The organism is Azospirillum sp., assembly GCF_050789165.1.
The window spans coordinates 1-56,624 of the sequence record NZ_JBOZRT010000050.1 but is presented as its reverse complement, the minus strand read 5'-3'; the positions used below and the strand labels follow the sequence as shown (position 1 = coordinate 56,624).

Here is a 56,624-nt window from a genome sequence, read left to right as displayed (position 1 = left end):
AGGCCGCCTCCTCGCACACCGTGTGGAGCTTGAGGCCGCGCATCAGTTGGCGGGTCTCGTGGTACTCCTGGCTCATCGGCGCCTTGACGCGGATCCAGGCGGGCTTGCGCTGGATCGGGTTGTCGGGCTTGTGGGCCTTCTCCGGGTGGCGGAGCTTCTCGGTCTGGTCGGCCGCGGTCATGACGGTACGAACTCCCATCGGTCCGGCGGTCGGCCGGGCCGTTTCAAAGGGCGGACGGCGCTCAGGCGCGCCACTCCGGCGGAAACAGATCGGCCGGATAGGCCGGATCGAGAGCCTGGTCAAGGGTGAAGGGCGGATCGGCCGGGAAGCGGGCGAGGTCGACCTCCGCCTCCAGGGCTGCCATTTCACGGGCGTCGGCGTAGATGGTGCCGAACTCCTCACGGGCGACCGGGCGCAGGCTGGGGCTCTGCCTCAGCCGCTTCTTCAGCATCCTGCGCTGCTCGACGATCGTGAGGCGCCACGGCCTTGCGCAGTGCCCCAGCAATTCCGGGCAATACAGCCATTTGAGCAGATGCGTGACCAGCACCGTCAGGCGATTGTCGATCTCGCTCCACTCGCTGCGGCCCATGCATTCGATCTCCTCGGCGACGTTCTCCCAGTCGATCGGGGCGTTGTTCCGCTCGGCGCCGGCACGGCGGATCTCCCGCGCCTGGTCTTGCGTCCAGGCGTAGAAGTCCTCGTCGTACGCGGCGCTGCTGCGGCTCATGCCCCTGACCGGAAAAACGTCACCTCGGCAATCTAGCTAGAAGTGGATCGCCCGGCCATAGGCATCAAGGACGGACTCGTGCATCATCTCCGACAGGGTCGGGTGCGGGAACACCGTGTGCATGAGTTCGGCCTCGGTGGTCTCCATGGTCTTGGCGACCGTGTAGCCCTGGATCAGCTCGGTCACCTCAGCGCCGATCATGTGGGCGCCGAGCAGCTCGCCGGTCTTGGCGTCGAACACGGTCTTCACCATGCCCTCCGGCTCGCCCAGCGCGATGGCCTTGCCGTTGCCGATGAACGGGAAGCGGCCGACCTTCACCTCGTAGCCCTTCTCCTTCGCCTTCTTCTCGGTCAGCCCCACCGACGCGATCTGCGGGTGCGAGTAGGTGCAGCCGGGGATCTTGCGGATGTCCAGCGGGTGGACGTCGTTCTTCCCGGCGATCTTCTCGACGCAGATCACGCCCTCGTGGCTGGCCTTGTGTGCCAGCCAGGGCGGCTGGGTGACGTCGCCGATGGCGTACACGCCCGGCTCGTCGGTCCGGCACCACTCGTCGGTGACGATGTGGCCGCGGTCCAGCTTCACCTTGGTGCCTTCCAGGCCGAGGTTCTCGGTGTTCGGGCTGATGCCCACCGCAACGATGACGCGGTCCACCGTGATGTCCTCGACCTTGCCGCCGGCCTCCACCGCCACCGTCACGCTGTCGGCGGTCTTGCGCAGGTTGCCGGCCTTGGCCCCGGTGATGATGCGCATGCCCTGCTTCTCGAAGGCCTTCTTCGCCATTGTCGAGATCTCCTCATCCTCCACGGGGAGGATGCGGTCCATCACCTCGACCACGGTGACCTTGGAGCCCAGCGCGTTGTAGAAGCTGGCGAACTCGATGCCGATGGCGCCCGAGCCGATGACCAGCAGCGACTTCGGGAAGCTGTCCGGCGTCATCGCCTTCTTGTAGGTCCACACCAGCTTGCCGTCGTCCTCCAGGCCCGGGAGCGTGCGGGCCCGGGCGCCGGTGGCGATGATGATGTGCTTGGCGCCGAAGGTGCCGACCGCGGCCCCGCCCTTGGTGACGGCGACTTGGCCCTTGCCGGCCAGCTTGCCCTCGCCGTCGATGACGGTGACCTTGTTCTTCTTCAGCAGGTGCTTGACGCCGCCGTTGAGCTGGGCGGCCACCTTGCGCGACCGCTCCACCACCTTCGGCAGGTCGAAGTTGACGCCGCTGACGGACAGGCCGTAGTCGGCGGCGTGCTTGGCGAGGTGCATCACCTCGGCCGAGCGCAGCAGCGCCTTGGTCGGGATGCAGCCCCAGTTCAGGCAGATGCCGCCCAGGTGCTCGCGCTCCACCACCGCGGTGCGCAGGCCGAGCTGGGCGGCGCGGATCGCCGCCACGTAGCCGCCGGGGCCGGTGCCGATGACGATGACGTCGTAGTTCATGTCAGCCATGAGCCGTCCCCCCTTACAGCAGCATGCTCAGCGGATCCTCGATCAGCTTCTTGAAAGCCTGGAGGAATTCCGCACCCTGCGCGCCGTCGGCGACGCGATGGTCGACCGAGACGGTGCAGGTCATGACGGTGGCGATCGCCAGCGCGCCGTTCTTCACCACCGGGCGCTGCTCGCCGGCACCGACGGCCAGGATGCAGGCCTGCGGCGGGTTGATGATCGCGGCGAACTCGCGGATGCCGTACATGCCGAGGTTCGAGATCGAGAAGCTGCCGCCCTGGTACTCCTCGGGCTTCAGCTTGCCGTCGCGGGCGCGCTCGGCAAGATCCTTCATCTCGTTGGAGATGTCGGCCAAGCCCTTGGTCTCCGCCTTCTTGATGATCGGCGTGATCAGGCCGGTCGGCGTCGCCACCGCGACCGAGATGTCGGCGTGGTCGTAGGTGAGGATCGCGTCCTCGGACCAGGCCGAGTTGATCAGCGGGAACTTCTTCAGCGTCAGCGCCGCGGCGCGGATGACGAAGTCGTTCACCGACAGCTTGTACGCCTTGGAGCGGCCGTTCAGCTCGGCGCGGACCTTCAGCAGCTCGTCCACCTCGCAGTCGATGGCGAGGAAGTAGTTTGGCACCGTCTGCTGCACCTCGGTGAGGCGCCGCGCGATGGTCTTGCGCATGGACGAGTTGGGCTTGGCCGTGTAGCGCATGCCCAGCTTGTCCGACAGGTCCTTGGCGTCGATGCCGGCCGGCTTGGCCGCGGCGGGCGCCGGGGCGGGAGCGGCGGACGGGGCAGCGGCAGCCTGCGGCGCGGCGGCGGGCTTGGCGCCCCCGCCGGACTTGGCGGCCTCGACGTCGGCCTTGACGATGCGGCCGTGCGGGCCGGAGCCCTTCACCGCCGACAGGTCGATGCCGGCCTGCTGGGCGATGCGGCGCGCCAGCGGGCTGGCGAACACGCGGTTGCCGCCGCCATGCGACGCCGCCGCCGGAGCGGCCTGCTGCGCGGGGGCGGGAGCCGCAGCGGGGGCCGGAGCGGCTTCGGCCTTCGGCGCCGGAGCGGCCGGAGCCGGAGCCCCGCCGCCGGCCTTGGCGAGCGCGCTCTCGTCCTCGCCCTCCTCCAGCAGGATGGCGATGGGCGTGTTCACCGCCACGCCCTGGCTGCCGCCCTGCACCAGGATCTTGCCGAGGCGGCCTTCGTCCACCGCCTCGACTTCCATGGTCGCCTTGTCGGTCTCGATCTCGGCCAGCACGTCGCCGGCCTTTACCGCGTCGCCTTCCTTCTTCAGCCACTTGGCGAGGTTGCCCTCGGTCATGGTGGGCGAGAGGGCGGGCATCAGGATCTGGATGGTCATGGTCCGTGCCCTCCCCTTACGAGCGATAGCAGGCGCGGCGCGCCGCCTCGGCGATGCCGTCCGGCTGCGGCAGGACCAGCTTCTCGAGGTTGGCGGCGTAGGGCATCGGCACGTCCTTGCCGTTCACCCGGATCACCGGCGCGTCGAGGTAGTCGAAGGCGTGCTCCATCATCAGCGCGCTGATCTCGGAGCCGATGCTGCAGGTCGGCCAGGCCTCCTCGACGGTGACGAGGCGGTTGGTCTTCTTGACGCTCTCGACGATGGTGTGCACGTCCAGCGGGCGGATGGTGCGCAGGTCGATGACCTCCGCCTCGATGCCGTCCTTGGCCAGCAGCTCGGCCGCCGCCAGCGCCTGGGCGACCATCAGCGAGTGCGCGGTGATGGTGACGTCCTTGCCGGCGCGCAGCACCTTGGCGCGACCGATCGGCACGATGAAGTCCTCGCTCTCCGGCACGTCGAAGCTCTGGCCGTAGAGGATCTCGTTCTCCAGGAAGATGACCGGGTTCGGGTCGCGGATGGCGGACTTCATCAGGCCCTTGAAGTCGGCCGCCGAGTAGGGCGCGACCACCTTCAGCCCGGGCACGCTGGCGTACCAGGGGGTGTAGTCCTGCGAATGTTGGGCGGCGACGCGGGCGGCGGCGCCGTTCGGGCCGCGGAACACGATCGGGCAGCCCATCTGGCCGCCGGACATGTACAGCGTCTTGGCCGCCGAGTTGACGATGTGGTCGATCGCCTGCATGGCGAAGTTGAACGTCATGAACTCGACGATCGGGCGCAGCCCGAGGAAGCCGGCGCCGACGCCCAGGCCGGCGAAGCCGTACTCGGTGATGGGCGTGTCGATGACGCGGTCGGGGCCGAACTCCTGCAGCAGGCCCTGGGACACCTTGTAGGCGCCCTGGTACTGCGCGACCTCTTCGCCCATCAGGAAGACGTTGGGATCGCGGCGCATCTCTTCGGCCATGGCGTCGCGCAGCGCCTCGCGCACGGTCTTCTTCACCGTGCGGTCGAAGAACCTGTCCTCGTCCGAGGGCGGCGGCGCGGCCGGGCCGCTGGCGACCTGGGCCGGCAGGGTGGCCGGCTTGGCGTCCTCACCCTTGACCACCGGCTGGGCGGCGGTCTTCGGCGTGCTCTCCTCGATGTTCGAGAGGTTGGTGACGGCTTCCTCGCCGTCGCCGAGGATGACGGCGATGGGCGTGTTGACCGCGACGTTCTCGGTCCCGGCGGCGACCAGGATCTTGCCGAGGCGGCCCTCGTCCACGGCCTCCACCTCCATGGTGGCCTTGTCAGTCTCGATCTCGGCGAGGACGTCGCCGGACTTGACCTCATCCCCTTCGTTCTTCAGCCATTTCGCCAGCTTGCCCTCGGTCATGGTGGGCGAGAGCGCCGGCATCAGCACTTCGATCGGCATTGGTTCCTCCGTCCGCGCGGGCGCTCGGCGGGCTCAAACGGCCCCGGCGCTCCGGTCGCGGCTCCCCTTCTTGGCGTTGCGGTCAGGCGTCGAGCAGCACGTCCGTCCACAGCTCGGACGGGTCGGGCTCGGGGCTCTGCTGGGCGAATTCGGCGCTCTCGGAGACGATCGCCTTGACCTCGCGGTCGATCTCCTTCAGCGCCTCCTCGGTGGCGTGGCCCTCGTCGAGGAGCAGCTTCTTGAGCTGGTCGATGGGATCGGACTCCGTCCGCATCTTCTCGACCTCCTCCTTCGTCCGGTACTTGGCCGGGTCGGACATGGAGTGGCCGCGGTAGCGGTAGGTCTTCATCTCCAGGATGACCGGGCCGTTGCCCTCGCGCACCCAGTTGACCCACTCGTCGGCGGCGGCCTTCACGTCCAGGACGTTCATGCCGTTCACCTGATAGCCGGGGATGCCGTAGGCGGCGCCGCGCTGGTGCAGCTCGCCGGCCGACGCACGCTCCTGGGCGGTGCCCATGGCGTACTTGTTGTTCTCGATGATGTAGACGACCGGCAGCTTCCACAGCGCCGCCATGTTGAAGCTCTCGTACACCTGCCCCTGGTTGACGGCGCCGTCGCCCAGGTATGTGGTGCACACACCGCCGTCCTTCTTGTACTTGTGGGCGAAGGCGAGGCCGGTGCCCAGCGGCACCTGGCCGCCGACGATGCCGTGGCCGCCGAAGAAGCCCTTCTCGCGGCTGAACATGTGCATCGAGCCGCCCTTGCCCTTGGAGTAGCCACCGCGGCGCCCCGTGAGCTCGGCCATGACGCCCTTGGCGTCCATGCCGCAGGCCAGCATGTGGCCGTGGTCGCGGTAGCTGGTGATGACGCTGTCGCCCTCGCGCAGGGCGGCCTGGACGCCGGTCACCACGGCCTCCTGGCCGATGTAGAGGTGGCAGAAGCCGCCGATCAGGCCCATGCCGTAGAGCTGGCCCGCCTTCTCCTCGAAGCGGCGGATCAGCAGCATCTCACGATAGTAGCGTAGAAGTTCCTGGGCCGATGCAGCCGGAGCGCGCTTGGTGGTAGCGGCGGACTCGGGTTGCGCCTTAGCACGGCGTCGGGGCGCTGCCATAACTCCTCCCTTGGGTTTAGCGGCAGGCCACGCAGGAGCGGCCGGCGCGCATCTCACTGGGAGAGTTCTAGCGCCAGAGACCTATGCTGACAAGCGTCAGCTTCACAACGTACTGGAATATAACACGAAATCGCGAATAACCGAATTTCGGTTAATTGACTGATCTGGGCTGTTTCTCAGCGCTAGCATCCTCTTGGTCGTACAGCGGCGGCAACGAAAGAATCACGTCGTTGGGGTGCGTCAGGTTCAGCATCGCCCGCGCGCGCTCGTCGAGCATGTCGCGGTCGAGATGGTCGGCGCGCAGCAGCGAGGCGCGCCGCTCCATCCGCTCGCGCTCTCCGCGCACTTGGCTAAGCACTTGTTCCGCACGGGCGATTTCGCCCTCGATGTGCTTGAGCGCGATGAGCCCGCGGTCACCCTGCACGGCATAATAGACGAAATAGGCCACGACGCACGCGCCGATCGCCGGGCCGATGGTCTGCCGCAGCGCGCTCTTGGCGGCGCGCTTAAGGGAATCGGTAATGTTGCTCGTCATGCTCATGGACCGATGGAATCACACCGGTTTTTCAGGGTCAAACGAAAAAACCGGAAAAGCCAAGAACTTACCGGACTGGGTTCTTGCTGCAACGGAGTAATGGCACCTTCGAGTCTTTGCTCCGAGTCGCGGCCGCAACGTCCGCGCCGCGGCGGTGTTGGGGTGGGTGGCGCCGCGCGCCCGCAGGGCCGGCGCCCGGACCACAGCAAGGAGAATTCCGTTATGCGAAGCCCGTTCCTGCTCGCCGCCCTGCCGGCGCTGATCCTCGGCCTGGCGGCCTGCGACGACCAGACCGCCCAGAACAAAAGCCAGCCGGGCGGCACCTCGACCGCCGAGCGGCCGGCCACCACCCCGCCGCCGCCGGCCGGCACGCCGGGCCAGAACGCCTCGGGCGTCGGCGGCACCGGCACCGGCGGCCCGATGGCGCCGGGCGCCGCGCCGACCGCCACCACGCCGGGCGCGACCCGGCCGGGCGGCACGTCGGGGAACACGCAGTAACGTTCCTGAGTTGGGCCCTCACCCTCACCCTCCCCCGCGCAGTGGGGGAAGGCTGGGATGGGGGCCCGACGCAACCATTTACTCCGCCGGTACTTCCCGCGGCTTACGGTCCTCGCCGATGGCGACGAAGGTGAAAACGCCCTCCGTGACCTTTACCGCCTCGCCCGTGCGGTACCGCTGCACCCAGGTGTCGACGCGCACGCGGATGGAGGTGCGGCCGACCTTCTCGATGGTCGCGAAGCAGCAGACCTCGTCGCCGACATACACCGGCTTGTGGAAGGTCATGGCCTCGACGCCGACGGTCGCCACGCGCCCACCGGCCCGCCGCACCGCCACCGTCCCGCCGGCGAGGTCCATCTGCGACAGCAGCCAGCCTCCAAAGATATCGCCGTTCGGGTTGGCGTCCTTCGGCATGGCGATGGTGCGCAACGCCGGGCCGCAGTTGAGTTCCGGCGGGATGGTGGCGCTCATGAGTCCTCCGTGCGGGGCTTGGCGGATGCTGAAAAGGGCGCTCACAAAATGTGGTGCTTAAGCTATGATAGGGCTACAGCATTCGCTTGCGCACCCCTGACCGAATTCCTATTATAGGCTCCATGAGCGACCTTTTCGAGAGCACGGCCCGCAAGGCCGACACCTACTCCGCCCAGGATATCGAGGTTCTGGAAGGGCTTGAGCCCGTCCGGAGGCGGCCGGGCATGTACATCGGCGGCACCGACGACCGGGCGCTGCACCACCTCGTCGCCGAGGTGCTGGACAACGCCATGGACGAGGCGGTGGCCGGTCACGCCAGCCGCATCGACCTGGAGCTCGGCGCCGACGGATCGGTGACGGTGCGCGACAACGGTCGCGGCATTCCCATCGACGACCACCCGAAGTACCCGGGCAAGTCGGCGCTGGAGGTGATCCTCACCACGCTGCATTCGGGCGGCAAGTTCTCCAACAAGGTCTATCAGACATCGGGCGGCCTGCACGGCGTGGGCCTGAGCGTCGTCAACGCGCTGTCCGACCAGCTCACCATCGAGGTGGCGCGCGAGCGGCAGCTATTCATCCAGAACTACAGCCGCGGCACGCCGCTGGGCCCGCTGGCCAAGCAGGGCGCCATCAACCGCCGCGGCACCACGGTGCGCTTCCATCCCGACGCCGAGATCTTCGGCGAGGCCGCGCATTTCGAGCCGCACCGGCTGTACCGCATGGCGCGCTCGAAGGCGTACCTGTACCGCGGCGTCGAGATCCGCTGGAGCTGCGACCCGTCGCTGCTGTCGGCGGAATCCACCACGCCGGCCACGGAGACGCTGCACTTCCCCAACGGCCTGCTCGATTACCTGACGACGGCGCTGAAGGACCGCAAGACGATCACCCCCTCCCCTTTCACCGGCGAGGTGGCGCTGCCCAACGACCAGGGGCGCGTCGAATGGGCGATCTCCTGGCCGGAGGACGAGGAAGGCTTCTCGCACACCTACTGCAACACCGTGCCGACGCCGCAGGGCGGCACGCACGAGACCGGTCTTCGCGCCGCCCTCACCCGTGGCCTCAAGGGCTACGGCGAGATGGTGAACAACAAGCGCGCCGGCCAGATCACCGCCGACGACGTGGTGGGCGAGGCGTGCATCCTGCTCTCCGTCTTCATCCGCGAGCCGCAGTTCCAGGGCCAGACCAAGGACAAGCTGGCGACGCCCGAGGCGCAACGCCTCGTCGAGGCGGCGCTGAAGGACCGCTTCGACCACTGGCTGTCCGGCGATCCGACCTCGTCCAACGGCCTGCTGGAACGCCTGATCGAGAAGGCCGAGGAGCGCGCCAAGCGCAAGCAGTCGAAGGACCTTGCCCGCAAGACCGCGACCCGGCGCCTGCGCCTGCCCGGCAAGCTGGCGGACTGCTCGCGCAACGCGCCGGAGGGCACGGAGATCTTCCTGGTCGAGGGTGACTCGGCCGGCGGCTCGGCCAAGCAGGCGCGCCAGCGTGAGACCCAGGCCATCCTGCCGCTGCGCGGCAAGATCCTGAACGTCGCCAGCGCCTCCGTCGACAAGATGAAGGCCAACCAGGAGCTGAACGACCTCACCCAGGCGCTGGGCTGCGGCGTCGGCAAGGACTTCGCGACCGACAAGCTGCGCTACGAGCGGGTCATCATCATGACCGACGCCGACGTGGACGGCGCCCACATCGCCTCGCTGCTGATGACCTTCTTCTACCGGGAGATGCCCGGCCTGATCCAGAACGGCCACCTGTACCTGGCGCTGCCGCCGCTGTACCGCATCAGCCACGGCGGCAAGTCGGTGTACGCCCGCGACGACGCCCACAAGGACGAGCTGATGGCCAAGACCTTCAAGAACAAGAAGGTGGAGATCAGCCGCTTCAAGGGTTTGGGCGAGATGATGCCGGCACAGCTGCGCGACACCACCATGGATCCGAGCAAACGCACGCTGCTGCGCGTGGTGGTGCCGAACGCCGCCGACCCCGAGGAGCACGAGGACTTCGAGCGCACCAAGACCCTGGTCGAAAGCCTGATGGGCCGCCGCCCGGAGCTGCGCTTCCAGTTCATCCAGGAGAACGCGAAGTTCGTGCAGGAGGGGGATATCGACGTCTGATCCGCTCCCGCGACCGTCCATGCGAGCCCCCATGACGCTCCCCGCCTCGCCGTTCTTCGAGACCGATCTGTTCGTCCCCATCTACCGCCCCTTCGCCGGCGAGCGCTGGGAACTGCGCGTCGTGCCCATGGGGATGAGCCGGAGCTACTGGGGCGACGCCAGGATCGTCCGCGATATGGCGGTGCTGCTCCGCCAGGGCCGCACCGGCATGGACACCTGGATGTCCATGACACCGTTCGAGATCGAGAGCCAGGAGATCGGCTGCCGTCTCGCCAGCGGGCACACCGTGGTGATGGGGATGGGCATGGGCTGGGCCGCAGCCAACGCGGCGCTCCAGCCGGCGGTGAGCCGCGTCACCATCGTCGAGCGCGACCCGGAGGTCATCGGCCTGATCCGCGACATCGGCATCTTCGACCAGCTCCCGCCCGAGGCCGCGGCGAAGATCGCCATCGTGCAGGCCGACGCATTGGAGTGGCGGCCCGAGGATTCGGTGGACACGCTGCTGGCCGATATCTGGCTGCCGCTGAACGGCGACGACCGCGTCGGCCACGTCCGCGCCATGCGCGCCAACACCGGCGCCGCGCGCGTCTATTTCTGGGGCCAGGAGATGGTGCTCGCCCGCCGCGCCCGCGACACCGGCCGGACGCTGGACAACGCCACGCTGGCCGCCATCATCGGCGAAATCGGCCTGCCGCTGATCGGCCCGGAGTGGCCGGGCTACGCCGCCTTTGCCGCGGGTGCCGCGGCGCATTGGCTCACCGACCCGTGAGGCCAGCTTGCCCTGGTGCGGGGGCCGCCCCATTCTTGGCTCAGGCACAACCGTTCCGCAGAGTCCCGATGCTGCTCCGTCCCGCCGTTCTTTCCGCCTGTCTGGCGCTCGCCGCGTGCGGCGAACGCGTGGTCGCCGACGAGCCGGCGCCCGCGTATACCTTGCAGGAGGTGGCCTACGCCGCTTCCGACCGCGACCTGCGCGTGGTGATCCAGGGCAACCCGTTCGGCGGCGACCCGCAGGCCTTCGGCCAGACGGTGACCGGGATGATGCAGAACCGCATCATGGGTGTCAGAACCAACTTCACCACCACGCCCGGGCCCTCCGCCCGGCCCGACTACCGCGTCGTGCTGGCCTTCAACGTGGCGCGCAACGAACTGAACTCGGCGCTGTGCGGCGCCTCGGCGCTGCCCACCAAGCCGCCCGGCGGACCGATCATCGTGCAGGGCGCCTTCTGCCGCGGCGGCGGGCCGCTGAGTTCGGCCACCGGCTGGCTCGACGAGCCGAAGTCTGTGCAGGACCCGAAGTTCCGCGACCTGATCGCCGACATGACCTACAGCTTGTTTCCGACCCGCCGCGCGGACAGCGGCTGCAACGGACCGGACTGCTAGGCGTAGACCAGCCATTCGCGCAACAGCGCGGTGACCGCCTGCGGGCGCTCCATCGGCGCCAGATGGCCGGCGTCCTCGACAGGGACGAACCGGGCGCCGGGGATGGCGTCGGCCATCTCGACGTGCACCTCCGGCGGGGTGATGGCGTCCTGCCGGCCGCACAGCACCAGCGTCGGGCAGCGGATCGCGGACAGGCCGGGGCGGCTGTCGGACCGGTTCATGATGGCGGTCTGCTGACGCACGTACGCATCGGCGCCGATGCGCTCCGCCTGGGCGTACACCGATTCCACGAGCGTACGGTCCTCCGCATGCGCAGGATGCAGCAGGCGCGGCAGGTTGCCGGCGATCACCTGACGGTACTTGCCCTGCCGGGCCAACTCGACCGCCTGCCGCCGGTTGGCGGTCTGCTCGGGCGTGTCGGCGCGCGCGCTGGTGTCGAGCAGGGCCAGCTTCGTCACCCGCTCCGGCGCCTGCCGCAGGATCTCGAACGCCAGATAGCCGCCCATCGACAGCCCGGCCAGCGCAAAGCGGCGGGGCGCCGCGGCCAACACCGCCCGCGCGAGGTCCGCCATCGAGTCGTGCGCCGTCAGGTCGCCGACGCGCACCTCCGCCACCTCGGCGAGGTGGTCGGTCTGGTGCGTCCACAGCGCGGCGTCCAGCGGCATGCCGGGGAGCAGGATCAGCGTCGGCTTGCTCACGAAATCCTCCCTTATTTGATCAGAGTGCTGAGCGTCTTGAACGCCGGGGTGCCGGCGCGCTGCAACCATTCGAAGACGACCATCTCGGTGCTGACGATCTCCACGCCGTTGGCGCGCATGCGGGCGACGGCGAGGTCGGCGTTGGCCGGCGCGCGCGACGACACGGCGTCGGCCACCAGATACACCGTGCGCCCCAGGGCGCGCAGGCCGAGCACCGTCTGCAGCACGCAGACGTGCGCCTCCATGCCGCACACCACGATCTGGTCGCGGCCGAAGGCGTCCAGGCGCTGCACGAATCCCGGCTCGCCGGTGCAGGCGAAGTGGATCTTCTCCACCACCGCGTCGGCCGGCAGCCGCTCGCGCAGCGCCGGGACGGTGACGCCGAGTCCGCGCGGGTACTGTTCGCTGGCCAGCACGGGGATGCCGAGGGCGCCGGCCGAGTCCATCAGAATTCCGGCGTTGCGGACCACGCGGTCGGCATCATGGATGGCCGGGGCCAGCCGTTCCTGCACGTCGACGACGAGCAGCGTCGAGCGTTCGGGGGACAGCAGCATGGCGCATTCTCCTGATTCCGGTTGATCCGCACGCTACTCCAGGGGGCTACGCCACGCCAACCCATCCATGCGGCGGGGCACAAATCGCACCGCCGCAGCCACAGACATGTTGACAGCATGGTTTGACTTCATATTCTGCGGTCCCATCTAATCGTCTGGCCTTGCAGCCATGGCTTTTCGCTCTCCAGACAGAAACCGGGTGAATGCTTTTCTCTGATCTTGGGCTCGGATCCGACGTCCTCCGGGCCATCGAGGACAAAGGGTACACCACGCCGACGCCGATTCAGGAACAGGCCATTCCCTGGGTCCTGCAAGGGCGCGACGTGCTCGGCTGCGCGCAGACGGGCACGGGCAAGACCGCCGGCTTCACCCTGCCGATGATCGACATCCTCGCCTCGGGGCGGGCGCGGGCGCGCATGCCGCGCTCCCTGATCCTCGAGCCGACGCGCGAGCTGGCGGCGCAGGTGGCTGACAGCTTCGACATGTACGGCAAGTACCACAAGCTGAACATGGCGCTGCTGATCGGCGGCGAGCAGTTCACCGAACAGGTGAAGAAGCTCGATCGCGGTGTCGACGTGCTGATCGCCACGCCGGGTCGCCTGATCGACCTGATCGAGCGCGGCAACATCATGCTCAACGACATCAAGGTGCTGGTGATCGACGAGGCCGACCGCATGCTCGACATGGGGTTCATCCCCGACATCGAGCGAATCGTCGGCTTCCTGCCGAAGATGCGGCAGACGCTGTTCTTCTCGGCCACCATGCCGCCGGAGATCCGCCGCCTCGCCGACGCGTTCCTGATGAACCCGCGCGAGGTGACGGTGGCCCCGCCCGCCTCCCCGGCCACGACGGTCACGCAGGCGCTGTGCGTCGTCCACGAGGAGGACAAGCGCAAGGCGCTGCGCCACCTGCTGCGGACCGAGGACGTCAAGAACGCCTTCATCTTCTGCAACCGCAAGCGCGACATCGCCGTGCTGCAGAAGTCGCTGGTCAGCCACGGCTTCAACGCCGGCGCGCTGCACGGCGACATGGTGCAGTCCAAGCGCACCGAGACGCTGGAGGCCTTCAAGAAGGGCGAGATCACGTTGCTGGTCTGCTCCGACGTCGCCGCCCGCGGCCTGGACGTCCAGGGGCTCAGCCACGTCTTCAACTTCGACGTCCCGATCAACGCCGAGGATTACGTCCACCGCATCGGCCGCACCGGCCGTGCCGGCCGCTCGGGCCGTGCCTTCACCATCGCCACGCCGGACGACGGCAAGCAGGTGGGCGCCATCGGCAAGCTGATCGGCCACGACGTGCCGATGATCGTCATCGACGGTCTGGAAAACCCGCCGTTCGACGAGGAGGGCGGCCGCGACCGCCGGCGCCGTCGGGGTGGCCGCGGCGGCAAGGACGAAGGGCGCGAGCCGCGCCGCGAAGGCCGTGGCGGGCGTGGCCGCGACCGCGGCGAGCGTTCCGAGCGCCCCGAACGGGTGGAGCGGGTCGAGCGCGAAACCGTCGAGCCGGTGGCCGCCGAGCCGGCGTACCAACCGCCGCAGCGCGCCGAGCCGCCACGCCGCGACCGTGACCTGGATCGGGACCGCGACCGTGATCGCGGCCGTGGCGGCCGTGATCGCGACCGCCGCCGCCGCGAGGAGGAGGACGATGTGCCGGTCGTCGGTTTCGGCGACCACATGCCGGCCTTCATGCAGCGTCTCGCCCGTCCCCGGCCGGCGCCGGAGTCCAGCCAGGAGGGCTGAGCCATGCAGACGATCTTCGTGATGGTCAAGTGCGACCTCGGCAAGGCCTACCAAGTCGCCGACGAAGCGGTGCAGGACGTCGAGCAGGTGTCGGAGGTCCACTCGATCTCCGGCCAGTACGATCTGCTGATGAAGTGCTATCTGGCGCAGGACCAGGACATCGGCCGATTCGTGACGGAAAAGATCCAGACTCTGCCCGGCGTGCGCGACACGTTCACGCTGATCACCTTCAAAGCCTTCAACTGAGGCGCCGCAGGCGGCGAAATCCGCCGCCTGCCGTGGCGCGCCGGCATCGGTCCGGCGGAAAATCCGCGAAACCGTTGACTTGGCTGCACCGTTACCTCAAACGTTCGGGCATGTCCCGTACGCACATCCGGTCCGTCCGGTCCCGCCGCAAGTCCCGTTCGACGAAACGCCAACCGCGCCGCGTCGCTCTTCTCTCCGGCCTGCTCGGGGTGATAGTGGCGTGCGGCGTGGCGACGGCCACGCCCGGCCAGGCGCAGGCCCCTTCGCCGAAGGACGGAAACCAGCCGGTCCTGCTCTCCGCCGATTCCGTCACCTTCGACGAGCAGCAGGGCCTCGTCACCGCGCGCGGCAACGTCGAGCTGTCGCAGGATCTGCGCACGGTGCGCGCCGACACCATCACCTACAACCGCACCACCAAGGTGGTGACGGCGACCGGCCACATCCGCATCGTCGAGCCGTCGGGCGACATCCTGTTCGCCGACTACGCCGAGCTGACCGACGACCTGCGCGACGCGTTCGTCGAGAACCTGCGCGTGCTGATGACCGACAACAGCCGCCTCGCCGGCAACGAGGCGGAGCGGCGCGGCGAGCGCATCCTGCGCGTCAACCGCGGCGTTTACAGCCCCTGCGAACTGTGCAAGGAGGACCCCACCCGCCCGCCGGTTTGGCAGGTCCGCGCGGTGCGCGTCGTCCATGACAAGGACGAGCACGAGATCCGCTACAAGGACGCCGTGCTGGAGATGTTCGGCGTTCCGGTCGCCTACACGCCCTATCTGTCGCAGCCCGACGCGACGGTCGACCGCAAGAGCGGCTTCCTGACGCCGCTGCTCGGTTCCAGCAGCGACCTCGGCCTGTTCATCCGGCCGCGCTACTACATCGACATGGGCCCCGACCAGGACGCCACCGTCGAGGTCGGCGGATTCAGCAAGCAGGGCCTGCTGCTGGGCGGTGAATACCGCAAGCGCTTCGAGCGCGGCCGCCTCACCCTCAACGGCAGCGTCACCCAGGGCGAGTTGCCGAACGGCCTCGCCGACAAGAACGCACCCAAGGAAAACAAGCTGCGCGGCCATTTCTTCGCCCGTGGCCTGTTCGAGATCGACGAGGTCTGGCGCGCCGGATTCGACGTGAAGCGCGCGAGCGACGAGACCTACCTGCGCAAATACTTCGACAACCGCGGCGACGACTTCCTGACCAGCCGTGCCTTCGTCGAGGGCTTCCGCGGCCGCAACTACGCCGCGGTGAGCGCCTACAGCTGGCAGGACCTGCGGTACGGCAACACGGTGGAGGAGCCGATCGTCGGCCCGCTCGCCGTCTACAGCGCCCTGGGCGAACCGGGCAGCCTGTTCGGCGGGCGCTGGTCGCTCGACTCCGGGATCCTGTCGCTGTACCGCCGCCAGGGCGCCTCGACCCGGCGCTTCCACGTCGAGCCGGGATGGCGGCGCGACATCACCTCCAGCCTCGGCTTCGTGACGACGTTCGAGGGGCGCGTCCTGGCCGTCGGCCACAACGCCAGCCACTACGACCGCCCCGAGACGACGGCGGTGGAGCGCGGCTCGGCCTCGCGCTTCCTCCTGTTCCCACAGGGACAGGTGACGGTGCGCTATCCGTTCGTGCGCTATGGCGAAAGCTCGCAGCAACTCATCGAGCCGCTGGTCGCCGTCACGACCGCGCCGCGCGCGCCCAACGATCCGGACGTTCCGAACGAGGACAGCCAGGACGTCGAGTTCGACCAAGCCAACCTGTTCATGTTCAACCGCTTCCCCGGCATCGACCGGCTGGAAGGGGGTACCCGCATCACCTACGGACTGCGCACCGCGATCTACGGCTACCGCCAGGGATCGGCCAGCCTGTTCCTTGGCCAGAGCTACCGCTTCAACCAGGAGAACGCCTACCCGGCGGCGTCCGGCCTGCGGGATCGCCGCTCGGACTACGTCGGCCGGCTCGACCTTTCGCCCGCCCCCTGGTTCGACACCAACTACAGCTTCCGGATCGATCCGGACACCCTGCGCTTCCGCCGGCACTCCCTAACCGCCACGGCCGGCGTGCCGCAATTGAATCTGTACACCGCCTACAGCTACCTGGACCAGACGCAGGCGCGGGACGCCACCACCCGGACGGACCTCGAGCAGATCACGCTCGGCCTCAACTCCAATTTCGCGCCTCGCTGGTCGGTCGGCGTCAGCCACGTGCAGTCGCTGCGCCCGGCGCCGGGGCCGCGCGCCGCCGGGGCCGTGCTGACCTACCAGGACGAGTGCTTCACCTTCCAGACCATTGCCCGACGCGACTACACCAGCACGGTGGGCGACGTGAAGGACGGCAACACGCTGTATTTCCGCTTGGTCTTCAAGAACCTCGGCGAGTTCCGCACACCCGGCCTGGGCGGCCTGTTCTAAGGCCGCCGGGGCTCAGAGCAGCGCTTCGGCCTCACTCAGCGTGGCGATGGCTTGGTCGGCGTTGGCGCAGGCCACAGGCCGGCCGTGCGTCAGCAGCACGCGCCGTCCCACCCCGGCGGCGCGCGCCGCCGCCATGTCGGAAGGCTGGTCGCCCAGAAACAGCGAGCGCCCAAGGTCGAGGCCGAGGCGCTGTTGCGCCTCCAGGATCATGCCGGGGTTCGGCTTGCGCCAGAAGCTCTCGCGGTTGTAGGGCCGCAGCGTGCCGGCCTTGTGATAGGGGCAGTGGAACACGCCGGCCAGCGTGACGCCGCGCTGCTCGAACTCCGCCGCCATCCAACGGCTCAACTCCAGGAACTGGCTCACCGGGTAGTAGCCGCGGGCGATGCCCGACTGGTTGGTGACCACGGCAACGCGGTAGCCGAGGTCGACCGCCCGCCGCGTCAGGGCGAAGATGCCGTCGACGAAGGTGAACTGCTCCACCTCGCAGACATAGCCGTGGTCAACGTTGACCACACCGTCCCGGTCCAGCAACAGGGCCTTCATCGTCGCTCCGCAACAAACGCGTTCCGCGCATACCTAGCACAGCCGTGGCCCTGCGCGTGAGGGGTTGCAACGTGCGGGCGTTGCCGGTAGCCATTAGGGCCCGCCGCGATCCGGCGGCGCCCCGCCCACAGACCGCCTCATTCCATGTCCCTCGGCCGATACGATTACGAACAGCGCTACCGGCGCCGGTTCCTCACCGGAGTCGTCAAGCTGGGCCTGCTGGCGGCACTGCTGCTCGGCACCGGGCTGTTCGCCTACCAGATGGGCGTCGAGCAGATGAAGGGCCGCGACGTCAGCCTGCGCGAGGAGGTCTCCACCCTGTCGCGCCAGAAGGCGGAGCTGGAGCTGCTTGCCGGCCAGATGCAGAACGCCGCCCGCACCGCCGAGGGTCGCGCCGCCGAGATGGAGGCCCGCCTGAAGCGCGAGGTGCCGACCGGCGAGCTGGCCCGCCTGGGCAAGCTGGTGTCCGAGCGGCTGTCCGCCGGCCTCGATCCGGCGCGCCTCGCCTTCGTCATCGAGCACGCGCAGACCCAGCGCAACTGTCAGGCGCCGGACAGCAAGCGCTTCGTGCTGGCGACCCCGCTGCTCAAGGTCGGCAACCGTTCCACCACTTTCGGCAACGGGACCATCACGGTGACCGGTGAGGGCCTGTCCGCCCGCAACGCGCAGGGGCAGCCGGAGAGCTGGTACGACCCGGCGCAGCCGGTGCGAATCCGCATCGTCACCCAGGCCGGCAAGGAGACGGTGGTGGCCGGCACGCTGCCGCTGCACCAGTCGGTGGTGGTCGACCAGACCGAACACCGCTTCACCTTCACGCCCGGCCCGCGGTCGTTCGTGGAGGTTACGGCCGACCGCTGCCCGTTCCCCTGACTCCTATTTCTTCACCCACTTTCCGCCGCTGAGCACGTACTGCCCGGCCGGCGTGCGGTCGATGAGCTGCTGGCCGGCGACCGCCTGGACCTTGTCCACCGAGGTGCCGTTGGACGCGGCGATGTCGCGGTAGCGCTGCAGACGCTGGGCGTTCACCTGCTCGGCGACGGCCTGCGCCGCGGCCGGCGCGCCGGGCACCACGCCGACGAGGCCGTCCGGGCGCTCACCCAGCTGCCCGGCCTGCTTGGCGCCGGACAGCGGGTCCTGCGCGAAGGCCGGCGCCGACAGCGCCAAGCCCAGCGTCAGCGCTAGAAGCGAAAACCAGCGGTTCATTGGGCCTTCCCCTTGGGCTTGGCGGGAGTCACGCCGAACAGCGACGGATCGTCCTGGATGGCTTTCTCCAGGTCGCGTTCGACCTTCACCCGCACTTCCTGCTCGATCTTGACGTTCAGGTTGATCTCGATGGGCTTGTCCGGCGCCTCGATCTTGACGGTCGGCGCGCAGGCGGCGACGCACGCCGCCAGGGCTGCCGCCGCGAGGCGCAGGGTGGGGTCGGTCATGACGGTCCCTTCTTCTGGTAGTCCAGCATGCGCTCACGCACCGCGTCGGGGATGCGGTAGGCGTCCAGGCCCTGGCGGAGGATCCGGTCGAGCGCGCCGCTGAGATTAAGGTTCAGCGCCACCGGGTGGCCACCGTAGAATTCGGGATTGGCGCCGCGGATGCGCAGGCCGACGCGCATCTCGCCGCCGGCCTCGCCGTCCACGGTGGCGCTCAGGCTCTCATACCGGAAGTCGGTGAGCGCGCCGAGCAGAAGCGCCGTCGGGCTCCCCGGATCCCCCTGCAGGCCGGCTGGCGGCGTCGCCGGGTCGTAGCGCAGGCTGCCCGGCGCGTCGGCCTCCAGCACGCCGCCGTCCAGGCGAACCTTGCCGTTGGCGATTCGCACCGGCAACGTGCCGCGCAGCCGCCCCTCCGCCGACAGACCCTCCAGGCTGGCAAGCGCCAGCACGGTGCCGAGGTCCAGCCCCTCCGCCTCCAGCTCGATGGTCCCCTTGGGCGACTCCAGCGCCATCTCGAACGGCTTGGCCCGCACGGTGCCGCCGGCCCAGCGCCATTCTGCGCGGTCGATGTCGAGCACGCCGCGGCGCGTCAACCCCAGGGCCACCACCCCGTCGGTGAGCGGCAGGCCGACGTCGAGCGTCTTCATCGCCAGTGTCTGTCCGCTCGGCAGCACCGGCGGCCATAGGCTGGTCAGGCGCAGCACGCCGCTCAGCCCGCCGACGCCCACCGGCCCGACCGAGCCCGCCAAGTCCTCCATCAGCACCTCGCCCGAGGAGGTCAGCCCCTTGCCGTCCCACGCCAGCTTGGCCCGGCCGCTCAGCCGTCCCGCCGTGGCGGCGACCGCCACCGCGCCGCGCGGCACGAGGGTGGAGAGGTTCGGCTGCCCTTCGCGCAGCCGGACAGGCCGCAGGCGCAGGTCGGCGCTGCCGACGCCGCGCGCCGGATCATGGCGCCCTTTCGCCTCCATCGTCACGCCGCCCGATGCGGTCGCCGTTCCGGTGAAGGCCAAGGCGTTGCCCTCAGGGCGCGCCACCGCCTCGACCGCGACCGTCAGGGGCCCGCCGGGCGCGTCCAGCACCACGCTGCTGTTGGTCAGAACCAGTTCGTCGGCCGGCAACGCCGGGACACCCCCGCCACCGCCGCCCCGCGGCAGATCCTTCAGCCGCACCGTGACGCCGGAGACGGTGATGCGCTCGGCCCGGCCGCGTAGCAGGGCGCCCCAGGGATGGCGCACGGCGACGCGCGCGTCGATTCCGGCGGCGTGCAGGCTCAGCCTGCTTTCGGTCAGCCCCAGGTCGGTCACCTCGGCGTTCGCGTCGCCCAGCCCGCCCCGGCGCATCGCGTAGGTCAACGCGGTGCCGAGCAGGCCGGGCAGCGTCGCGGCGACGCTCGCCAGCACCGCCAGCGCCACGGCCCCCGCCACCATCCATGGCCGCCACCGTCTTCGCCGCACCCGCCGCATCCTCTCCCCATCCCTGGTGGTGAACACCGGAACACCCCACTATCTTCCCCGGGCGGCTTTGCAACCGCCCGCGTTTCCCCTATCGTCCCTCCGCCGCATCGGCACATCGGAGAGTTTCTCATGTTTCGGTTGGTGCGCATCGCAACGATGGCGCTGCTCAGCGTCTTTTTCATCGCAGGGGAGGCTTTCGCCTTGGATCCGGAAAACACCCTTTACCTCGACCTGAAGGACGGTCGCGTCGTGATCGAGATGCGCCCCGATCTGGCTCCCGGCCACGTCGCCCGCATCAAGGAGCTGGCCCGCGCCGGCTTCTACGACGGCGTCGTCTTCCACCGCGTCATCGACGGCTTCATGGCGCAGACCGGCGACCCGACGGGCACCGGCTCGGGCGGCTCGGGCAAGCCGAAGCTGAAGGCCGAGTTCAACAACGAGCCGCACGTCCGCGGCACCGTGTCGATGGCCCGCACGCCCGACCCGAACAGCGCCGACAGCCAGTTCTTCATCTGCTTCGCGCCGGCTCCGTTCCTCGACAAGCAGTACACGGTGTGGGGCAAGGTCGTCGAAGGCATGGACTTCGTCGACAAGATCAAGAAGGGCGACCAGGCGCGCAACGGCAGCGTCAAGGATCCCGACAAGATCATCAAGATGCAGGTCGCGGCCGACGCGAAGTAAGCGTCCCGCCCCTCCCCCGCCGGCCAAGCCGGCGGGGGGTCAGCCGATGGACGCGGTGAAGGCCTTCAGCAGGTCCTTCATGCTCTGCGGCCGGTCTTGCCAGCGCATGGCGAGGCCGCCCATCAGCACCTTTTCGAACGCCGGCGTCAGCTGGGCGCCGACGGCGGTGGGCTTCGGCACGTTGTCGTTCATGAAACGCCCGGTCGCGTCCGGCGGCGGCTTGCCGGTCAGGGCGCAGTACATGGTGGCGCACAGCGCGTAGACGTCGGTCCACGGCCCCTGCTTGCCCTCCTGAGAGTACTGCTCGGGCGGGGCGTAGCCCGGCTTGAGGATCACGGTCAGGTTGGCCGCCTGCCCGGCCGCATGGCGCGCCGCGCCGAAGTCCAGCAGCTTGCGCTCCCCCGACGCGGTCAGGAAGATGTTGTCGGGGCTGATGTCGCGGTGGATCAGTCCCTGGTCGTGCACGGTCTGCAGGGCCTTCATGATCGGCGCCATCACCGCCAGCACGCGCCGCGCGTCGAGCTTGCCGCCGCTCTCCGCGATGTACTTCTTGAGCGTGCCGCCCTCCAGCAGCTCCATGACGATGTAAGCGGTGCCGTTCTCCTCAAAGAAGTCCTGGACGCCGACGATCTCCTTCACGTCGCGCAGCCGCGCCAGCATCCGTGCCTCGTCGAGGAACTTGGCGAGGCCGGCGGTGAAGCCCTTGGCGTGCTCGTCGGAGAAGGGCGCCACCTCGGTGCCGCCGGCCACGCGCGAGATCAGGTTGGCCGGGTAGTACTCCTTCACCGCGACCTTGACGTGCAGGCGCTCGTCCCAGCCAAGGTAGGTGGCGCCGAAACCGCCCTGCCCCAGCACCCGGCCGACGCGGTAGCGCCCCTGCAGAGCGGTGCCCGGCGTCAGATGGATGCCGGGCCGGCCATCGCTGCGCTTGGGATAGCCGCAGACGGCGCAGGGCTCCGCCGACGCCTTCTGCTCGAAACAGCTCGGGCAGCGCGTGTCTTCCAACACCGCGGCGGCAGGAGGGGTGGGCATAGGAACGGAGCGCGCCGCGGGGGAGACCGGCCGGATCGGCTGCGCCACCGTGGGCGCCGTCATGACAGTGGCCGGGACCGGCTCGGCGGCGGAGGCGCGGACGGCCGCGATCGGCACCGTCAGGCCGCTGGGCGGCGGCGCCTGCCGCAGCCGTTCCAGCAGCTCGAACAGCCGCCGCACCTCGGCTTGCGCCACGTCGGAGCCCTGTTGGCCGGACAGCTCCATCTGGAACTGCGGCTGCTTGGCGATCTCCAGGATGTGCTGGCGCAGCAGCGGGTAGGCGCCGTCGCCGCGCACGAGGCCGGAGGTCGCCAACTCGGCCAGCCGGATGACGCGGCGGCGCAGCACGGGTTCGACTTGGCGCAGGCGGTGCACCAGCCGGCCGCGCTTGGTGAAGTCGTCGACGACGTTGCCCAGCCGCTCGGCCAGCCGGGCGCGCACGTCGTCGAGCAGCGGCGAGCGCCCGATCGCCTCGACCGTGCCGATAATGTTCTGGCGGACGAGGTCGAGGTCCGGCGACTGGACGATGACGTTCTCGATCAGCAGTTCATTGTTGAGCGCGGCCTCCATCGCCTCGACGATGTCGGGGCGCAGCCTCTCGCCGGCCGGCGACGACGCCGCGGCGAGCAGGTAGCGCAGGCGGGCGAACAGGTCGGCCTGGATCTCGGCGATGGCCAGCACCGACTGCCGGAACGCCGTGGCGCCGCCCTGCTCCAGCCGGCGGGAATAGCGCACCGCCAGCGCCTCGGCCATGGGCGCGTCGCCGACCACGCCCTCGCGGGTCAGCAGGTGCCCCATGACCACCTTCAGCACCTGGGCGTCGTCGGCCGCTACACGGCCGAGCGGCTGCGGCGCACGCAGGATGCGGCGGATGCGGTCGAGCACCGCGGCCCGCGCCTGCGGCAGCTTGCCCTGCCGGAACATGGCGTTGAGCAGGCCCATGCGGTTCGGCCCGAGCGCCGAGCCCACGGTCGTGCGGCCCAGCACCAGTTCGCACAGCGTCGTCGCCATGCTGCCCGGCGACAGCGGGGCGCCTTGCAACTCCTGCACCGCCGCCGCGGACGACAGGATGTCTGCGAAGCAGCCGTCGATGGCCGCCACCAGACGCTCGTCGCGGTCCCTTTGCAGCAGTTGGTTCAGCCGGTCGAACTTGCCCGACCACGACCGCAGCGTCGTCAGTTCGAGGCTGAGGGCCACCCGCAGGTCGTACGCGAAGTCGCCGGTGGGCGTCTTGCCGGATTCTATCGCCATGACCTGTTCGACCATGGGGCGGGATTTCGGCAGTTCGGAGAAGGCGATCTGCGCGCCGCGGGCCTTGGCCTGCGTGTCGCCGATGGCGTTCTGGATCGCCAGACGGCGCGTGCGCGCGTCCTGCCCGGGAGCCCGGGCCTGCGCCGCCGTCACCTTGATCAGCGCGTTCTCGACCAGCTGCCCCTGCTCCAGCAACGCCTTCAGGTGCTTGAAGGAGTGGATGACCTCCGTCGGCGTCAGGATCTGGGAGTCGAGGTGCTGGCGCAGCACGATTCCCATCACGGTGCGCCCGAGCGGCCCGTGATAGTCGGCCAGCGTCTGGCATACCTCGGCTTCGTCGAGGGAGCCGAGGGTTGCGGGGGCCGGCCGTTGTGCTGCCTTGGGCTCCATGATCCGGAACGCGTGGTGTGCGGAGGCCCGCAGTGTCGGGGGAACGGGTAAAGTCACCGTATACTAGAGGTGCGTTCGCAAGAAAAATACCTACATTCTTCGCAATGCGGCGCTCCCCTTCCCTTCGCAGGTGCGGTAGGATCGCAGACTCCATCCCGGACCGATCGAGGAGCCGACGTTCCCATGACCGACACCCTCGGCCCGGTCGTGCTGCGGCATGGCCTGATGGAATGCGTCGTGGCGCCGCACATCGGCGGATCGATCGCCCGGCTGACCCTGTGGAGCGACGACGGCCCGTTGCACCTGCTGCGCCCCGCGCCGGGCGGCGCGCTGGACGGCGGTTCGGCGGCGGACCTCGCCTGCTTTCCCCTGGTCCCCTTTTCCAACCGCATCGCCGGCGGGCGCTTCCGGTTCCAGGGGAGGGACGTGGCGTTGCCGCTCAATCATCCGGGCTGTCCGCACCCGCTGCACGGTCACGGCTGGGACCATCCCTGGACGGTCGAGGCGCAGGACGATACCAGCTTGCGCCTGGGCTATCGCCACGACGCCGACGCGTGGCCGTGGGCGTACCGCGCCGCGCAGACCATTGTGGTGCGGCCCGATGGCCTGGAGGTGCGGCTGGACTTGATGAACGACGGCGACAGCCCGATGCCCGCCGGCCTCGGCCTGCACCCCTATCTGCCGAAGCCGCCGGGCACCCGGCTGACGGCGGCCGTCGGTTCGGTGTGGCTGGGCGACGCCACGCTGCTGCCGCGCGAACGGGCGCTGGTCCCGGACAGCTGGGGCTTTCCGGGCGGGCGGACCATGGACGACGTGGTGGTGGACAACGGGTTCCCCGGCTGGGATGGCCGAGCCGCCGTCGACTGGCCGCATCTCGGGTGCCGGCTGGTGGTGGAGGCGGACCCGCTGTTCGGCCATCTGGTGGTCTACGCGCCACGCGGCGAGGACTACCTGTGCGTCGAGCCGGTCAGCCACATGACCGACGCCGTCAACCATGCCGAGGAGGCGGACGCCGGTCTGCGCGCCCTGCCGCCGGGCGCCAGCCTGTCTGGCACGGTGCGGCTGCGGCTGGAGGCGCTGGATTAGGCGCGCGCCGGACGGACCGTTTCAGGCACGGGCGGGACGAGCGGCCGTTCGCGCCGATGCGTTCAGGGCCACCGCGGCGAGAATCAGCGCCTTGAACGCCTCTTCATTGATCACGTCGCCTTCGCGAAGATCAATGGCGCGCCGGGTGTTGCCGTCGAGGCTGGAGTTGAAGAGGCCGGACGGGTCCTCCAGCGCGGCGCCCTTGGCGAACGTGATCTTCACGACGCTCTTGTAGGTTTCACCGGTGCAGATCATCCCGGTGTGATACCAGACCGGAACCCCTCGCCACTTCCACTCCTCGATGACGTCGGGGACGGCCTGCTTGATGACGCCCCGGATCCAGGCGAGCGTCTCGCCTCGCCAATCCCCCAGTTCCTCGATCCTGGCATCGATAAGCTGGGAGGGAGAGTCCGCGCCGTGCCTTTCCTTCGAGCCGCCCTGCGTCGTCGTCATGGCCAGTGTCGCGCTCCCGTCATGTGAAAATGGACCGCTAGCGGCAGCGCACGAAGGTCGCGCCGAAGGCGAAGGGCTGCTCCAGGCGTAGCGCGACGCGGTCGAGGCGCGCGCTCTCGCCGGGCTCCAGGCGCAGCGTGCCGCGCGGCGCGCTCCCCTCTCCGGCGAAGCCCACCCCATCGGACGGGTCGCCGCCGGTGAAGGCGACGCGGCCGTCCAGCGGCAGCGTCTCGATGCGCGGGTCGCGCAACGCGAACTGGCCGTCCTTGCCGATCTCCAGATAGGCGGTGCGGCAGTCGTCGATGGGGCGCCGGGTCGCCGGGTCGGCCTTGGCCCAGCGCCCGTTCAGCGCCGCCAGCTGCACCGCCCGGCGCGCTGGCGCGATGCCGGCGCGCTGCGGCGGCAGCTTGATCGGCTCGGCCTCGGTTATGGTCAGCGGCAGCGCCCGCACGCCGTCGCGCTCGCCCTTCAGGTCGGCCTGGAGCTGCACGATGCGCTGGTCCGCCACGCGGGTCAGGCACTCCGCGCGCTCCTTCGTCCTGGGCGGCGCCTTGAGGTCGGCGGCGGTGACCGGACAGGCTTCGTCGCGGCGGCGCACCCAGTCGCGCTGGGCGGCGGCCAGCTTCTCGCGGCGCTCGCCGTTCAGCGCCGCGTCCAGCTCCTTCACCACGCCGTCGAGCCGGTCCTCCGCCGCGAGCAGCGCCTCGTCCTTGCAGATCAGCTGCTCGACGGCGCGCTTTGCCTGTGCGCAGTCGGGGCTGAGCGCCTGCGCCGTGCCGGCGGCCAGGGTCGCAAAGGACAGGGCGAAGGACAGGGCAAAGAGGCGCATGGAACCACTCGGGCTGGATCTCAGGACGGGAAGGCTTCCAGCACGCTCTTCACCTGCCGCTGGAAATCCGGATCCGACCGGTAGCGCATGAGCACCGTCTTGTCACGCTGGACGTAGAACATCATCTCGTCGCGCGACGGCAACGAACGCGGGTTCGGCTTCTCCAGGAGCTGCCCGCTCCAGTCGATGCGCGCCATAAAATAGCAGGCGCGCGAGAAGAACATGAACAACTTGTTGTCTGGCTGCAGCTTTTCCCGTCGCAGCAGTGCGTAATAATAATACTGCCGTCCGTGGAAGTAGACAGCGTAAATGTTCTGCAAAGCCGCGAAGCGCTCTTCGGGGTTACTGACTTTCTTGATCTGGCGTTCCAATTTGAAGCCGGCGTGGAAATATTCCTTGGCCTCGTGCTCGAACGAGAAGGCGACACCCCCTTTCATGGCGCTCATCTGCTCGCCATACTTCTTGAGGATACGGCTTGCCAGGATCTCCAGAAAGCGGCGCTCCGCGCCCAGTTCCTGCGGCAGCTGCGGGATCATGTCGAAGACGTGCCGCAGGTGGTACGGGTGGCGCACGATGATGACCGGCACCGCCTTGCCGCCCCGTCCCTGCGGTCCGCGCCGCTCGGCCAGCGTCACCGCCGGGGAGACGCTGGCCAGCACCGAGGCGATGGTGTCCTGCAGCTTCCAGCGCAGCCGCGTCGTCTGCGACCCGTTGCCCAGGTTCAGCCCGGACAGGAAGCGCGACATCCGGCTCCGCCAGGTTTCCTTCGGGCGCTTGTGCGTGGGCAGGTTCTGCACCACCAGCGGGTTGCCCAGCACGTCATCCGCGGGCGGCAAGGGGTTGAAATTGAAGTACTTGCCGGTGACCACGCCGCGTCCGGCCCCCGACTCGACCGATGCCGAGCGAGCCCTGGATCCAGACCCTGCGGCGGTCAGTGACACCATGGACCGGCGTTTCCCCGTGTACCCATCATTCGTTAAATGGAGGTGGCGCGTGGGCCTTGGCAAGGCTCGCCACCATCATGCTTATCGTTAACTTTAAGAATGATTCAATGGTAGGAAAAACAGCGTGGCCGACGCAGCGAGCGCCGAAGCGTTGCCGTCGCGCCACGCGGCTGAGGCGGCTCCGTCTCGCCACCGTCTCTCCGCTTCTGGTTGTTGTAAGGGCAGAGCCGAGCAACGATACATAATATTGTGTGTTTTTACTTATCTCTGCGAACAGCAACTCGCAATCCACTGCCGTCGTTCCCGGTCGCCTCGCACCCTGTTGTCGCCCCTGTGCGCGACAACCGATAAGCCGTTTTGGGAATGAGCGAGCTGACCAACCACTTGGGCGCGCTCGCCCCCTTCCGCCGCCCCCGTGAGGCGCGGAGGGGGCGACCTCTTGCCAGGGCGGCGGCGGGCGTCCACACTTCCGCTGTGACACAGCCCAGCGGACTGCCCCTTGGCCGACACCTCGATTTCCTCCGTCGCGCAGGGCTCGCTGTTCGGCGAGGCCGACGCCCTCGGCTACACCACGCCCGTCGTGTACGACGAGATGGTGGACGGCCGTGGCCGTCTGCGCCCGCACTGGCAGATCTTCATGGGTTCGTTGGGCGGCCTCGACCCGGGCCGCATGGCCGAGCGGTGGGAAGAGGCGCGCCGGCTGCTGCACCAGAACGGCGTCACCTTCAACATCTACGGCGACCCACAGGGCATGGAACGGCCCTGGCCGCTCGACATGCTGCCGCTCGTCATCCCGCCGGAGGAGTGGCAAACCATCGCAGCCGGGCTGGCGCAGCGCGCCCGGCTGCTGAACGCCGTGCTGGCGGACGTCTACGGGCCGCAGACATTGGTGCGCGACGGCGCGTTGCCGCCCGCCCTGGTCTTCGCCGATCCCGGATTCCGCCGAGCCGTGCACGGGGTGCCGGTGCCGGGCGGAACGCACCTGCACTTCTACGCCGCTGACCTCGCCCGCGCCGCCGATGGCCGCTGGTGGGTGATGTCCGACCGCACCCAGGCGCCGAGTGGCAGCGGCTACGCGCTGGAGAACCGCGCGGTGCTGACCCGCGTCCTGCCCGACAGCTTCCGCGTCTGCCGGGTGGAGCGGCTGGCGCCGTTCTTCGCCGATTTCCGCGAGACGCTGGCCTCGCTCGCCCCGCGCGGCGGGGAAGGGCGCGTCGTGCTGCTCACCCCCGGCCCGTACAACGAAACCTATTTCGAGCACGTTTACCTCGCCCGACACCTTGGCATCACGCTGGTGGAGGGCGCCGACCTGACGGTGCGCGACCGCCGGGTCTGGCTGAAGACGCTGTCGGGGCTGGAGCCGGTGGACGTCATCCTGCGTCGCCTGGACGACGATTTCGCTGACCCCTTGGCGTTGCGCGTCGACAGCTCGCTGGGCGTCGCCGGCCTCGCCGAGGCGGTGCGCGCCGGGACCGTGGCGGTCGCCAACGCGCTGGGCAGCGGCCTGCTCGAATCCCTGTCGTTCCGCCCCTTCCTCGACGGGTTGAACGAGCGGCTGTTCGGTGAGGAGCTGATCCTGCCGCACGTGGCCACGTGGTGGTGCGGCCAGGAGGCCGAGTGCGCCCACGTGCTGGAGCATCTGGACGAGCTGGTCATCGCCCCCGCCTTCCGCTCCCTGCCGTTCGATCCGGTGCACGGCCATTCCCTGTCGGCGGCGCAGCGCGACGATCTGGCCGCCCGGATCCGGCGCAGCCCGTGGGCTTTCGTGGCGCACCAGCCCCCCGGGCTCTCGACGGCCCCGGTGTGGGAGGGCGACCATCTCCAGCCGCGCCCACTGGTGCTGCGGGTCTTCCTGTGTGCCACGCCGGACGGCGGCTACACCGCCATGCCCGGCGGCCTGACCCGCGTCTGCGCCGAGCCGGGGCGGCTGATCGTCTCCATGCAGCACGGCGGCGGCAGCAAGGACACCTGGGTCCTCTCGTCCAGCCGCCGCGTTGAGCCGACGGCGCACCGCGCGGTGCCGGACGCCCGGCCGTTGCGGGCCGCCACCGGCGACCTGCCCAGCCGCGTCGCCGACGGCCTGTTCTGGCTCGGCCGCTACGCCGAGCGGGCGGAGGGCTGCGTGCGCCTGCTGCGCGGCGCCTATGGCCGGGTGACCGACGGCAACCAGCCGGGCGCGCCCGAGGAGCTGAAGGTGCTGCTGCACGTGATGGCGCCGCTCGGCATCATCCCATGGGAGCTGACGCGCATGGCCACCAGCCGCGGGCTGGACAGCGCGCTGCGCGCCGCGGTCTTCGACGAGAGCCACCCGAACAGCCTGCGCGCCAACGCGCAGCGCCTGCATCGCGCCGGCTACAGCGTGCGCGACCGCCTGTCGCTCGACCTCTGGCGCGTCATCTCGCAGCTCGACCGGCAGAGCCAGGCGCCGGCCCGGCGCATCGACGCGGCCGCGCTGCTGCTGCGCCTCGACGATCTGATGACCTCGCTGGCCGCCCTCGCCGGGCTGGAGCAGGAAAGCATGATGCGCGGCCACGGCTGGCGCTTCCTCGACATGGGGCGGCGCATGGAGCGCGCCGTCCACATGGTGTCGCTGGTGCGCTGCACCCGCCTCGCCTCGCCCGAGCCGCCCGACGCCAACACCGAGGCCGCCTCGCTGGAGGTGCTGCTGGAATTGGGCGAGAGCTTCATGGCCTACCGCGAGCGGACCCTGGCCGGCGTGGACCGCGGCCCGGTGCTCGACCTGCTGCTGCCCAGCGAGGAGAACCCGCGCGCGCTGGCCTTCCAACTCGCCGCGCTGGAGCGGCACGTGGCCGCCCTGCCGCGCGGGTCCGGCGAGGCGAGCGCCGCCGCCATCCGGCTGCTCGCCGCGGCGCGGACCGCGCTGCGCGGGTCGGATGCGCTGCACCACCCCGAGGCGCTGCGCACCGCGCTGGACGCGCTGGGGCAGACGCTTCCCGACCTCTCCAACCTGCTGGCGCACGCCTATTTCAGCCATGCCTTTGCCCGACCCGCGTGAGCCCGCCCCGATGCGCTACCGCTGCCGCCACGTGACCCGCTACGACTACGGCGACGACGTGCCGGTGTCGCACCACCTCGTCCACCTGCGCCCGCGGCCGCACCCACGACAGCGCGTGCACGCCTTCACGCTGCGCGTCACGCCCTCGGCCGCGCTGACCGCCGACCACGACGACCATTTCGGCAACCCCGTCACCTACGTCGCCGTGCAGGAGCCGCACCGCCGCCTGACCATCGTCGCGGAAAGCGAGGTGGAGGTGTCCGCCTCCCCTGCCCTCGACCTGGAGACGACGCCGGCGTGGGAGGATCTGATCGGCGCGCCGGGTGACCCGGCCACGGTGGCGCAGTTCGCCTTCGACAGCACGCTGGTAACGGCGGCGCCCAACCTCGCCGAATTCGCGCGGCCGTCCTTCGGGAAGGGGCGGCCGGTGGCCACGGCGGCGCTCGACCTGATGCGGCGGATCCATCGCGACTTCACCTTCGACCCGACCGCCACCACGGTGACGACGCCGCTGGCCGAGGTGCTGCAGAAACGCAGGGGCGTGTGCCAGGACTTCGCCCACCTGCTGGTCGGCGGGCTGCGCTCCATGGGGCTGGCGGCGCGCTACGTCAGCGGCTACCTGCGCACGCTGCCGCCGCCGGGCCAGCCGCGGCTGGTCGGCGCGGACGTCAGCCACGCGTGGGTGTCCGTATGGTGCGGTGGGGAAACCTGGCTGGATCTGTGCCCGACCAACGGGCAGATCGCGGACCGCGACTACATCACGGTCGCCTGGGGCCGCGACTACGACGACGTCAGCCCGGTGCGGGGGATCATCGTCGGCGGCGCCGGGCATGGGCTGACGGTCAGCGTCGACGTCGAGCCCCTGGAGGATTAGGGGCGCCGAAGCGCCCCCTTCCCCGGATCAGACCGCCAGCAGCGCGATGCCGCTGGCCGCCACCGCGGCGCCGGCCACGCGGACCGCCGCGCCATGGATCGAGCGGAAGCCGGCGATGCCCAGCAGGTGCAGCAGGCCGGTGGCAGCGACGAAGCCGACGGCGTACAGGGCCGGCGCGGCGGCCTCCGGCGCCTCGGCGCCGTGGGCGTGGCCGTGGAACACCGCGAAGGCGCCGACGATCGCGGCGCCCAGCCACACCGACGGACGCACCGCCAGCGCGACGAGCGAGCCCAGCACCACCAGCGAGGCGGCGATGCCCAGCTCCACCGACGGCAGCGCGACGCCGTTCAGGCCCAGCAGGCCGCCGGCCAGCATCATGCCCATGAAGCTCAGCGGCACCGCCCACAGGGCGCGGCCGCCGCGCTGCGCCGCCCACAGGCCGACGGTGACCATCGCCAGCAGGTGGTCGAGGCCGCCGAACGGGTGGGTGAAGCCGTGGACGAACCCGGCATCGTGCGCGCCGCCGGTGTGGGCCTGCGCCGCCCCGGCCAGACCGATGACGCCGGCGGCCAGGACCGCCCCCAGGGTACGCTGTGTCGTGGTGTGCATCGTTGCGCCTCTCGCTGTGCCCGTTTGCGGGCTTGTATGAAGTCCTGCAAATTTTTCATACGGGGGCTGGACGGTCAACAGCGGATGCGCCGGGCGGGTTGCCGTGCTAACCACGTGGCCGAGAGATCCGGGAAGGAAGCCCATGGAACGCGTCACCGTGTCGCTGGACGACGACCTGCTGGCCCAGTTCGACGACTACATCCACCGCACCGGCTACGCCAACCGGTCAGAGGCGGTGCGCGACCTGATCCGCGGCAAGCTGGAGGCCGACCGGCTGGAGCGTGACCGGGCGCCGGACTGCGTCGCCTGCGTCAGCTACGTATACGACCATCACGAGCGCGAGCTGTCGCGCCGCATCACCCAGGCGCACCACGCCCACCACGACCTGACGCACTCGACGCTGCACATCCACCTGGACCACGACTCGTGCCTGGAGGTGGCGGTGCTGAAGGGCCGGACCGAGGCGGTGCGCGACTTCGCCAACGCCCTGATGGCTGAGCGCGGCGTGCGGCACGGGCACCTGCACCTGGTGCCGGCGGACGTCAGCGTGGTGCCGCACTCGCATCACGACCATGACCACGATCATGGGCACGAGCCGCACGTCCACCATCACCCGAAGACCTGATCAGGCCGCGCCGTCCAGCATCCGCTCCAGCGTGTCGAGGATGGCCTGCGGGCTGACCGGCTTGCGCAGGATCTCCAGCGGGCGCCACGCGCCGTTGGTCAGCGCGTCGTCGGCGGACTCCGCGGTCAGATAGCCGGTCATCACGATCACCGGCAGCGTCGGGCTCATGCCCCGCACCTCGCGGATCAGCCCGCGGCCGTCGAGGCGCGGCATGCGCAGGTCGGTGATGACGATGTCCGCCGGGTCGTCGCGCAGGCGCTCCACCGCCTCCTGCCCGTCGCCGGCCAGGGTGACGCGGTAACCCTTGCGGGACAGGAAGTCTTCGATCGCCATGGCGGCGAGCGCCTCGTCCTCGGCGACCAGGACATGGCGGCGGTCAGCGTCAGGCATGGGCCATCTCCACGTCGCGGAGCGAAGGACGGGTCACCGGCAGGGTGATGGTGAAGCGCACGCCGCGCCGGCCGTCGCCGTGATCGATGTTGGCCGCCTCGATCCGGCCGCGCATGGCCTCGACGATGCCGTAGCCGATCGAGAGGCCGAGGCCGGAGCCCTTGCCGACCTCCTTGGTGGTGAAGAACGGGTCGAAGATGCGCGACAGCACCGCCTCGTCGATGCCGCCGCCATCATCGGTCACGGCGATGCAGGCGGTCTGCCGCTCGCCGTTCACCAGGAAGCCGATCTGGATGCGGCCCGCCCGCCCTCCGGCGTCCCGCCGGTCGAGGATGGCGTCGCGCGCGTTGGACAGCAGGTTGAGCACCACCTGCTCCAGCTGGAACGGCCGGCCGCGCACCATGCAGGTGTTCCCGTCCAGTTCCACCTCCACCGTGACGCCGTCGAGCGTGTACTGGTTCTGCACCAGCTCCACCGCCGAGCGCACGCTATCCGCCGGGTCGAAGACCTGGGTGCCGCCGCCGTCGCGCCGGCTGAAGGTGCGCATGTGGTCGATGATCTTGCCCATGCGGTCGGTCTGATCGCCGATCAGGGTCAGCACCTTCTCGATGCGCCCCTGGTCGAGCTCGCCGTCGCGCAGGCGGGACAGCGCGTTCTCCGCCCAGATGCGGATGATGTTGAGCGGCTGGCTCATCTCGTGCGCCATGCCGGCTGCCAGCGTGCCGAGCGTCGCCAGCTTGGAGGCCTGCACCAGCTCCTCCTGCAGCGCCTTGCGCTCGGTGATGTCGCGCGCGCTGCCGAGCAGCTGCACGATGTGGCCGAGGGCGTCGCGCACCGGAACCAGCACGGTGTGCCACGTCCGGCGGCCGTTCGGCAGGTCGAGCGTCTCCTCGTAGTCGATGGGCCGGCCGGCGGCGACGCATTCCGTGTAGCGCGCCTTCACGTGCGCCGCGGTGTCGGGGGACAGCACCTCGTCCACCGGGCGGCCGCAGATCAGCGCCGGGTCGAGGCCGGTGGCGCGGGCGTGCGCCGGGTTGATGGTGTCGATGACGAACGCCCCGTCCGGCCGCACGGTGACGACGAACAGGCTTTCGGCGAGGTTGTTGAAGAAGCTGACGTAGCGCTCCTCCGCCTGCCGGCGTTCCTCGATCTCGCGGTGCAGCGCCTGGTTGGCGATGCGCAGCTGCGTCGGGCTGGGCAGAGCCAGCGCCCGCGGCATCAGCAGCCACAGCGTCACCGCGGTCAGCACCGAGACCGTCGCCGTCGCCGCCTTGACGATGCCCTGTAGGCCGTAGTCGGGGTTCCACAGCGTCCACACGCCGAAGAAGTGCGTGGTGCCGCAGGCCAGGATGAAGGCGGCGAACATCCAGAACACCCAGCTGAACGCCACGTCGCGGCGCTTCCACACGAAGTACACCAGCGCCAGCGGGATCGAGTAGTAGGCCAGCCCGGTTAGCACGTCGGAGGAGACGTGCAGCGCCAGAAGCTCCGGCTGCCAGAGCAGGCAGATGCCGTGCGGCAGGAAATTGCTGGTGTCGAAAATGCTGACCGGTCCGCCGGGCATGCGCCGTCACTCCCCAATGCCGTCGGGGCGGAAGGCGTGCGGACGGTCGAGGTCGGCGACACGCTTCCGCTGATCGGTTCCGACTCAACCGTTAAGCACCGAGGTGGAGGTGTCAAGCCGACTTTCGGGCGGCGGATAGTCCGAAAGACCATTCGCCGCCCGTTGAGGGTCAGGCCGCCGTCTGCACCTTACGGTTCTGCTCGCGCGTCTTGAGGAAGCGCAGGGTCGGGAAGTCCTCCTGCGCGCGGTTCAGGTGCCAGGCGTTGCGCGCCAGGAACACCAGCGCACCGTCGTGGTCCTCGCCCAGCGCCGAGCGGTTCAGGTCGATGAACTTCTGAAGCGCCGCCTTGTCGTCGGTCTCGATCCAGCGGGCGGCGTCGACGCCGGCCCCCTCGAACTTCGCGGTGATGCCGTACTCCGCCTCGATGCGGGCGGCGAGCACCTCGAACTGCAGCTGGCCGACGACGCCGACGATCCAGTCGGCGCCCGACAGCGGCTTGAAGACCTGGGACGCCCCTTCCTCGGCGAAGTGCTCCAGCGCCTTGCGCAGGTGCTTGACCCGCATCGGGTCGTCCAGGCGGGCGCGTTGCAGCAGCTCGGGCGCGAAGCTCGGCACGCCGATGAAGCGGATCTCCTCGCCCTCGGTCAGCGTGTCGCCGATGCGCAGGGATCCGTGGTTCGGGATGCCGATGATGTCGCCGGGCCACGCCTCCTCGGCCAGCTCGCGGTCGCGGGCCAGGAACAGCACGGCGTTGTTGACCGCCAGCAGCTTGCCGGAGCGCATGTGCTTCAGCTTGGCGCCGCGCTTGAACTTGCCGGAGCACAGGCGGACGAAGGCGATGCGGTCGCGGTGGTTCGGGTCCATGTTGGCCTGGACCTTGAACACGAAGCCGGTGACCTTCTCCTCCGACGGCTCGACGGTGCGCGGCTCGGCCGGCTGCGGACGCGGCGGCGGGGCGTTCTCGGCCAGCCCGGTCAGCAGCTCCTGCACACCGAAGTTGTTGATGGCCGAGCCGAAGTAGATCGGCGTCAGGTGGCCGGCGCGGTACTCGTCGAGGTCGAAGGCCGGCATCAGGCCGCGCGCCATCTCCACGTCCTCGCGCAGCTTGGCGACGGCGTGGGCGGGCAGCAGCTCGTCCAGCTTCGGGTCGTCGAGGCCGTTGCACTCGATGCCCTCGCTGACCTCGTCGCCCTTGGTGCGGTCCATCAGCACGAGGCGGTCGCGGATCAGGTCGTAGCAGCCCAGGAAGTCGCGGCCCATGCCGATCGGCCAGCTGGCCGGCGTGACGTGGATCTGCAGCGCCTCCTCGATCTCGGAGATGAGGTCGAAGGGATCGCGCGCCTCGCGGTCCATCTTGTTGCAGAAGGTGGTGATCGGCACGTCGCGCAGGCGGCAGACTTCGAACAGCTTCAGCGTCTGCGCCTCGATGCCCTTGGCGCCGTCGATGACCATCACCGCGCTGTCCACGGCGGTCAGCGTGCGGTAGGTGTCCTCCGAGAAGTCCTCGTGGCCCGGCGTGTCCAGCAGGTTGAAGGTGCGGCCGTCGTAATCGAAGGTCATGACGGACGCGGTCACCGAGATGCCGCGCTCGCGCTCAACCTTCATCCAGTCCGACTTCGCGCGCCGCTGCTCGCCGCGCGCCTTCACGGCGCCCGCCATCTGGATGGCGCCGCCGAACAGCAGCAGCTTCTCGGTCAGCGTGGTCTTGCCGGCGTCCGGGTGCGCGATGATCGCGAAGGTCCGTCGCCGGGAAACGGCGTCCTCAAGTCCGGACATGCCTGATCCCAAGTGATGTGTGGTGCGCGCCTTAGATAGCAGCGCGACGGGCGCGGTTCCAGTCGCCGGTGATCGGGTGCCGGCGAATGGAACAGAATGGAACGCCGTGGAACAGTGTGCGGGGGCTGTTCAGTTCACTCTTCGCCCCGACCGCGTCTCCAAGGCCCCAAGGACTTTCATCCTACAGGAAACCGGCAAGGGGCGCAAGCACCGCGGGCCGGGCCGGCCGGAAGGCCGCCCGGCCCGCGGATGCACCTGATTACAGCGCCAGCTCGGCGATCTGCACCGCGTTCAGCGCCGCGCCCTTCAGCAGCTGGTCGCCGCAGACGAACAGGTCGAGGCCGTGGTCGCCGAACACGAGGTTGGTGCGGATGCGGCCGACCTCGACGTCGAACTGGCCCGACGCGTTCAGCGGCATCGGGTAGACGCCGTTGGCGGGGTCGTCGGTCAGCTTCACGCCCGGCGCGTCGGACAGCACGCGGCGCGCGGCGTCCGGCGTGACCGGCTGGATCGTCTCGACGGTGATCGCCTCGGAGTGGGCGCGGTAGGTCGGGATGCGCACCGCCGTGCAGGACAGGGCCAAGTCCGGCAGGTCCAGGATCTTCCGCGTCTCCCAGGTGACCTTCATCTCTTCCTTGGTGTAGCCATTGTCCTGGAAGGCGTCGATCTGCGGGATCAGGTTGAACGGGATCGGGTGGCGGAAGACGCTGTTGCTGGCGGGCTTGCCGTCCAGCACGTTGCGGGTCTGCTCCTCCAGTTCGGCCATGCCCTCGGCGCCGGCGCCGCTGGTCGCCTGGTAGGTGGAGACGATGACGCGCTTCAGGCCGAACGCCTTGTGCAGCGGGCCGAGCGCGACCACGGCGATGGCCGTCGTGCAGTTCGGGTTGGCGATCAGGCGCTTGGCGGGATCGTAGGCCGAGGCGTTGATCTCCGGCACGATCAGCGGGATTTCCGGGTCGTAGCGGAAGGCCGAGGAGTTGTCGATCACCAGCGGGCCGGCGGCGGCGATGGCCGGGGCGTGCGCCTTGGCGAAGTCGCCGGACACGGCGAGCAGCACCACGTCGCAGTCCTTCACCAGGTCGAGCGAGTATTCCTGGAGGGTGATCGCGCCGTACGGGGTCTCCACCACCTTGCCGGCGCTGCGGCCGGAGGCCAGCAGGCGCAGCTCGGCCACGGGGAAGTTGCGGCGGTGGAGGACGTCGATCATCTCGCGGCCGACGGCGCCGGTGGCGCCGACGATGGCGACCTTCTTGGAAGAACTGGCGGCAGACATCTTCAAGCTACTCCGTCCTGTGAGCGGGGCCCCGGCGGGCGGCGGATCGGAGCCCTTGATACGACAAGGGCCCCGTCCGTGTCCGGCGGGGCCCTCGTGGTGGGTGTCGTTGCGCTGTTACCGCACGCCACGTCCGCAAGGCCCGCCGGAGCGAGTCTTTTTGGTGGTGGTCTTCGTGGTCTTGGCGAACGAGCGGATCATGCGTCTTCCTTACGCGAAGGCGCGGGAGTTGTAAAGTGCAAGTAAAAGCCCCTCTCCCTTGACGGGAGAGGGGTTGGCGAGAGGGTGGCGCCGCGAAGCGGCCACCGAGCTTGCCGCCGCCTGCCGGCGGCTATCCCCCTCTCCCCAACCTCTCACCCTCGGGGGAGAGGGGCTTTTTGTTACCGGAACCCCCGCCCGTTGCTGTCCGGGATCACCGGGTGCACGTCCCAGATCTCCTCGGCGTACTCGCGGATCGTGCGGTCGGAGGAGAACCAGCCCATGCTGGCGGTGTTGATGATCGCCTTGCGGGTCCACTCCTCCGGATCGCGGTACAGCTCCATGGCGCGCTCCTGCGCCAGGCAGTAGTCCTCGAAGTCGGCGGTGACCAGGAAGTGGTCGCCGCCATCGGTCAGCGCCTGCAGGATCGGGTGGAAGCGGTTCGGGTCGTCCGGCGAGAACACGCCGGTGGAGATCATGTCCAGCGCGCGCTTCAGCGCCGGGTTGGCGGCGATCACCTGGCGCGGGTTGTAGGCGCCGCCTTCGCGCAGGGAGTTCGCCTCCTCCGCCGTCAGGCCGAAGATGAAGATGTTGTCGTCGCCGACGTGCTCCTTGATCTCGACGTTGGCGCCGTCGAGCGTGCCGATGGTCAAGGCACCGTTCAGCGCCAGCTTCATGTTGCCGGTGCCCGACGCCTCCATGCCGGCGGTCGAGATCTGCTCGGACAGGTCGGCGGCGGGGATGATGATCTCCGCGGCGGTGACGTTGTAGTTCGGCAGATAGACGACCTTCAGCTTGTCGTGCAGCACGGGGTCGTGGTTCACCACCTTGGCGACGTCGTTGATCAGCTTGATGATCAGTTTCGCCATCTGGTAGGCCGGCGCCGCCTTGCCGGCGAACACCTTGGTGACCGGCACCCAGTTGACCGTCGGGTTGTCGCGCATGTCGTTGTACAGCGCGATGGTCTGCAGGATGTTCAGCAGCTGGCGCTTGTACTCGTGCATGCGCTTGACCTGCACGTCGAACAGGCTGTCGACGTTGATCTCGGTGCCGGTCTGCCGCGCGATGTAGGCGGCGAGGCGCTTCTTGTTCTTGCGCTTGGCGCGGCGGAACTCCTCGCGGAACGCGGCGTCATCCGCCTTCGGCAGGATCGCCTTGATCTGGTCGAGGTCGTGCACCCAGCCTTCGCCGATGCGGCTGGAGATCAGCTCGGCCAGCGGGCGGTTCGCCTGGTGCAGCCAGCGGCGCGGCGTGATGCCGTTGGTCTTGTTGTTGATGCGCTCCGGGAACTCGGCGTGGAAGTCGGCGAACACCGTCTGCTTCATCAGGTCGGTGTGCAGCGCCGACACGCCGTTGACCTTGTGCGAGCCGAGGAAGGCCAGGTTGCCCATGCGCACGCGGCGCTCGCCGCGCTCGTCGATCAGCGACAGCCGCGACAGGCGCGCGTTGTCGCCGGCCGCGCGGGCCTTGGAGCGGTTCAGGAAGCGCGCGTTGATCTCGTAGATGATCTGCATGTGGCGCGGCAGCACGCGCTCCAGCAGGCGGACCGGCCACGCCTCCAACGCCTCGGGCAGCAGCGTGTGGTTGGTGTAGGAGAAGCAGCCCTGGGTGATCTCCCACGCCTTCTCCCACTGCACGGCGTGCTGGTCGACCAGCAGGCGCATCATCTCGGCGATGCCGATGGAGGGGTGCGTGTCGTTGAGCTGGATCGCCGCCTTCGCCGGCAGCTGGTCGAAGTCGGCGTGGTGCTGCAGGTAGCGGCGGATGATGTCCTGCAGCGAGGCCGAGGTGAAGAAGTACTCCTGCTTCAGGCGCAGCTCGCGCCCGGTCTCCGTCGCGTCGTTCGGGTAGAGGACGCGGCTGAGGTTCTCGGTCATTACCTTCTGCTCGACGGCCTTCATGTAGGCGCCGTCGTTGAAGTGGCCGAAGTTGAAGTCGCGGGTGGCGCGCGCCGACCACAGGCGCAGCGTGTTGATCGTCTTGCCGCCGTAGCCGACCACCGGGGTGTCGTAGGCCATGGCCAGCACGCGCTCGGCATCGACCCAGCGGTAGGCCTTCTCGCCGACGCTGTCGCGGAACTCCTCGACGCGGCCGTAGAACTGCACGGGGTACAGCACCTCGGGGCGGGCGAACTCCCACGGGTTGCCGAACTGCAGCCACTGCTCGGGGTACTCGACCTGCCAGCCGTGCTCGAAGCGCTGCTCGAACAGGCCGAACTCGTAGCGGATGCCGTAGCCGTAGCCGGGCAGCCCCTGGCTCGCCATGCTGTCGAGGAAGCAGGCGGCGAGGCGGCCGAGGCCGCCGTTGCCCAGCGCCGCGTCCGGCTCGGCGTCCACCACCTCGTCCAGCGTCAGCCCGATCTGGTCGAGCGCCTGCCGGCAGGCGTCCATGACGCCGAGGTTGGACAGGCTGTTGGTCAGCAGCCGGCCGATCAGGAATTCCAGCGACATGTAGTACACGCGCTTGGAATCCTGCTGGTAGTAGGTGCGGGTGGTGTCCATCCAACGGTCGACCAGCCGGTCGCGGACCGACAGGGCCACGGTGTGGAACCAGTCGCGCCGTGTGGCGGCGCGGGCGTCCTTGCCCACCGAATACACCAGCCACTCCAGGAACGAGCGCTTCAGCCCGTCCACGTCCAGGCTGCGCCGTTCGATTTCGCTGGCTTTGTACCGAGCATCCATAGCGTGTCGATGTCCTTCGTTCGGGCGAACCGGTGTCCGACGATTCCGGCGGTGTGCGCCGATTAAGCGGTAAATTGGGTGCCGTTGGGGGCAGCGCCAGTTTCAGGATTCTTGGTTAAGCAAGCTTTAAGGCTAGCCGAAGTTCATTTGGCTGCCCAGCGCCTGATGCCGAACGCGAAAGAGGTGCCCCTCCTTTTTCTTCGCACGGAAGGGAGTAGGATGCACTCCAAGACCGTACCTCCCATCTCATACGCCATGCCCGACGATCTGGATTTTCCCGCCGCACCGCCGCTCACGCTGCGCCAAGCCCTGACCTCCGACATCCCGGCGCTGCTCGCCATCGAGGAGCGCTGCTTCGAGACCGACCGCCTGACCCGTCGCAGTTTCCACCACATGATCACCAAGGGCAACGCCATGGTGCTGGTGGAACTTCACGGAGACGTGATCGCCGGCTACGCGATGGTGGCCTTCCACGCCGGAACGTCGCTGGCGCGGCTGTATTCCTTCGCGGTCGATCCGCCGTTCCGCCGTTCCGGCGCCGGCACCCGCCTGCTGACCGCCGCCGAGCAGGCGGCGCGGGCGCATGACTGCATTTATCTGAGGCTCGAAGTGCGGCGCGACAACCGTGCCGCCATCGATCTCTACAAACGGAATGGATTCCGCGAGTTCGGTGTTTATGCCGATTACTACGAAGACCACATGGAAGCGTTGCGGCTGGAAAAGCGCTTGGGTGCCGTCGGGCCCAGCGCGCCGCTCGGAGCCCGGCTGGTGCCCTACTATCAGCAGACCCTCGACTTCACCTGCGGACCGTCGGCCCTGATGATGGGCATGAAGGCCCTGCGGCCCGACCTGGAGCTGAACCGGCAGCTGGAGATCCGGCTGTGGCGCGAGGCGACCACGGTGTTCATGACCTCCGGGCACGGCGGTTGCGGGCCGTACGGGCTGGCCCTGGCGGCGTGGCGGCGCGGGCTGGACGTGGAGATCTGCGTCAAGGACGACAGCGTCCCCTTCCTCGACGGCGTGCGCGACGACGACAAGAAGGAGGTCATGCGCCTCGTCCATCAGGAGATGATCGACGAGCTGGCCGGGACCGGCGTGCGCGTCAGCCACCGCACGCTGACCTCCGCCGACATGGCCGAGGCGGTGCAGGACGGCGCGGTTCCCATCGTGCTGATCAGCAGCTACCGCATCTACCGCGAGAAGTTCCCGCACTGGGTCGTGGTGTCGGGGGCGGACGACCGGTTCCTCTACGTGCACGACCCGCTGGTGTACGACGAGCAGCACGCCCACATCGACCGCATCTTCATGCCGATCCCCCGCCAGGACTTCGAACGCATGGCCCGTTACGGCAAGGCACAGCTGAAGGCGACGCTCCTCCTGCGCGAGCGAACCGTCCACTGATGGCCGCGCATCTCGTCATCGTCGACCGCCGCGCCGACTTTCCCTGGCGGAAGGACAACCTCCAGGTCGTCACCGCGCGCGAGTACATCGCCAAGCCGGACGCGGCGCGCGGCCGCGACCAGCGCGTCATCAACCTCAGCCGCACCTACGAGTACCTGGGCACCGGCTACTACGTCTCGCTGCTCGGCGAGGCGCGCGGCGAGCGGGTGATCCCGACGGTGAAGACGATCCTCGACCTGCGCCAGCGCGCGCTGACCCGCGCGATGCTGGCCGAGGTGGAGGAGGCGCTGAACCGCAAGATGAAGCGGCTGAGCGACCGGCCGGAGGCGTCGTTCAACCTGCTGGTCTTCTTCGGCCGGGCGACGGACCGCCGCTTCGCCGACATCGCCCGCGACATCTTCGACCTGTTCCGCTGCCCGATCCTCAAGGTGCAGGTGCGCCTGAAGCAGGGCTGGACCCTGCACGCGGTCGAGCCGCTGTCCATCGACGAGCTCAACGACGAACAGAAGCAGGCGTTCGAGGCGGCGCTCGACGCCTACACGCGCGCCTCCTGGCGGGAGCCGGCGGCGCGGGCGCAGGCGCGCTGGACGCTGGCGATCCTGCACAACCCGAAGGAGGAGCTGCCGCCCTCCAGCCCGCGCGCGCTGCAGAAGTTCATCAAGGCCGGCGAGGCGTTGGGCATCGAGGCGGAGCTGATCGAGAAGAAGGATTTCGCGCGGCTGGCCGAGTACGACGCGCTGTTCATCCGCGAGGGCACGGCGATCGACAACCACACCTACCGCTTCGCCAAGAAGGCCGAGGCGGAGGGGATGCCGGTGATCGACGACTCCAACTCGATCCTGAAATGCACCAACAAGGTGTATCTGGCCGAGCTGCTGAAGGCCAACAAGGTCCCGACGCCGAAGACGGTGATCCTCGACAAGCGCGGGCTCGCCACCCTCGACCAGGAGATCCCCTACCCCATCGTGCTGAAGATCCCGGACGGGTCGTTCTCGCGCGGGGTGTTCAAGGTGACCAACCGCTCCGAGCTGGAGGCGACGGCGGAGAGCCTGTTCGAGGACTCCGACGTCATCCTGGCGCAGGAGTTCATGTACACCGAGTTCGACTGGCGCGTCGGCGTGCTGAACCGCCAGCCCTTCTACGTCTGCCAGTACCTGATGGCGAAGAAGCACTGGCAGATCGTCAAGCACGGCGGCAACGGCCGGGCCGAGACCGGCTCGTCGCGCACGTGCTTGGTGGAGGACGCGCCGAAGGAGGTGGTCGACATCGCGGTGAAAGCGGCCGGCCTGATCGGCGACGGCCTCTACGGCGTCGACGTCAAGCAGAACGAGCGGGGCGTCTTCGTCATCGAGATCAACGACAACCCCAGCCTCGACCTCGGCGTCGAGGACGCCTGCCTGAAGGACGAGCTCTACCGCGCCATCATGCGGGAGTTCCTGCGGCGGCTGGAGAACCGGGCCGGCCCACACACGTCCGCCGCTACCCCGAACGGGTGAAGCGGGGCCTCGGCCATACGCTCATTTCGCGTCACTTTCCGGATCCCCCGGCGGGGAACAAGCGGTCACCCCTCGCGTTAAGTCCGGGACATCACATCGAACGGGAGCACTCCGGAAGAGGCAATCCGGGGTCCGCTCCCGCCGAGGAACGGGGAGACCGACAATGACGACAGCCCGGGATACGCGCGTCGCCGGCTCGGCCGAGCGGGGGGCCTGAGGGCACCGACAAACCCCATTGCGAACCACCACCGAACCGGACCGGCCGCGAGGCCGGGCGTCGGAGGGGTTCGTCGTCTCTGGCGGAGCGGTGCGCAGAAGACGGCCGCAGCCGCGCCAAGGAAAAGACTTGGAGGAAGTGAGACCATGCCGTATTCGTTCGAAGCCGAGCTCATCCGCTGCATGCCGAATCTGCAGCGCTACGCGTGCAAGTTGACGCGTGATGCCACGGCTGCCGAAGATCTGACCCAGGACTGCCTCGCCCGCGCGCTGTCGCGCTCGCACCGGTTCGAGCCGGGCACCAACATGCAGGCGTGGCTCACCACGATGCTGAAGAATCTGCATTTCAACAACCTGCAACGCGAGAAGCACGTCACCAAGGTCGAGCTGTGGGACGGCGCCATGTCGGTGGAGGCGTCGCAGATCGCCCGCCTCGTCTTCCGCGACGTCGACCGCGCCTTCGGCGCGCTCACGCCCAGCCAGCGCAAGGTGGTCAAGCTGGTGGCCATCGAGGGCCGCCCCTACCAGGAGGCCGCGGAGAAGCTGAACGTCTCCATCGGCACCATCCGCTCCCGCCTGTGCCGCGCGCGCGAGCGGCTGAACAACCTCATGGCGGCGTGATGAAGTGCGCCCCTCCCCCAGTCCCGCTGGGGGAGGATCTGATCCTTGATAGAACTGCCCGTTCACCACGATCCCACCGTTCGGGTGCGGAACCCGCGCGGTCATGCAGATGGACGCCGGCGACACCGGGGGATACCCGGCATGGCGCGACCGTGCCGCGCCGCTTGTCCATTCCGCGGTACTGCGGGCGTTCGGACCAGGGCTGCGGGGACATCGCGCCCTGCCGATCGGGTGGAGGTTCCGGTGCCGGCGAGGTGGTGTGTTTGCAACAGCCTGCTGCCAAGCCGCTTTCCGCTTTCCGGCAACTGGAACAAGCATCACGGATCTCTGTTACATCGGGCATACAACGCAGGCGACATTGGCGGGGGGCCAGTCATGACCGACGGACAATCCATGGGGGAAACCCGAAGCGGGGTATTGTCGTTTCCACGGCACACCCCATAAGAAGGGCTAGCGACGTCTTCCGAGCCCTACCACTTGGACAGTGGCCGGACGTGTCACGGACCGTTTGCGACGCTCCGGGATTGAACGGACATGAAGCGTGTGACGATGAGCCACATAAATGCCTATCTCGACGGTGCCCTCGACGAGAACGAGCGGCGCGAGTTCGAGGCCGCGGTCGAGGCGGACGCGGACGCGAAAGCCATGCTGAACCTGCACAGGCAGCATGTGGACGAGCTGCATCGCCTGTACGACACCGTTCTGGAAGAGCCGGTGCCGTCGCGCATGCTCGACATTCTGCGAAAGCAGAAGACGTGAGCGCGGCGCGAGCACCCGGACGGTAAGGGAGGCGATCGGCCCGGCCGGTCGCCTTTTCTGTAGGCGAAGCCCTCTCCACTGCCAGAGGCAGGGAGAGGGCCAGGGAGGGGGTGTGCTCCCTATTCCTCCCCGAGCGACACTAGCGTGGTGTTGCCGCCGGCCGCCGTGGTGTTGACGGTCAGCGTGCGCTCGGTGGCGAAGCGCAGCAGGTAGTGCGGGCCGCCGGCCTTCGGCCCGGTGCCGGACAGCCCCTCGCCGCCGAAGGGCTGCACGCCCACCACGGCGCCGATCATGTTGCGGTTGACGTAAGTGTTCCCCACCCCGAGCCGGCCGTGGATGCGGCGGATGGTGCCGTCGATGCGGCTGTGGATGCCCAGGGTCAGGCCGTAGCCGGTGGCCTCCACCGCGTCGAGCACCGCATCCAGCCGGTCCGCGCCGTAGCGGATCACGTGCAGCACCGGGCCGAACACCTCGCGCTCCAGCCGGGCGAGCCCGTCGATCTCGAAGGCGCACGGGGCGAAGAAGGTGCCGTGCGCGCACTCCTCGCCCAGCGGCACCTCGAACAGGAGCTTCGCCTCCGCCTTCATCCGCTCGGCGTGCGCCTGGAGCGTGGCGCGCGCCTCCGCGTCGATGGCCGGGCCGACGTCGGTGCGCAACAGGCCGGGATCGCCGACGCGCAGCTCGTGCGCCGCCCCCTCCAGCATGCGGATCACCCGGTCGGCGATGCCGTCCTGCACGAACAGCACGCGCAACGCCGAGCAGCGCTGCCCGGTGGAGCGGAAGGCGCTGGTCAGCACGTCGTCCACCAGCTGCTCCGGCAGAGCGGATGAGTCGGCGATCAGCACGTTCTGCCCGCCGGTCTCGGCGATCAGCGGCACGATGGGGCCGTTGCGCTGGGCGAGCGCCAGGTTGATGGCGCGCGCCGTCTCGGTCGATCCGGTGAAGGCCACCCCGCGCACCCGCGGATCGTTCACCAGCGCCGCGCCGACCCGCCCGTCGCCGGGCAGCAGGTGCAGAACCTCCGGCGGGACTCCCGCCTCGTGGAAGAGCTGGACGGCGCGGGCGGCCATCAGCGGCGTCTGCTCCGCCGGCTTGGCCGCCACCGCGTTGCCGGCGGCCAGCGCCGCCGCCGCCTGACCGACGAAGATGGCGAGCGGAAAGTTCCACGGGCTGATGCAGGCGAACACCCCGCGCCCGTGCAGGGAGAGCTGGTTGTGCTCCCCCGTCGGGCCGGGCAGCACCCTGGGCAGCGTGAAGTCGATCCGCGCGCGGGCGGCGTAGTAGCGGCAGAAGTCCACCGCTTCCCGCACCTCGGCCAGCGCGTCGGGGATGGTCTTGCCGGCCTCGCGCACGCACAGCGCCATCAGCTCGGCCCGGTGCCACTCCAGCAGGTCGCCGGCGCGCTCCAGAACGGTCGCCCGCCGTTCGGCCGGGGTGTTGGCCCAGTCGCGCGCCACCCTGGAGGCCACGGCCAGTGCGTGGCCGACGTCGCGGTCGCTGGCCTCCACCACCGTGCCGACCACCCGGCCGCCGGCGGGGTCGAGGACGGCGCGCTCGGCGCCCTCCTGCGGCTTGCCGCCGACCAGGGGCGCCGCGCTCCACGGCGTGGCCTGGGCCTGCTCCATCCGGCGCAGCAGCGGTTCCGTCTGCATGGGATCGGAGAAGTCGAGGCCGCGGGAGTTGCGCCGCTCCGGCCCGAACAGGTCGACGGGCAGCGGGATGCGCGGGTGCGGCTTGTAAGGCAGGCGTGCGGCGCGGGCGACGGGGTCGGTAACGATGTCGGCGACCGGCACCTTGTCGTCCTGGATGCGGTTGACGAAGGAGGAGTTCGCCCCGTTCTCCAGCAGCCGCCGCACCAGATAGGCCAGCAGGTCCTCGTGGCTGCCGACCGGCGCGTAGACGCGCACGGGCATCTCCGGCCCCGCAATCTGGTGGTACAGCGGCTCGCCCATCCCGTGCAGGCGCTGGAACTCGTAGCCCTCGCGGTTCCCGGCCATGGCCTGGACGGCAGCGACGGTGTGCGCGTTGTGGGTGGCGAACATCGGATAAAGCGGCCCGCGCAGCTCCAGCAGCCGGCGCGCGCAGGCGAGGTAGGACAGGTCGGTGTTCACCTTGCGCGTGAAGACCGGATAGCCGTCGAGGCCGCGCTCCTGCGCCCGCTTGATCTCGGTGTCCCAATAGGCGCCCTTGACCAGCCGCACCATCAGCCGCCGGCCGGAGCGCCGGGTCAGCTCGGCCAGCCACTCGACCACCGCGTAGCCGCGCTTCTGGTACGCCTGCACCGCCAGCCCCAGTCCGTCCCACCCGGCAAGCCCGTCGTCCAGCGCCATCGCCTCGACGAGGTCGAGCTGGAGGGCGAGCCGGTCGGCCTCCTCCGCATCCACGGTCAGGCCGATGCCGGCGTCACGCGCCATCAGGCACAGGCTTTTCAGCCGGGGTTGCAGCTCGCGCAGCACGCGCTCGCGCTGCGCCTCCTCGTAACGGGGGTGGAGCGCGGAGAGCTTGACCGAGATGCCGGGGCTGTCGAAGACGCTCCGGCCCCCGCGCGCCGCGCCGATGGCGCGGATGGCGGCGGCGTAGGTCTCCAGGTAGCGGTCGGCGTCGGCCATGGTGCGGGCGCCCTCGCCCAGCATGTCGTAGGAGTGGCGGTAGCCGGCCTTCTCCTGCTCGCGCCCGCGCTCCAGCGCCTCGGCGATGGTGCGGCCCATGACGAACTGGCGGCCGAGGATGCGCATGGCCCGCATCATGGCCTGCCGGATCACCGGCTCGCCGGCCCGCGCGATCAGGCGGTTGAGCAGGGCGGCCGGGCGCCCCTCGGTCTCCTCGTCCAGGCGGATCACCCGGCCGGTCAGCATCAGCGCCCAGGTCGAGGCGTTGACGAACAGGTTGTCGGCGTGTCCGACGTGCTGCGCCCAGTCGGCCTCGCCGATCTTGTCGCGGATCAGGGCGTCGGCGGTCTCCGGGTCGGGGATGCGCAGAAGCGCCTCGGCGAGGCACATCAGCGCCACGCCCTCGCGGGTGGACAGCCCGAACTCCTGAAGGAAAGCGTCGAGCATGCCGAAGCTGGTGCGCGCCGCCCGCACGCCTTCGACCAGCCGCGCCGCCTCCGCCTCGATGCGGGCGCGCAGGGCGGAGGGCAGAGCGGCGCGCTCGACCAGGGCCTCCACCGCCTGCGCCTCGTCCATGCGGAAGGCGTGCTCCAGCGCGATGCGCGGCGGGGTGTCGGGGGCGAAGGGATCGACGGCGGCGGTGATCGTGCTCATGCGTCCAACTCCCCGATCAGGTGAGGCTTCTCTTTATCTAGGGCGGCGTCACGCCACCGTCCGCACCGCGTACTGGTTCCGGCCGTCGGCCTTGGCGCGGTACATCGCCAGATCGGCCGCCTTCATCAGCGCGGCGGGGTCGCGGCCGTCCTCCGGGAAGACGGCGATGCCGATGGAGGCGCCGACGTGGATCGCGGTGCCGGCCAAATCCACCGGTTCGTTGATCACGGCGATCACCTTGCTGGCCACCATCTCCGCATCGGCGAGCGAGCCGACCTCGCTCAGCACCAGCACGAACTCGTCGCCGCCCAGGCGGGCGATGGTGTCGGCGCGGCGCACCGCGGCTTCCAGGCGCCGGGCGATCACCACCAGCAGCTCGTCGCCGACGTCGTGGCCGTAGGTGTCGTTGACCGGCTTGAAGCCGTCGAGGTCGAGCATCAGCACCGCCGCCGCGCGCCCGTGCCGGGCCGCCAGCGCCACCGCGCGGTCCAGCCGGTCCATCAGCAGCCGGCGGTTCGGCAGGTCGGTCAGCGGGTCGTAGTGCGCCAGCCGGTGGATGCGCTCCTCCGCCCGCTTGCGCTCGGTGATGTCGCGGGAGATGGCGATGACCGCCGTGTTGCCCTTGTGATGGAACAGGCGGGCGCTGGTCTCCACCGGGATGCGGCGGCCGTCGGCGGCGACGTGCACGCGCTCGAACACGCCGCCGCCGTCGCGGCGGATCTCCGCCATGAGGCGCGGGATCTCCGCGGCGCCCTCGTCATCGCAGATGTCGGCGGGCGTGCGCTTCAGCAGCTCGTCCCGCGGGTAGCCCAGGCGCTCGCACGCCACGGCGTTGACGTCGACGAAGGCCGACGGCGTGCCGTCGGGCGTCAGGTGGTAGACGAACACCGCGTCGAGGCTGGAGTTGAACAGCAGCCGGTAGCGCTCCTCGCTCTCGCGCAGGATCTGCTGCTGGCGCAGGCGTTCGGATATCTCGTGGAAGGCCGCCACCGCGCCGCACACCTTTCCGTCGCGGATCAGCGGCGCCGCGGCCAGCGCCACCGGCAGCCACGCGCCGTCCTTGCGGACGAAATGGTTCTCGTGCGTCGTGAAGCGTCGGCCGGCGACGATCGCCTGATGCACCGGGCACGCCGTGGCCGGGAACGGCGTGCCGTCGCGGCGCGTGTGGTGGAACGTCTCGTGGGCGTTGCGGCCGAGCAGCTCGTCGTGCCGCCAGCCCAGCATCTCCTCGGCCGCGGGGTTGACGTACTCGATGACGTCGCGGTCGTTGACCACGTAGACGCCCTCGGTCAGCACCGCGGCGATCTCCTGGAAGCGGCGACGGCTCTCGCGCAGGGCATGCTCGGCCTCGCGGCGCAGGGTGATGTCCCGCAGCGTGCCCGACATGCCGGCCTCCGGCCCGTCCGCCGTGTCGCCCCGGCGGGCGTTCAGTTCGGTCCAGCGCCAGCGACCGTCGCGGGTGCGGATCCGCAGTTCCTGCCGGCTGTGCTGCAGCCAGCCGGTGGTCAGCGCCTCGAACAGCGCCTCCGCCTTCTCGCGGTCGTCGGGGTGCACGGCGTCGAGCATGGGCGTGCCGAGCGACTCCGCGACGGCGCAGCCGGTCAGGTCGGTCCAGGCGGGGTTCAGCAGGGTCCAGGCGCCGGCGCGGTCGGTCTTGAACACCACGTCGCGCACGCCGGCGAACACGACGCGGAAGCGGCGCTCGCTCTCGGCCAGCGCGCTCTCGACCGCCAGCCGCTCGCGCTCGTGCAGCATCAGCGTGCCGAGGAACAGCACGCCGAGCAGCGAGGTGGTGAGCAGCGGCAGCGCCGCGTTGCCCAACACCTGCCCGATCAGCCCCCAGTCGGGCAGCAGCACGACGCCGCAGAGGTTCATCGGGCCGACCACGGCGCCGAGCAGCAGCAGCTCCGGCGTGCCCAGCCGCGCCTCGCGGGGGCGGAGAGCGCGCTCGAAGGCGATGCCGGTCAGCGTGGTGGCGACGATGCCGACGATGCCGGCCATGGCGCCGACTCCGCCCTGCCACAGCCGGAAGGCGCCGGCCAGCGTGCCCGCCACCAGCGCGGCCACCGGGCCGCCGAACAGCGCCGACAGGCCGAGCAGCACGCTGCGCGCGTCGATGAGGATGCCCGGCGCCAGCACCGTGGGAATCAGCATGGAGCCCACCGCGCCGGCCGCGAACAGCAGGCCGAGGACGAGCGTGCGCTCCGGCCGGCCGGCCGGCAGGCGCCGGATGACGTGGGTGTAGGCGATGGACACCACGGCGAGCAGCCCGACGCTGCGCCCCAGGCCCATCAGCAGATCCGTGACCACCCCGATACCCCGCCCTCGTTCGCCCGCCCGTGGTGCCTCGGGCGGGACTCTTCACATTATATACCGATCCCCCGCGAAGGGCGCGGGAAACCGAGCGTTGCATTCCGCCCGGGGTTGCGACTTTTGGGCCATGCCCGGCGCGTCGGTGGCAAGCCCCTTCCCAGCCCGGCCGCTTCGCTCTATTGGGAGTGCATGGCGCGAACCAAGGATATGCCACGCTTCCTCCTCGGCCCCGTGCTCGTCTTCCGGGGCGAGCAGGGCGACCGCTGGCGCGTGTCGGCGTTGTTCGTCATCGACGGCGAGGACGAGCCCGACGACCTGCGCGTCGACGGCGTCGGCCTGCCGGTGCCGCCGCGGCACGTCGCGGCGTGGCGCGGCCGGCACCTCTGGCGCTTCGACTTCGCCGTGCCGCGCAGCACCGCCGACGGCGAGGCCTCCTACGGCTTCCAGGACGCCGAGGAGCGCTGGCGCATGGCGGTGCCGGCGCGCGGCGGCACGCCGCGGCTGGCCTACACCGCCTGCAACGGCACCGAGGACGAGCACCACAAGCGCACCGGCACCGCCGACCGCAACGCGCTGTGGAGCGACCTCGCGGCGCAGCACGCGCGCACGCCGTTCCACCTGCTGCTCCAGGGCGGCGACCAGCTGTACGCCGACACCGTGTGGCGCGACTGCCCGTCGCTGAAGGCGTGGAGCCGGCGCCGCGGCCGCTGGGCCCGCCCCTTCACGGCCGCCATGGCCGAGGAGGCGATGAGCTATTACGTCGGCCGCTACATCGACCTGTGGTCGCAGCCGGAGATCGCGCCGGTGCTGGCGCGCGTGCCGTCGGTGATGATGTGGGACGACCACGACATCTTCGACGGCTGGGGCTCGCTGCCCGGCGAGGCGCAGCACGCCGCGGTGCCGCGCGGCGTGGCGCTGGTGGCGCGGCGCGCCTTCACGCTGTTCCAGCTCGCCTCGCCGCCCGAGTCGCTGCCGGAGTGCGTGTGGGGCGCCGAGCACGGCGGCTTCACCCAGGGCTTCCGCGCCGGCGACCTCGGCGTGTTCGTCCCCGACCTGCGCAGCGACCGCACGCCGGACCGCGTGCTGTCGGAGCGCACCTGGGCCGCCCTGCCGGAGTGGCTGGAGCGGTTCCAGGGTTGCCGGCACCTGCTGTTCCTGTCCAGCGTGCCGCTGCTGTACGCCGACACCGGGGTGCTGGAACGCTGGGCCAACCGCCTGCCCGGCACGGCCAAGCTGCGCGACGACCTGCGCGACCAGTGGCGCAGCCCGGCGCACGTCGAGGAATGGCGGCGGCTGCTGGAGTTGCTGTCCGCCTTCTCGCTGCGCAGCGGTTGCCGGGTCACCGCGCTGTCCGGCGAGGTGCATTTCGGCGCGCGCGCCGTGCTGCACGGCGGCGGGGTGGAGATGTGGCAGCTGGTGTCGTCCGGCGTGGTGCACCCGCCGCCGGGACGGTTGGTGACGGCGCTGCTGGAGCGGCTGGCGGGGCGGCGCGACGCGCCCTTCCCCGGCTGGTCGCTGGAGATGCCGCCCTTCCCCGAGACCGGCCGCCGGCTGATCCGCGCGCGCAACTGGCTGTCGCTGCACCTCGACCGCAAGAACCAGCTGCACGCCCAATGGCACGCCGAGGGCGCCATCGGGCGGTTCCTGCAGGTGATCTGAGGGCTACGCCTTCCCCAGCACGAACACCAGGCCCGGCACCGGCGCCTGCTTCTCGCGGCGCGGCGAGCACTCCTCCAGCAGCAGCACGCCGAGACCGGCCGCCGCCGCGGTCTCCTTCAGATAGGCCACGGAGTGCGCGTAGCGCCGCGCCGGGCCGAGGGCGAAGCCGTCGCCCTCCAGGCGCTCGACCGTGGCCGCGAAACGGCCGCCCGGCGCCAGCGCGGTCGCGGCCGCCGCGAAGACCGGGGCGAGGTCGCCGATGTAGACGAGCACGTCGGCCGCCACCAGCAGGTCCCAGCGGGCCGGTTCGACCATGGCATCGACGATGTCGCCGACCGACAGCGCGTCGTACAGACCGCGGCCCCGCGCCTTCTCCACCATGCGCGGCGACAGGTCGACGCCGGCGAGGTGCGCGCACAGCGGCCGAAGCTCGACTCCCATGAGGCCGGTCCCGCAGCCGAGGTCGAGCGCGCGCATCCCTTGCAACGGTCCGCACACGCGGTCGATGGCCGCGCGCAGGATCCGCGGCGCGGCGTAGTCGAGCTTGCCGACGAGGTCGCTGTCGAAGCGGTCGGCGTAGCGGTCGAACAGGGCGCGCACGTACGCGGCGGAGAGGTCGGCGCCCTCCCCGCCTTCCAGCGCGGCGACCAGGGCTGCGGTGCGGTCGTCCGGCTCGATCTCCTGGGCGTGGCGCAGGGCGGCCAGCGCCTTGGCCGGCTCGCGCAGTTCGGCCCAGGCGTGGCCGAGCAGGCGGTGCAGGCCGGCGTCCCCGTCCAGGCGGCGCAGCGCCGGGGTGAGCAGTTCCACCGCGGCCAGCGCGTCGCCGCCGGTCATCAGCAGCTCCGCCAGTTCGGCCAGCACGTCGCGGTCGCCGGGGCGCAGCACCAGGGCCTCGCGGAGTTCCTCCGCCGCCTCCGCGGTGCGGCCGGCGCGCGCCAGGGCGCGGCCGTGGCCGCGGCGCACCGCGGCGGCGTCCGGGCGCTCGGCCACGAGGTCCTGAAACACGGAGAGCGCGCGGTCGTCACCGGCCGCCGCCAGCGCCTCCGCGCGGCCGAGGCGCCAGGACCAGCGGCCCGGATCGAGGCGCAGCGCGCGCCCGAACACGCGGGCCGCGTCGGCCGGTTCGGCGTCCAGCACCTCGGCGAGCGCGCCGTGCGCCTCGGCGTTCGTGGGGTCGGCGGCGACGGCCATCCGGAAGGCGCGGCCAGCGCCGGCCGAGTCGTCGGCGTAAAGCCGCTGGTAGCCGACCTCCAAAAAGCGGTCGGGGGTGCAGGAACCAGCGGACGTCGGGTGGAGGGACACTCTGTCGCAACCCATTCGGCAAGGAAGGGGCGCAGCTTAATGCCGCGCGGCGCCGCAACACGCAAGAGCCCCTTTAAAATAACCACTTAGTGTGATTTTCGCGACACGCTTCGGCACCGCACCCAAACCCCGGACCACGCTCCGCCATCCGCCGGACCAACGTCATACACCAAGGAAAAACAACGCCTTAGGCAATTCTGCGAGAGGATTTAGATCGCTATGCGGCTTGGCCTAGGCGACACCCGGCCGGATGGTGGCTGTGGTATTACCAGGACGTAATTGGGTTGACGATGGATCAAAATTTTGAAAAAAGTGCCTCGGCGTCCGATTGGGAGACGCTGACTTTTGGTTAGGAGGCGGTCGCCGTAAGCGACTCGGTGACCGGGAATCAAATCCGCGCAACGTGATGCGCGGTCCCCGCGGGCGGGCGGGACAGAAACAAGGGAGCGCAGTCATGCGAGGTCGGAATCAGCGCGTACGAACTATGCTCGGGGGCATGCTTGCCCTGGGCCTGGGAATGGCGCTCACGCCCCTCGCGGCGCAGTCGGCGGCCGCGGCCACCGAGGGATGCGTCGCCCACGCCGCCGAGGCGGAGCAGAAGCTGAACATCCCCGCGGGCATGCTCCTGGCCATCGCGCTCGTCGAGAGCGGCACCGACGGCACCCCGAACCCCTACGCGATCAGCGCCAACGGCCGTGCCGTCATGGCCCGCAGCCCCCAGGACGCCGCGCGCCACCTGCGCGACCGCGGTGGCCGCGTGCGGGAGAACACCTACGTCGGCTGCATGCAGCTGTCGGTGCAGGTCCACAAGGGCCAGTTCGCGCCGCTGGAAAAGATCGCCGACCCGCGCGAGAACGTCTGGTACGCCGGCCGCCTGCTGGTCCGCCTGCACGGCGAGGAAGGCAGCTGGAAGGCGGCCATCGCCCGCTACAACGGCACCTCGCCTCGCCGCGCCCAGGCCTACGTCTGCAAGGTCTGGCAGAACCTCGCGGAACTCGATCAGGACAGCGCCAAGCTGATCGCGTCGCCCAAATGCGACGACTCGGAGCGCGCCAGCATCGCCCCGGCGACGCGCCGCACCTTCCGCAACGCCCAGGTGGCCGCCCTGGACTGAGCCAGAACGGCTTCGGTCCCTCCCCTCTGGCAGGCTCGGGCGGAATGGGCTACATCCCCGTTCCATGAACTACCGCCACATCTTTCACGCCGGCAACTTCGCCGACGTGATGAAGCACGCGGTGCTGACGCTGATCGTCGAGCACCTGCGGGCCAAGCCGGCCGCCTTCTGCGTCCTCGACACCCACGCCGGCGTCGGACGCTACGACCTGACCTCGGACCCGGCGCAGCGCACCCTGGAGTACGCGGACGGCATCGGCCGCCTGTTCGGCCACGCCCCGCCGCACCCGGCGCTCGCCCCCTACCTGGACGCCGTGGCCGCCCTCAACCCCGGCGGGGATCTCCGCTGGTATCCCGGGTCGCCGCGGCTGGCGCGCGCCCTGCTGCGGCCGCAGGACCGGCTGGTGCTGAGCGAGCTGCACCCGGAGGACGCCGCCACGCTGAAGGCGGAATTCGCCCGCGACCCGCAGGTTACCGTGCACGCCATGGACGCCTACCACGCGCTGAAGGCGCACCTGCCGCCGAAGGAGAAACGCGGGCTGGTGCTGGTCGACCCGCCCTTCGAGGAGCCGGACGAGTTCGCCCGCCTCGTGGCCGGCCTCCGGCAGGCGTACCGGCGCTGGCCGACGGGGATCTACGCGATCTGGTACCCGATCAAGGAGCGCCCGGCGGTGTGGCGCTTCCAGGAGGCGCTGGCCGAGGCCGGCATCCCCAAGATCCTGCTGGCCGAGCTGACCATCCATCCGGAGGACACGCACCTGCGCCTCAACGGCTCCGGCCTCGCCATCGTCAACCCGCCGTGGAAGCTGGACGAGACGCTGGGCGCGGTGCTGCCTGCGCTGCACGCCGTTCTTCCCGGCACCGGCGGCGGCACGCGGGTGGAGTGGCTGGTCCCCGAAGCGTGAGCCGTGCACGCCCTTCCCGGCCGCCCTACATGAAGAGTCTCGGCGGATCGCAGGGAGACGGACGATGCTGATCGGGGTGCCCAAGGAGATCAAGAATCACGAGTACCGCGTCGGACTGACGCCGGCCTCGGTGCGCGAACTGGTCCACCACGGCCACGCCGTGCTGGTGCAGGCCGGCGCCGGACACGCGATCGGCCTGGAGGACGAGCAGTACGCCGCGGCCGGCGCGGAGATCGTCCCCGACGCCGCCACCGTGTTCGGCCGGGCCGAGATGGTCGTCAAGGTCAAGGAGCCGCAGCCGGCCGAGTGCCGCATGCTGCGCCAGGGCCAAGTGCTGTTCACCTACCTGCACCTGGCGCCGGATCCGGAGCAGACCCGGGCGCTGGCCGCCTCGGGCGCCGTCGCCATCGCCTACGAGACGGTGACGGACGAGCGCGGCGGCCTGCCGCTGCTGGCGCCGATGAGCGAGGTGGCCGGCCGCATGGCGGTGCAGGCCGGCGCGCACTGCCTGGAGAAGGCGCAGGGCGGCCGCGGCCTGCTGCTGGGCGGCGTGCCCGGCGTGCCGGCGGCCAAGGTGGTGGTGCTGGGCGGCGGCGTGGTCGGCACCAACGCGGCGCGCATGGCCATGGGGCTGGAGGCCAAGGTGGTGGTCGTCGACCGCTCGCTGGCCCGGCTGAAGGAACTGGACCTGCAGTTCGGCGCCAAGCTGCAGACCATCTACTCCACCGTCGACGCCATCGAGGAGCACGTGCTGGACGCCGACCTGGTGATCGGCGCGGTGCTGCTGCCGGGTGCGGCGGCCCCGAAGCTGGTGACCAGGGACATGGTGGCGCGCATGCAGCGCGGCGCCGTGGTGGTGGACGTCGCCATCGACCAGGGCGGCTGCTTCGAGACCAGCCGGCCGACCACCCACGCCGACCCGACCTACGTGGTGGACGGGGTGGTGCACTACTGCGTGGCCAACATGCCGGGCGGCGTGGCGCGCACCTCGACCTTCGCGCTGAACAACGCCACCCTGCCCTTCGTGCTGGCGTTGGCCGACCAGGGCTACCGCGCCGCGCTCGGCCGCGACCGGCATCTGCGCAACGGGCTGAACGTCCACGCGGGCAAGATCACCTGCAAGGCGGTGTCGGAGGCGCAAGGGCTGGACCATCAGTCCGCTGAAAAGGCGCTGGGCCTCTAAGCGAAACGATATCCCAAAAAAGGAGGACGGCTACGGTCCGACGCGCCCGGACCGTAGCCGGATGCCTCGACCCGGCACACGAAGACTTGCCGTATCCTTCCCCACAGGACAGCACGAGGGGAGGACATCACCATGCCCCACTATATGCTCCAGTGGCGGTTTTCCGCCGACAACTTCCGCAGCCTCGTCCAAAACCCGGACTCACGGGCGGAGACGGTCAGCAAGGCCATCGAGTCGTTCGAAGGCCGGCTCCATCAGTATTTCTTCGCCTTCGGCGACTATGACGGGGTGATCATCTGTGAATTCCCCGATCAGGAGCGGTGCGTCGCCTTCCTGGCGATGGTCGCGGCGAAGGGTGGATTCACCAGCTTCCAAACGACGCCCTTGCTCACTCCGGAGGAAGGCTTGCACGCCTTCGAGCGCGCCGGCCGGACACAGACGCCCTACCGTCCGGCCTTGAGCTGAGATGCACCGGCGGGCGGCATTGCCCAGAAGGCGCCGCCCGCTTTCCCGATCAGCGCTTGCCGCCGAAATGCCCGAGGTGATGGACCACCTCGCCGACGATGCCGCGGCGGAAGAGCAGGACGCAGACCACGAAGATGGCGCCGATGACCACGGTGACCGGGAACTGCGTGGCGGCCAGGTAGT

49 protein-coding genes (1 of these 49 running past the window's edge) are annotated in these 56,624 nt (G+C 69.8%); 22 read left to right on the top strand and 27 right to left on the bottom strand.

Features of this window, described 5'->3' with window-relative positions; translation table 11 throughout:
• The 7 genes from lipA to ACRWK7_RS11590 all read right to left on the bottom strand — a co-directional run.
• Positions 1–181, bottom strand: partial view of a lipoyl synthase gene (gene lipA, locus ACRWK7_RS11620; RefSeq protein ID WP_431856377.1) — the beginning only. 776 nt of this gene lie to the left of the window's left edge; the window shows 181 of its 957 coding nt (coding positions 1–181); its start codon is at positions 179–181; its stop codon lies beyond the left edge, outside the window.
• 61 nt (positions 182–242) lie between these two features.
• Entirely contained in the window at positions 243–728 is a 486-nt protein-coding gene (locus ACRWK7_RS11615; protein WP_431856376.1) for a DUF29 domain-containing protein, read from the bottom strand.
• A 36-nt stretch (positions 729–764) separates the two neighbouring features.
• Positions 765–2,165, bottom strand: a complete 1,401-nt coding sequence (lpdA, locus tag ACRWK7_RS11610; protein ID WP_431856375.1) for a dihydrolipoyl dehydrogenase — start codon at positions 2,163–2,165, stop codon at positions 765–767.
• 13 nt (positions 2,166–2,178) lie between these two features.
• Positions 2,179–3,504: a pyruvate dehydrogenase complex dihydrolipoamide acetyltransferase gene (locus ACRWK7_RS11605; RefSeq protein ID WP_431856374.1), complete on the bottom strand. Its 1,326-nt coding sequence runs from the start codon at positions 3,502–3,504 to the stop codon at positions 2,179–2,181.
• Between the two features lie 16 nt (positions 3,505–3,520).
• A complete protein-coding gene (locus ACRWK7_RS11600; RefSeq protein ID WP_431856373.1) occupies positions 3,521–4,912 on the bottom strand; it encodes a pyruvate dehydrogenase complex E1 component subunit beta in 1,392 nt (463 codons plus the stop codon).
• 82 nt (positions 4,913–4,994) lie between these two features.
• Entirely contained in the window at positions 4,995–6,023 is a 1,029-nt protein-coding gene (gene pdhA / locus ACRWK7_RS11595; RefSeq protein WP_431856372.1) for a pyruvate dehydrogenase (acetyl-transferring) E1 component subunit alpha, read from the bottom strand.
• Positions 6,024–6,174: 151 nt separating this feature from the next.
• On the bottom strand, positions 6,175–6,564 hold the full coding sequence (locus ACRWK7_RS11590) for an FtsB family cell division protein (RefSeq protein ID WP_431856371.1): 390 nt from the start codon (positions 6,562–6,564) through the stop codon (positions 6,175–6,177).
• Between the two features lie 216 nt (positions 6,565–6,780).
• Between ACRWK7_RS11590 and ACRWK7_RS11585 the strand changes: the two genes are divergently transcribed.
• Positions 6,781–7,056 carry a hypothetical protein gene (locus tag ACRWK7_RS11585; protein ID WP_431856370.1) on the top strand — a complete coding sequence of 92 codons (276 nt, stop codon included), beginning with the start codon at positions 6,781–6,783 and terminating at the stop codon, positions 7,054–7,056.
• Positions 7,057–7,134: 78 nt separating this feature from the next.
• On the opposite strand, the gene ACRWK7_RS11580 is transcribed toward ACRWK7_RS11585, so the two are convergent.
• The gene (locus ACRWK7_RS11580; protein WP_431856369.1) at positions 7,135–7,527 is read right to left on the bottom strand and encodes an acyl-CoA thioesterase; all 393 of its coding nucleotides are present in this window, start codon (positions 7,525–7,527) and stop codon (positions 7,135–7,137) included.
• A gap of 122 nt (positions 7,528–7,649) precedes the next feature.
• Here ACRWK7_RS11580 and parE point away from each other — a divergent pair, with 122 nt between their 5' ends.
• The 3 genes from parE to ACRWK7_RS11565 all read left to right on the top strand — a co-directional run bounded on the left by parE (position 7,650) and on the right by ACRWK7_RS11565 (position 11,018).
• Positions 7,650–9,638, top strand: a complete 1,989-nt coding sequence (gene parE / locus ACRWK7_RS11575; RefSeq protein WP_431856368.1) for a DNA topoisomerase IV subunit B — start codon at positions 7,650–7,652, stop codon at positions 9,636–9,638.
• A 31-nt stretch (positions 9,639–9,669) separates the two neighbouring features.
• The gene (locus ACRWK7_RS11570) at positions 9,670–10,407 is read left to right on the top strand and encodes a hypothetical protein (protein ID WP_431856367.1); all 738 of its coding nucleotides are present in this window, start codon (positions 9,670–9,672) and stop codon (positions 10,405–10,407) included.
• Between the two features lie 68 nt (positions 10,408–10,475).
• Positions 10,476–11,018 carry a hypothetical protein gene (locus ACRWK7_RS11565; protein WP_431856366.1) on the top strand — a complete coding sequence of 181 codons (543 nt, stop codon included), beginning with the start codon at positions 10,476–10,478 and terminating at the stop codon, positions 11,016–11,018.
• Here ACRWK7_RS11565 and ACRWK7_RS11560 read toward each other — a convergent pair.
• On the bottom strand, positions 11,015–11,716 hold the full coding sequence (locus tag ACRWK7_RS11560) for an alpha/beta fold hydrolase (RefSeq protein WP_431856365.1): 702 nt from the start codon (positions 11,714–11,716) through the stop codon (positions 11,015–11,017). The genes ACRWK7_RS11565 and ACRWK7_RS11560 overlap by 4 nt on opposite strands.
• A gap of 11 nt (positions 11,717–11,727) precedes the next feature.
• Positions 11,728–12,270, bottom strand: a complete 543-nt coding sequence (locus tag ACRWK7_RS11555) for a hydrolase (protein WP_431856364.1) — start codon at positions 12,268–12,270, stop codon at positions 11,728–11,730.
• Between the two features lie 203 nt (positions 12,271–12,473).
• Between ACRWK7_RS11555 and ACRWK7_RS11550 the strand changes: the two genes are divergently transcribed.
• The 3 genes from ACRWK7_RS11550 to ACRWK7_RS11540 all read left to right on the top strand — a co-directional run bounded on the left by ACRWK7_RS11550 (position 12,474) and on the right by ACRWK7_RS11540 (position 16,648).
• Entirely contained in the window at positions 12,474–14,009 is a 1,536-nt protein-coding gene (locus tag ACRWK7_RS11550) for a DEAD/DEAH box helicase (protein ID WP_431856363.1), read from the top strand.
• A gap of 3 nt (positions 14,010–14,012) precedes the next feature.
• Positions 14,013–14,255, top strand: coding sequence for an Lrp/AsnC ligand binding domain-containing protein (locus ACRWK7_RS11545; protein WP_109117390.1), 243 nt, complete (start codon positions 14,013–14,015; stop codon positions 14,253–14,255).
• Positions 14,256–14,482: 227 nt separating this feature from the next.
• Positions 14,483–16,648: an LPS-assembly protein LptD gene (locus ACRWK7_RS11540; protein ID WP_431856362.1), complete on the top strand. Its 2,166-nt coding sequence runs from the start codon at positions 14,483–14,485 to the stop codon at positions 16,646–16,648.
• A 12-nt stretch (positions 16,649–16,660) separates the two neighbouring features.
• Here the strand turns inward: ACRWK7_RS11540 and gmhB are convergent, their stop codons facing one another.
• A complete protein-coding gene (gmhB, locus tag ACRWK7_RS11535) occupies positions 16,661–17,191 on the bottom strand; it encodes a D-glycero-beta-D-manno-heptose 1,7-bisphosphate 7-phosphatase (RefSeq protein WP_431856361.1) in 531 nt (176 codons plus the stop codon).
• A 144-nt stretch (positions 17,192–17,335) separates the two neighbouring features.
• Between gmhB and ACRWK7_RS11530 the strand changes: the two genes are divergently transcribed.
• Complete coding sequence (locus ACRWK7_RS11530) at positions 17,336–18,061, top strand: hypothetical protein (protein WP_431856360.1); 726 nt, start codon at positions 17,336–17,338, stop codon at positions 18,059–18,061.
• A gap of 3 nt (positions 18,062–18,064) precedes the next feature.
• On the opposite strand, the gene ACRWK7_RS11525 is transcribed toward ACRWK7_RS11530, so the two are convergent.
• Genes ACRWK7_RS11525 through ACRWK7_RS11515 form a run of 3 tightly spaced genes read right to left on the bottom strand, consistent with a single transcriptional unit; the run spans position 18,065 to position 20,045 of the window.
• Entirely contained in the window at positions 18,065–18,394 is a 330-nt protein-coding gene (locus ACRWK7_RS11525) for a YdbL family protein (protein ID WP_431856359.1), read from the bottom strand.
• Positions 18,391–18,621 (bottom strand): YnbE family lipoprotein, encoded by a 231-nt coding sequence (locus ACRWK7_RS11520; RefSeq protein ID WP_431856358.1) that lies wholly within the window; start codon positions 18,619–18,621, stop codon positions 18,391–18,393. The genes ACRWK7_RS11525 and ACRWK7_RS11520 overlap by 4 nt, the downstream gene beginning before the upstream one ends.
• Entirely contained in the window at positions 18,618–20,045 is a 1,428-nt protein-coding gene (locus ACRWK7_RS11515) for a YdbH domain-containing protein (RefSeq protein ID WP_431856357.1), read from the bottom strand. The genes ACRWK7_RS11520 and ACRWK7_RS11515 overlap by 4 nt, the downstream gene beginning before the upstream one ends.
• Before the next feature lie 183 nt (positions 20,046–20,228).
• Here ACRWK7_RS11515 and ACRWK7_RS11510 point away from each other — a divergent pair, with 183 nt between their 5' ends.
• Positions 20,229–20,753 (top strand): peptidylprolyl isomerase, encoded by a 525-nt coding sequence (locus ACRWK7_RS11510; RefSeq protein ID WP_431856546.1) that lies wholly within the window; start codon positions 20,229–20,231, stop codon positions 20,751–20,753.
• Between the two features lie 39 nt (positions 20,754–20,792).
• Here ACRWK7_RS11510 and ACRWK7_RS11505 read toward each other — a convergent pair whose 3' ends face one another.
• Complete coding sequence (locus ACRWK7_RS11505) at positions 20,793–23,426, bottom strand: protein kinase domain-containing protein (protein ID WP_431856356.1); 2,634 nt, start codon at positions 23,424–23,426, stop codon at positions 20,793–20,795.
• Between the two features lie 183 nt (positions 23,427–23,609).
• Between ACRWK7_RS11505 and ACRWK7_RS11500 the strand changes: the two genes are divergently transcribed.
• Positions 23,610–24,512: an aldose 1-epimerase gene (locus tag ACRWK7_RS11500; RefSeq protein ID WP_431856355.1), complete on the top strand. Its 903-nt coding sequence runs from the start codon at positions 23,610–23,612 to the stop codon at positions 24,510–24,512.
• A gap of 21 nt (positions 24,513–24,533) precedes the next feature.
• Here ACRWK7_RS11500 and ACRWK7_RS11495 read toward each other — a convergent pair whose 3' ends face one another.
• The 3 genes from ACRWK7_RS11495 to ACRWK7_RS11485 are packed head-to-tail and all read right to left on the bottom strand — an operon-like array spanning position 24,534 to position 26,738.
• Positions 24,534–24,965 (bottom strand): DUF1801 domain-containing protein, encoded by a 432-nt coding sequence (locus ACRWK7_RS11495; protein WP_431856354.1) that lies wholly within the window; start codon positions 24,963–24,965, stop codon positions 24,534–24,536.
• 37 nt (positions 24,966–25,002) lie between these two features.
• Complete coding sequence (locus tag ACRWK7_RS11490) at positions 25,003–25,794, bottom strand: lysozyme inhibitor LprI family protein (RefSeq protein ID WP_431856353.1); 792 nt, start codon at positions 25,792–25,794, stop codon at positions 25,003–25,005.
• Between the two features lie 20 nt (positions 25,795–25,814).
• Complete coding sequence (locus ACRWK7_RS11485) at positions 25,815–26,738, bottom strand: hypothetical protein (RefSeq protein WP_431856352.1); 924 nt, start codon at positions 26,736–26,738, stop codon at positions 25,815–25,817.
• A 499-nt stretch (positions 26,739–27,237) separates the two neighbouring features.
• On the opposite strand from ACRWK7_RS11485, the gene ACRWK7_RS11480 reads away from it, so the two are divergent.
• A complete protein-coding gene (locus ACRWK7_RS11480; RefSeq protein ID WP_431856351.1) occupies positions 27,238–29,754 on the top strand; it encodes a circularly permuted type 2 ATP-grasp protein in 2,517 nt (838 codons plus the stop codon).
• A gap of 10 nt (positions 29,755–29,764) precedes the next feature.
• A complete protein-coding gene (locus ACRWK7_RS11475; RefSeq protein ID WP_431856350.1) occupies positions 29,765–30,628 on the top strand; it encodes a transglutaminase family protein in 864 nt (287 codons plus the stop codon).
• Positions 30,629–30,655: 27 nt separating this feature from the next.
• Here ACRWK7_RS11475 and ACRWK7_RS11470 read toward each other — a convergent pair whose 3' ends face one another.
• Positions 30,656–31,237 carry a HupE/UreJ family protein gene (locus ACRWK7_RS11470; protein ID WP_431856349.1) on the bottom strand — a complete coding sequence of 194 codons (582 nt, stop codon included), beginning with the start codon at positions 31,235–31,237 and terminating at the stop codon, positions 30,656–30,658.
• A gap of 142 nt (positions 31,238–31,379) precedes the next feature.
• Here ACRWK7_RS11470 and nikR point away from each other — a divergent pair, with 142 nt between their 5' ends.
• Positions 31,380–31,862 carry a nickel-responsive transcriptional regulator NikR gene (gene nikR / locus ACRWK7_RS11465; protein ID WP_431856348.1) on the top strand — a complete coding sequence of 161 codons (483 nt, stop codon included), beginning with the start codon at positions 31,380–31,382 and terminating at the stop codon, positions 31,860–31,862.
• Here the strand turns inward: nikR and ACRWK7_RS11460 are convergent, their stop codons facing one another.
• From ACRWK7_RS11460 to ACRWK7_RS11440, 5 genes are all read right to left on the bottom strand, one after another.
• Positions 31,863–32,252: a response regulator gene (locus ACRWK7_RS11460; RefSeq protein WP_431856347.1), complete on the bottom strand. Its 390-nt coding sequence runs from the start codon at positions 32,250–32,252 to the stop codon at positions 31,863–31,865.
• Positions 32,245–33,816 (bottom strand): sensor histidine kinase, encoded by a 1,572-nt coding sequence (locus tag ACRWK7_RS11455; RefSeq protein ID WP_431856346.1) that lies wholly within the window; start codon positions 33,814–33,816, stop codon positions 32,245–32,247. Before ACRWK7_RS11455 ends, ACRWK7_RS11460 begins: the two co-directional genes overlap by 8 nt.
• A gap of 169 nt (positions 33,817–33,985) precedes the next feature.
• Positions 33,986–35,593, bottom strand: a complete 1,608-nt coding sequence (locus tag ACRWK7_RS11450; RefSeq protein WP_431856345.1) for a peptide chain release factor 3 — start codon at positions 35,591–35,593, stop codon at positions 33,986–33,988.
• A 259-nt stretch (positions 35,594–35,852) separates the two neighbouring features.
• Positions 35,853–36,866: an aspartate-semialdehyde dehydrogenase gene (locus ACRWK7_RS11445; protein WP_431856545.1), complete on the bottom strand. Its 1,014-nt coding sequence runs from the start codon at positions 36,864–36,866 to the stop codon at positions 35,853–35,855.
• Between the two features lie 380 nt (positions 36,867–37,246).
• Positions 37,247–39,745 (bottom strand): glycogen/starch/alpha-glucan phosphorylase, encoded by a 2,499-nt coding sequence (locus tag ACRWK7_RS11440; RefSeq protein ID WP_431856344.1) that lies wholly within the window; start codon positions 39,743–39,745, stop codon positions 37,247–37,249.
• A gap of 255 nt (positions 39,746–40,000) precedes the next feature.
• On the opposite strand from ACRWK7_RS11440, the gene ACRWK7_RS11435 reads away from it, so the two are divergent.
• The 4 genes from ACRWK7_RS11435 (at position 40,001) to ACRWK7_RS11420 (ending at position 44,238) form a co-directional block, all read left to right on the top strand.
• A complete protein-coding gene (locus tag ACRWK7_RS11435; RefSeq protein WP_431856343.1) occupies positions 40,001–41,146 on the top strand; it encodes a peptidase C39 family protein in 1,146 nt (381 codons plus the stop codon).
• Positions 41,146–42,642, top strand: coding sequence for a RimK family protein (locus tag ACRWK7_RS11430; RefSeq protein ID WP_431856342.1), 1,497 nt, complete (start codon positions 41,146–41,148; stop codon positions 42,640–42,642). The genes ACRWK7_RS11435 and ACRWK7_RS11430 overlap by 1 nt, the downstream gene beginning before the upstream one ends.
• Before the next feature lie 363 nt (positions 42,643–43,005).
• Entirely contained in the window at positions 43,006–43,479 is a 474-nt protein-coding gene (locus tag ACRWK7_RS11425) for a sigma-70 family RNA polymerase sigma factor (RefSeq protein WP_431856341.1), read from the top strand.
• A gap of 534 nt (positions 43,480–44,013) precedes the next feature.
• Positions 44,014–44,238, top strand: coding sequence for a NepR family anti-sigma factor (locus tag ACRWK7_RS11420; RefSeq protein WP_431856340.1), 225 nt, complete (start codon positions 44,014–44,016; stop codon positions 44,236–44,238).
• 119 nt (positions 44,239–44,357) lie between these two features.
• Here ACRWK7_RS11420 and putA read toward each other — a convergent pair whose 3' ends face one another.
• Together putA and ACRWK7_RS11410 are read right to left on the bottom strand one after the other, a co-directional pair.
• The gene (gene putA, locus ACRWK7_RS11415) at positions 44,358–47,501 is read right to left on the bottom strand and encodes a bifunctional proline dehydrogenase/L-glutamate gamma-semialdehyde dehydrogenase PutA (protein ID WP_431856339.1); all 3,144 of its coding nucleotides are present in this window, start codon (positions 47,499–47,501) and stop codon (positions 44,358–44,360) included.
• A 48-nt stretch (positions 47,502–47,549) separates the two neighbouring features.
• Entirely contained in the window at positions 47,550–49,811 is a 2,262-nt protein-coding gene (locus tag ACRWK7_RS11410) for a PAS domain S-box protein (RefSeq protein ID WP_431856338.1), read from the bottom strand.
• A 210-nt stretch (positions 49,812–50,021) separates the two neighbouring features.
• Here ACRWK7_RS11410 and ACRWK7_RS11405 point away from each other — a divergent pair, with 210 nt between their 5' ends.
• Positions 50,022–51,473, top strand: a complete 1,452-nt coding sequence (locus ACRWK7_RS11405; RefSeq protein ID WP_431856337.1) for an alkaline phosphatase D family protein — start codon at positions 50,022–50,024, stop codon at positions 51,471–51,473.
• Between the two features lie 3 nt (positions 51,474–51,476).
• On the opposite strand, the gene ACRWK7_RS11400 is transcribed toward ACRWK7_RS11405, so the two are convergent.
• On the bottom strand, positions 51,477–52,775 hold the full coding sequence (locus ACRWK7_RS11400) for a methyltransferase (protein ID WP_431856336.1): 1,299 nt from the start codon (positions 52,773–52,775) through the stop codon (positions 51,477–51,479).
• Positions 52,776–53,292: 517 nt separating this feature from the next.
• Between ACRWK7_RS11400 and ACRWK7_RS11395 the strand changes: the two genes are divergently transcribed.
• From ACRWK7_RS11395 to ACRWK7_RS11380, 4 genes are all read left to right on the top strand, one after another.
• A complete protein-coding gene (locus tag ACRWK7_RS11395) occupies positions 53,293–53,889 on the top strand; it encodes a transglycosylase SLT domain-containing protein (protein WP_431856335.1) in 597 nt (198 codons plus the stop codon).
• A 64-nt stretch (positions 53,890–53,953) separates the two neighbouring features.
• Positions 53,954–54,793, top strand: coding sequence for a 23S rRNA (adenine(2030)-N(6))-methyltransferase RlmJ (locus ACRWK7_RS11390; RefSeq protein ID WP_431856334.1), 840 nt, complete (start codon positions 53,954–53,956; stop codon positions 54,791–54,793).
• 64 nt (positions 54,794–54,857) lie between these two features.
• Entirely contained in the window at positions 54,858–55,976 is a 1,119-nt protein-coding gene (ald, locus tag ACRWK7_RS11385; protein ID WP_431856333.1) for an alanine dehydrogenase, read from the top strand.
• 132 nt (positions 55,977–56,108) lie between these two features.
• Complete coding sequence (locus ACRWK7_RS11380; RefSeq protein ID WP_431856332.1) at positions 56,109–56,441, top strand: GYD domain-containing protein; 333 nt, start codon at positions 56,109–56,111, stop codon at positions 56,439–56,441.
• The last annotated feature ends 183 nt before the right edge of the window (positions 56,442–56,624 follow it).

Coding starts and splice junctions, on each gene's coding strand:
- ACRWK7_RS11615 (WP_431856376.1), bottom strand. CDS start 728: ATGAGCCGCAGCAGCGCCGCGTACGACGAGGACTTCTACGCCTGGACG.
- lpdA (WP_431856375.1), bottom strand. CDS start 2,165: ATGGCTGACATGAACTACGACGTCATCGTCATCGGCACCGGCCCCGGC.
- ACRWK7_RS11605 (WP_431856374.1), bottom strand. CDS start 3,504: ATGACCATCCAGATCCTGATGCCCGCCCTCTCGCCCACCATGACCGAG.
- ACRWK7_RS11600 (WP_431856373.1), bottom strand. CDS start 4,912: ATGCCGATCGAAGTGCTGATGCCGGCGCTCTCGCCCACCATGACCGAG.
- pdhA (WP_431856372.1), bottom strand. CDS start 6,023: ATGGCAGCGCCCCGACGCCGTGCTAAGGCGCAACCCGAGTCCGCCGCT.
- ACRWK7_RS11590 (WP_431856371.1), bottom strand. CDS start 6,564: ATGAGCATGACGAGCAACATTACCGATTCCCTTAAGCGCGCCGCCAAG.
- ACRWK7_RS11585 (WP_431856370.1), top strand. CDS start 6,781: ATGCGAAGCCCGTTCCTGCTCGCCGCCCTGCCGGCGCTGATCCTCGGC.
- ACRWK7_RS11580 (WP_431856369.1), bottom strand. CDS start 7,527: ATGAGCGCCACCATCCCGCCGGAACTCAACTGCGGCCCGGCGTTGCGC.
- parE (WP_431856368.1), top strand. CDS start 7,650: ATGAGCGACCTTTTCGAGAGCACGGCCCGCAAGGCCGACACCTACTCC.
- ACRWK7_RS11570 (WP_431856367.1), top strand. CDS start 9,670: ATGACGCTCCCCGCCTCGCCGTTCTTCGAGACCGATCTGTTCGTCCCC.
- ACRWK7_RS11565 (WP_431856366.1), top strand. CDS start 10,476: ATGCTGCTCCGTCCCGCCGTTCTTTCCGCCTGTCTGGCGCTCGCCGCG.
- ACRWK7_RS11555 (WP_431856364.1), bottom strand. CDS start 12,270: ATGCTGCTGTCCCCCGAACGCTCGACGCTGCTCGTCGTCGACGTGCAG.
- ACRWK7_RS11550 (WP_431856363.1), top strand. CDS start 12,474: ATGCTTTTCTCTGATCTTGGGCTCGGATCCGACGTCCTCCGGGCCATC.
- ACRWK7_RS11545 (WP_109117390.1), top strand. CDS start 14,013: ATGCAGACGATCTTCGTGATGGTCAAGTGCGACCTCGGCAAGGCCTAC.
- gmhB (WP_431856361.1), bottom strand. CDS start 17,191: ATGAAGGCCCTGTTGCTGGACCGGGACGGTGTGGTCAACGTTGACCAC.
- ACRWK7_RS11530 (WP_431856360.1), top strand. CDS start 17,336: ATGTCCCTCGGCCGATACGATTACGAACAGCGCTACCGGCGCCGGTTC.
- ACRWK7_RS11525 (WP_431856359.1), bottom strand. CDS start 18,394: ATGAACCGCTGGTTTTCGCTTCTAGCGCTGACGCTGGGCTTGGCGCTG.
- ACRWK7_RS11520 (WP_431856358.1), bottom strand. CDS start 18,621: ATGACCGACCCCACCCTGCGCCTCGCGGCGGCAGCCCTGGCGGCGTGC.
- ACRWK7_RS11515 (WP_431856357.1), bottom strand. CDS start 20,045: ATGGTGGCGGGGGCCGTGGCGCTGGCGGTGCTGGCGAGCGTCGCCGCG.
- ACRWK7_RS11510 (WP_431856546.1), top strand. CDS start 20,229: ATGGCGCTGCTCAGCGTCTTTTTCATCGCAGGGGAGGCTTTCGCCTTG.
- ACRWK7_RS11505 (WP_431856356.1), bottom strand. CDS start 23,426: ATGGAGCCCAAGGCAGCACAACGGCCGGCCCCCGCAACCCTCGGCTCC.
- ACRWK7_RS11500 (WP_431856355.1), top strand. CDS start 23,610: ATGACCGACACCCTCGGCCCGGTCGTGCTGCGGCATGGCCTGATGGAA.
- ACRWK7_RS11495 (WP_431856354.1), bottom strand. CDS start 24,965: ATGACGACGACGCAGGGCGGCTCGAAGGAAAGGCACGGCGCGGACTCT.
- ACRWK7_RS11490 (WP_431856353.1), bottom strand. CDS start 25,794: ATGCGCCTCTTTGCCCTGTCCTTCGCCCTGTCCTTTGCGACCCTGGCC.
- ACRWK7_RS11485 (WP_431856352.1), bottom strand. CDS start 26,738: ATGGTGTCACTGACCGCCGCAGGGTCTGGATCCAGGGCTCGCTCGGCA.
- ACRWK7_RS11475 (WP_431856350.1), top strand. CDS start 29,765: ATGCGCTACCGCTGCCGCCACGTGACCCGCTACGACTACGGCGACGAC.
- ACRWK7_RS11470 (WP_431856349.1), bottom strand. CDS start 31,237: ATGCACACCACGACACAGCGTACCCTGGGGGCGGTCCTGGCCGCCGGC.
- nikR (WP_431856348.1), top strand. CDS start 31,380: ATGGAACGCGTCACCGTGTCGCTGGACGACGACCTGCTGGCCCAGTTC.
- ACRWK7_RS11460 (WP_431856347.1), bottom strand. CDS start 32,252: ATGCCTGACGCTGACCGCCGCCATGTCCTGGTCGCCGAGGACGAGGCG.
- ACRWK7_RS11455 (WP_431856346.1), bottom strand. CDS start 33,816: ATGCCCGGCGGACCGGTCAGCATTTTCGACACCAGCAATTTCCTGCCG.
- ACRWK7_RS11450 (WP_431856345.1), bottom strand. CDS start 35,593: ATGTCCGGACTTGAGGACGCCGTTTCCCGGCGACGGACCTTCGCGATC.
- ACRWK7_RS11445 (WP_431856545.1), bottom strand. CDS start 36,866: ATGTCTGCCGCCAGTTCTTCCAAGAAGGTCGCCATCGTCGGCGCCACC.
- ACRWK7_RS11440 (WP_431856344.1), bottom strand. CDS start 39,745: ATGGATGCTCGGTACAAAGCCAGCGAAATCGAACGGCGCAGCCTGGAC.
- ACRWK7_RS11435 (WP_431856343.1), top strand. CDS start 40,001: ATGCCCGACGATCTGGATTTTCCCGCCGCACCGCCGCTCACGCTGCGC.
- ACRWK7_RS11430 (WP_431856342.1), top strand. CDS start 41,146: ATGGCCGCGCATCTCGTCATCGTCGACCGCCGCGCCGACTTTCCCTGG.
- ACRWK7_RS11425 (WP_431856341.1), top strand. CDS start 43,006: ATGCCGTATTCGTTCGAAGCCGAGCTCATCCGCTGCATGCCGAATCTG.
- ACRWK7_RS11420 (WP_431856340.1), top strand. CDS start 44,014: ATGAAGCGTGTGACGATGAGCCACATAAATGCCTATCTCGACGGTGCC.
- putA (WP_431856339.1), bottom strand. CDS start 47,501: ATGAGCACGATCACCGCCGCCGTCGATCCCTTCGCCCCCGACACCCCG.
- ACRWK7_RS11405 (WP_431856337.1), top strand. CDS start 50,022: ATGCCACGCTTCCTCCTCGGCCCCGTGCTCGTCTTCCGGGGCGAGCAG.
- ACRWK7_RS11395 (WP_431856335.1), top strand. CDS start 53,293: ATGGCGCTCACGCCCCTCGCGGCGCAGTCGGCGGCCGCGGCCACCGAG.
- ACRWK7_RS11390 (WP_431856334.1), top strand. CDS start 53,954: ATGAACTACCGCCACATCTTTCACGCCGGCAACTTCGCCGACGTGATG.
- ald (WP_431856333.1), top strand. CDS start 54,858: ATGCTGATCGGGGTGCCCAAGGAGATCAAGAATCACGAGTACCGCGTC.
- ACRWK7_RS11380 (WP_431856332.1), top strand. CDS start 56,109: ATGCCCCACTATATGCTCCAGTGGCGGTTTTCCGCCGACAACTTCCGC.